The sequence below is a fragment of the Bosea sp. 685 genome, from assembly GCF_031884435.1.
Lineage (GTDB): Bacteria > Pseudomonadota > Alphaproteobacteria > Rhizobiales > Beijerinckiaceae > Allobosea.
The window spans coordinates 4,293,169-4,350,839 of record NZ_CP134779.1; the positions used below are offsets into that span (position 1 = coordinate 4,293,169).

The 57,671-nt window shown below is 65.9% G+C and carries 49 protein-coding genes (2 of these 49 only partly in view); 22 read left to right on the forward strand and 27 right to left on the reverse strand.

Features of this window, described 5'->3' with window-relative positions:
• The 4 genes from RMR04_RS21235 to RMR04_RS21250 form a co-directional block, all read right to left on the reverse strand.
• On the reverse strand, positions 1-395 hold the 5' portion of the coding sequence (locus RMR04_RS21235) for an ATP-binding protein (protein WP_311910362.1). It extends 142 nt beyond the left edge of the window; the window shows 395 of its 537 coding nt (coding positions 1-395); it begins with the start codon at positions 393-395; its stop codon lies off the left edge, out of view.
• Entirely contained in the window at positions 389-1,237 is an 849-nt protein-coding gene (locus RMR04_RS21240; RefSeq protein WP_311910363.1) for a sensor histidine kinase, read from the reverse strand. Before RMR04_RS21240 ends, RMR04_RS21235 begins: the two co-directional genes overlap by 7 nt.
• A gap of 9 nt (positions 1,238-1,246) precedes the next feature.
• Positions 1,247-1,915: a response regulator transcription factor gene (locus tag RMR04_RS21245; RefSeq protein WP_311910364.1), complete on the reverse strand. Its 669-nt coding sequence runs from the start codon at positions 1,913-1,915 to the stop codon at positions 1,247-1,249.
• 99 nt (positions 1,916-2,014) lie between these two features.
• The gene (locus tag RMR04_RS21250) at positions 2,015-2,425 is read right to left on the reverse strand and encodes a PepSY domain-containing protein (protein WP_311910365.1); all 411 of its coding nucleotides are present in this window, start codon (positions 2,423-2,425) and stop codon (positions 2,015-2,017) included.
• A 563-nt stretch (positions 2,426-2,988) separates the two neighbouring features.
• Here RMR04_RS21250 and RMR04_RS21255 point away from each other — a divergent pair.
• The 6 genes from RMR04_RS21255 (at position 2,989) to RMR04_RS21280 (ending at position 8,166) form a co-directional block, all read left to right on the forward strand.
• Positions 2,989-3,771 carry a S1 family peptidase gene (locus tag RMR04_RS21255; protein WP_311910367.1) on the forward strand — a complete coding sequence of 261 codons (783 nt, stop codon included), beginning with the start codon at positions 2,989-2,991 and terminating at the stop codon, positions 3,769-3,771.
• A 94-nt stretch (positions 3,772-3,865) separates the two neighbouring features.
• A complete protein-coding gene (locus tag RMR04_RS21260) occupies positions 3,866-4,702 on the forward strand; it encodes a S1 family peptidase (RefSeq protein ID WP_311910368.1) in 837 nt (278 codons plus the stop codon).
• A 92-nt stretch (positions 4,703-4,794) separates the two neighbouring features.
• Positions 4,795-5,436: a hypothetical protein gene (locus RMR04_RS21265; RefSeq protein ID WP_311910369.1), complete on the forward strand. Its 642-nt coding sequence runs from the start codon at positions 4,795-4,797 to the stop codon at positions 5,434-5,436.
• 109 nt (positions 5,437-5,545) lie between these two features.
• Entirely contained in the window at positions 5,546-5,773 is a 228-nt protein-coding gene (locus tag RMR04_RS21270) for a hypothetical protein (RefSeq protein ID WP_311910371.1), read from the forward strand.
• On the forward strand, positions 5,770-6,942 hold the full coding sequence (locus RMR04_RS21275; protein ID WP_311910372.1) for a serine hydrolase domain-containing protein: 1,173 nt from the start codon (positions 5,770-5,772) through the stop codon (positions 6,940-6,942). The genes RMR04_RS21270 and RMR04_RS21275 overlap by 4 nt, the downstream gene beginning before the upstream one ends.
• Positions 6,943-7,230: 288 nt before the next feature.
• A complete protein-coding gene (locus tag RMR04_RS21280) occupies positions 7,231-8,166 on the forward strand; it encodes a hypothetical protein (RefSeq protein WP_311910373.1) in 936 nt (311 codons plus the stop codon).
• A 70-nt stretch (positions 8,167-8,236) separates the two neighbouring features.
• Here the strand turns inward: RMR04_RS21280 and RMR04_RS21285 are convergent, their stop codons facing one another.
• The 4 genes from RMR04_RS21285 to RMR04_RS21300 form a co-directional block, all read right to left on the reverse strand.
• The gene (locus tag RMR04_RS21285; RefSeq protein ID WP_311910374.1) at positions 8,237-9,223 is read right to left on the reverse strand and encodes a DUF3829 domain-containing protein; all 987 of its coding nucleotides are present in this window, start codon (positions 9,221-9,223) and stop codon (positions 8,237-8,239) included.
• Positions 9,224-9,289: 66 nt separating this feature from the next.
• Entirely contained in the window at positions 9,290-9,871 is a 582-nt protein-coding gene (locus RMR04_RS21290; RefSeq protein ID WP_311910375.1) for an LOG family protein, read from the reverse strand.
• Positions 9,868-11,250 carry a dipeptidase gene (locus RMR04_RS21295; RefSeq protein ID WP_311910376.1) on the reverse strand — a complete coding sequence of 461 codons (1,383 nt, stop codon included), beginning with the start codon at positions 11,248-11,250 and terminating at the stop codon, positions 9,868-9,870. The genes RMR04_RS21290 and RMR04_RS21295 overlap by 4 nt, the downstream gene beginning before the upstream one ends.
• A 374-nt stretch (positions 11,251-11,624) precedes the next feature.
• On the reverse strand, positions 11,625-13,184 hold the full coding sequence (locus tag RMR04_RS21300; RefSeq protein WP_311910377.1) for a helicase HerA-like domain-containing protein: 1,560 nt from the start codon (positions 13,182-13,184) through the stop codon (positions 11,625-11,627).
• Positions 13,185-13,350: 166 nt separating this feature from the next.
• On the opposite strand from RMR04_RS21300, the gene RMR04_RS21305 reads away from it, so the two are divergent.
• A complete protein-coding gene (locus RMR04_RS21305; RefSeq protein WP_311910378.1) occupies positions 13,351-13,737 on the forward strand; it encodes a DUF2267 domain-containing protein in 387 nt (128 codons plus the stop codon).
• Positions 13,738-13,943: 206 nt separating this feature from the next.
• The gene (locus RMR04_RS21310) at positions 13,944-14,294 is read left to right on the forward strand and encodes a hypothetical protein (RefSeq protein WP_311910379.1); all 351 of its coding nucleotides are present in this window, start codon (positions 13,944-13,946) and stop codon (positions 14,292-14,294) included.
• A 54-nt stretch (positions 14,295-14,348) separates the two neighbouring features.
• Here the strand turns inward: RMR04_RS21310 and RMR04_RS21315 are convergent, their stop codons facing one another.
• The 4 genes from RMR04_RS21315 to RMR04_RS21330 form a co-directional block, all read right to left on the reverse strand.
• Positions 14,349-14,762, reverse strand: a complete 414-nt coding sequence (locus RMR04_RS21315) for a hypothetical protein (protein WP_311910380.1) — start codon at positions 14,760-14,762, stop codon at positions 14,349-14,351.
• Positions 14,763-15,315: 553 nt separating this feature from the next.
• The gene (locus tag RMR04_RS21320; protein WP_311910381.1) at positions 15,316-16,512 is read right to left on the reverse strand and encodes a beta-ketoacyl-[acyl-carrier-protein] synthase family protein; all 1,197 of its coding nucleotides are present in this window, start codon (positions 16,510-16,512) and stop codon (positions 15,316-15,318) included.
• A 29-nt stretch (positions 16,513-16,541) separates the two neighbouring features.
• Complete coding sequence (locus RMR04_RS21325; protein ID WP_311910382.1) at positions 16,542-16,841, reverse strand: acyl carrier protein; 300 nt, start codon at positions 16,839-16,841, stop codon at positions 16,542-16,544.
• A 397-nt stretch (positions 16,842-17,238) separates the two neighbouring features.
• On the reverse strand, positions 17,239-18,306 hold the full coding sequence (locus RMR04_RS21330; protein ID WP_311910383.1) for a lysophospholipid acyltransferase family protein: 1,068 nt from the start codon (positions 18,304-18,306) through the stop codon (positions 17,239-17,241).
• Positions 18,307-18,475: 169 nt separating this feature from the next.
• On the opposite strand from RMR04_RS21330, the gene RMR04_RS21335 reads away from it, so the two are divergent.
• The gene (locus tag RMR04_RS21335) at positions 18,476-20,617 is read left to right on the forward strand and encodes a hypothetical protein (RefSeq protein ID WP_311910384.1); all 2,142 of its coding nucleotides are present in this window, start codon (positions 18,476-18,478) and stop codon (positions 20,615-20,617) included.
• Between the two features lie 132 nt (positions 20,618-20,749).
• Here RMR04_RS21335 and RMR04_RS21340 read toward each other — a convergent pair whose 3' ends face one another.
• The 3 genes from RMR04_RS21340 to RMR04_RS21350 form a co-directional block, all read right to left on the reverse strand.
• Positions 20,750-21,397, reverse strand: coding sequence for a formylglycine-generating enzyme family protein (locus tag RMR04_RS21340; RefSeq protein WP_311910385.1), 648 nt, complete (start codon positions 21,395-21,397; stop codon positions 20,750-20,752).
• A gap of 603 nt (positions 21,398-22,000) precedes the next feature.
• Entirely contained in the window at positions 22,001-22,834 is an 834-nt protein-coding gene (locus RMR04_RS21345) for a DUF4399 domain-containing protein (protein WP_311910386.1), read from the reverse strand.
• Positions 22,835-23,056: 222 nt separating this feature from the next.
• The gene (locus RMR04_RS21350; RefSeq protein ID WP_311910387.1) at positions 23,057-24,115 is read right to left on the reverse strand and encodes an AraC family transcriptional regulator; all 1,059 of its coding nucleotides are present in this window, start codon (positions 24,113-24,115) and stop codon (positions 23,057-23,059) included.
• A gap of 234 nt (positions 24,116-24,349) precedes the next feature.
• Here RMR04_RS21350 and RMR04_RS21355 point away from each other — a divergent pair, with 234 nt between their 5' ends.
• The 7 genes from RMR04_RS21355 to scpA all read left to right on the forward strand — a co-directional run bounded on the left by RMR04_RS21355 (position 24,350) and on the right by scpA (position 38,967).
• Positions 24,350-25,720 (forward strand): winged helix-turn-helix domain-containing protein, encoded by a 1,371-nt coding sequence (locus RMR04_RS21355; RefSeq protein WP_311915901.1) that lies wholly within the window; start codon positions 24,350-24,352, stop codon positions 25,718-25,720.
• Positions 25,721-26,365: 645 nt separating this feature from the next.
• On the forward strand, positions 26,366-32,956 hold the full coding sequence (locus RMR04_RS21360; RefSeq protein WP_311910388.1) for an autotransporter-associated beta strand repeat-containing protein: 6,591 nt from the start codon (positions 26,366-26,368) through the stop codon (positions 32,954-32,956).
• A 425-nt stretch (positions 32,957-33,381) separates the two neighbouring features.
• Complete coding sequence (locus RMR04_RS21365; protein WP_311910389.1) at positions 33,382-35,349, forward strand: methylmalonyl-CoA mutase subunit beta; 1,968 nt, start codon at positions 33,382-33,384, stop codon at positions 35,347-35,349.
• 12 nt (positions 35,350-35,361) lie between these two features.
• Positions 35,362-35,697: a type II toxin-antitoxin system RelE/ParE family toxin gene (locus RMR04_RS21370; RefSeq protein WP_311910390.1), complete on the forward strand. Its 336-nt coding sequence runs from the start codon at positions 35,362-35,364 to the stop codon at positions 35,695-35,697.
• Complete coding sequence (locus RMR04_RS21375; RefSeq protein WP_311910391.1) at positions 35,694-35,975, forward strand: helix-turn-helix domain-containing protein; 282 nt, start codon at positions 35,694-35,696, stop codon at positions 35,973-35,975. The genes RMR04_RS21370 and RMR04_RS21375 overlap by 4 nt, the downstream gene beginning before the upstream one ends.
• The gene (thiD, locus tag RMR04_RS21380) at positions 35,972-36,805 is read left to right on the forward strand and encodes a bifunctional hydroxymethylpyrimidine kinase/phosphomethylpyrimidine kinase (RefSeq protein WP_311910392.1); all 834 of its coding nucleotides are present in this window, start codon (positions 35,972-35,974) and stop codon (positions 36,803-36,805) included. Before RMR04_RS21375 ends, thiD begins: the two co-directional genes overlap by 4 nt.
• A complete protein-coding gene (scpA, locus tag RMR04_RS21385) occupies positions 36,802-38,967 on the forward strand; it encodes a methylmalonyl-CoA mutase (RefSeq protein ID WP_311910393.1) in 2,166 nt (721 codons plus the stop codon). The genes thiD and scpA overlap by 4 nt, the downstream gene beginning before the upstream one ends.
• 39 nt (positions 38,968-39,006) lie before the next feature.
• Here scpA and RMR04_RS21390 read toward each other — a convergent pair whose 3' ends face one another.
• The 6 genes from RMR04_RS21390 to RMR04_RS21415 all read right to left on the reverse strand — a co-directional run bounded on the left by RMR04_RS21390 (position 39,007) and on the right by RMR04_RS21415 (position 43,826).
• Entirely contained in the window at positions 39,007-39,366 is a 360-nt protein-coding gene (locus tag RMR04_RS21390; RefSeq protein ID WP_311910394.1) for a hypothetical protein, read from the reverse strand.
• 80 nt (positions 39,367-39,446) lie between these two features.
• Entirely contained in the window at positions 39,447-39,701 is a 255-nt protein-coding gene (locus RMR04_RS21395) for a hypothetical protein (protein ID WP_311910395.1), read from the reverse strand.
• 100 nt (positions 39,702-39,801) lie between these two features.
• Positions 39,802-40,590 (reverse strand): ABC transporter permease, encoded by a 789-nt coding sequence (locus RMR04_RS21400; protein ID WP_311910396.1) that lies wholly within the window; start codon positions 40,588-40,590, stop codon positions 39,802-39,804.
• The gene (locus RMR04_RS21405) at positions 40,587-41,504 is read right to left on the reverse strand and encodes an ABC transporter permease (RefSeq protein WP_311910397.1); all 918 of its coding nucleotides are present in this window, start codon (positions 41,502-41,504) and stop codon (positions 40,587-40,589) included. Before RMR04_RS21405 ends, RMR04_RS21400 begins: the two co-directional genes overlap by 4 nt.
• Positions 41,501-42,676, reverse strand: a complete 1,176-nt coding sequence (locus RMR04_RS21410; protein ID WP_410492144.1) for an ABC transporter ATP-binding protein — start codon at positions 42,674-42,676, stop codon at positions 41,501-41,503. The genes RMR04_RS21405 and RMR04_RS21410 overlap by 4 nt, the downstream gene beginning before the upstream one ends.
• A 37-nt stretch (positions 42,677-42,713) precedes the next feature.
• Entirely contained in the window at positions 42,714-43,826 is a 1,113-nt protein-coding gene (locus RMR04_RS21415) for a polyamine ABC transporter substrate-binding protein (protein ID WP_311910398.1), read from the reverse strand.
• Between the two features lie 143 nt (positions 43,827-43,969).
• Between RMR04_RS21415 and RMR04_RS21420 the strand changes: the two genes are divergently transcribed.
• From RMR04_RS21420 to RMR04_RS21430, 3 genes are all read left to right on the forward strand, one after another.
• On the forward strand, positions 43,970-44,707 hold the full coding sequence (locus RMR04_RS21420) for a DUF3750 domain-containing protein (protein WP_311910399.1): 738 nt from the start codon (positions 43,970-43,972) through the stop codon (positions 44,705-44,707).
• 236 nt (positions 44,708-44,943) lie between these two features.
• Positions 44,944-46,041, forward strand: coding sequence for a hypothetical protein (locus tag RMR04_RS21425; RefSeq protein WP_311910400.1), 1,098 nt, complete (start codon positions 44,944-44,946; stop codon positions 46,039-46,041).
• Positions 46,042-46,093: 52 nt separating this feature from the next.
• Positions 46,094-46,753, forward strand: a complete 660-nt coding sequence (locus RMR04_RS21430) for an SH3 domain-containing protein (protein WP_311910401.1) — start codon at positions 46,094-46,096, stop codon at positions 46,751-46,753.
• A gap of 22 nt (positions 46,754-46,775) precedes the next feature.
• Here the strand turns inward: RMR04_RS21430 and RMR04_RS21435 are convergent, their stop codons facing one another.
• Entirely contained in the window at positions 46,776-48,059 is a 1,284-nt protein-coding gene (locus RMR04_RS21435) for a cystathionine gamma-synthase family protein (protein WP_311910402.1), read from the reverse strand.
• A 149-nt stretch (positions 48,060-48,208) separates the two neighbouring features.
• Between RMR04_RS21435 and RMR04_RS21440 the strand changes: the two genes are divergently transcribed.
• The gene (locus tag RMR04_RS21440) at positions 48,209-48,667 is read left to right on the forward strand and encodes an Lrp/AsnC family transcriptional regulator (RefSeq protein WP_311910403.1); all 459 of its coding nucleotides are present in this window, start codon (positions 48,209-48,211) and stop codon (positions 48,665-48,667) included.
• A 132-nt stretch (positions 48,668-48,799) separates the two neighbouring features.
• Here the strand turns inward: RMR04_RS21440 and RMR04_RS21445 are convergent, their stop codons facing one another.
• From RMR04_RS21445 to RMR04_RS21455, 3 genes are all read right to left on the reverse strand, one after another.
• Positions 48,800-49,717 carry an alpha/beta hydrolase family protein gene (locus RMR04_RS21445; RefSeq protein ID WP_311910404.1) on the reverse strand — a complete coding sequence of 306 codons (918 nt, stop codon included), beginning with the start codon at positions 49,715-49,717 and terminating at the stop codon, positions 48,800-48,802.
• Positions 49,718-49,786: 69 nt separating this feature from the next.
• Positions 49,787-50,794 (reverse strand): alpha/beta hydrolase, encoded by a 1,008-nt coding sequence (locus tag RMR04_RS21450; protein ID WP_311910405.1) that lies wholly within the window; start codon positions 50,792-50,794, stop codon positions 49,787-49,789.
• Between the two features lie 152 nt (positions 50,795-50,946).
• Entirely contained in the window at positions 50,947-52,113 is a 1,167-nt protein-coding gene (locus RMR04_RS21455; protein WP_311910406.1) for an alpha/beta hydrolase, read from the reverse strand.
• Between the two features lie 167 nt (positions 52,114-52,280).
• Here RMR04_RS21455 and meaB point away from each other — a divergent pair, with 167 nt between their 5' ends.
• Entirely contained in the window at positions 52,281-53,243 is a 963-nt protein-coding gene (gene meaB / locus RMR04_RS21460) for a methylmalonyl Co-A mutase-associated GTPase MeaB (protein WP_410492145.1), read from the forward strand.
• Positions 53,244-53,527: 284 nt separating this feature from the next.
• Positions 53,528-54,907 carry a TIGR03808 family TAT-translocated repetitive protein gene (locus tag RMR04_RS21465; RefSeq protein WP_311910408.1) on the forward strand — a complete coding sequence of 460 codons (1,380 nt, stop codon included), beginning with the start codon at positions 53,528-53,530 and terminating at the stop codon, positions 54,905-54,907.
• A gap of 195 nt (positions 54,908-55,102) precedes the next feature.
• Here RMR04_RS21465 and RMR04_RS21470 read toward each other — a convergent pair whose 3' ends face one another.
• The gene (locus tag RMR04_RS21470) at positions 55,103-56,776 is read right to left on the reverse strand and encodes a SulP family inorganic anion transporter (RefSeq protein WP_311910409.1); all 1,674 of its coding nucleotides are present in this window, start codon (positions 56,774-56,776) and stop codon (positions 55,103-55,105) included.
• 68 nt (positions 56,777-56,844) lie between these two features.
• Positions 56,845-57,671, reverse strand: partial view of an asparaginase gene (locus tag RMR04_RS21475; protein WP_311910410.1) — the 3' portion only. Its footprint extends 172 nt past the window's final position; 827 of the gene's 999 nt are visible here — the last part of the coding sequence; its start codon lies off the right edge, out of view; the stop codon is at positions 56,845-56,847.

The window sequence follows — 57,671 nt, forward strand, 5'->3', positions numbered from 1 at the left end:
CGGCCGCGCTTCAGCACATCCGCCATCGCCTCGTTCGGCAAGCCCGGCCCATCATCGTCGATCAGGAGCGCGATCCGCTCGATGCCGGCATCGGATGACGGCGCGAGGCTGACCTCGACGGTCGCATCCGCCCATTTGAAGGCATTGTCGAGCAGATTGCCCAGCATCTCCTCGAAATCCTGCTTCTCGCCGCGAAACCGGATTCCGGCCGGCACGCTATGCGAGCCCGTGATGCCGCGCCCCTGCGAGATCTTCGAGAAGGTGCGGATCAACGCATCGAGCGAGGGCGCGGTCTCGGTCACCCCGCCGAGCGCGCCCGAGAGCGCAGCTGCCCGGGCGCGGTCGAGATAATACTGAACCTGGTCGCGCATGATCGCGGCCTGCGTCTTCACCATGTCGGGCAGCGCGCCCTCCCCCCGGCTTCCGCCTCGTTCAGCATGACGCTGAGCGGGGTCTTCAGCGCATGGGCGAGATTGCCGACCTGGGTGCGCGCCCGCTCCAAGATTTCGCGATTGGCGTCGATGAGCTGGTTCAGTTCTCCCGCCAAGGGAGCGAGATCGGGTGGGTATTGCCCGGCGATGCGCGGCGCCTCGCCGGTCCGCACGGCCCCGACGGCGGTTCCCAGCCGCACCAGCGGCCGCAGGCCGAAGCGCACCTGGATGAGCGTCGAGGCGACGAGCGCCAACCCGAGCAGGACGAAGGTCAGCGTCAGGGCGAAGCGGAAATCGCGGATATCGCCGTCGATCTCGTCGGCGGGAGCCCCGACCGCCACGGTGAAGCGGCCATCCTCGCCGACATCGATCTCCCGTTCGAGGACGCGCAAGGCGCGGTCGTCGGGCCCCGAAACATAGGTTTCGCGCAGGCCCCGCGCATTGGGCGTCAATTGCTGGTCGAGCAATTTCGGCAACTGGCCGCCGACGAGCGAGCGCGAGCTGCGAATTGTCGGCTTCTCCCCGTCGAGCCGGATGATCTGCCAGTACCAGCCCGACAATGGCAGGTCGAAGCGCGGCTCGCCGAGATCGCCGATCGCCTGTCGCTCCGCTTCGGGCGGCGCGGCAAGATCGGCCACGAGTTCCTTGATGTAGACGCTGAGGCGCTCGTCGAAGCCGCGCTCGGCGGAGCGGCGGTAGAAGGTCGTGAGACCAATGCCCGCCAGCATCAGCACCAGCGCGCAGCAGATCGCCGCCGTAAGGAAGAGCCGCGCGCCAAGCGAATAGCGATGCGACTTCAACGGCATCGCGCGGGATCAGACCTTCTCGGGCGCGGCGGCGATGTAGCCGAGGCCCCGCACGGTCTCGATGACCTCGACGCCGAGCTTCTTGCGCAGGCGGCCGACGAAGACCTCGATCGTGTTCGAATCCCGGTCGAAATCCTGGTCGTAGAGATGCTCGACCAGCTCCGTGCGCGAGACGACGCGGCCCTGATGATGCATCAGATAGGCGAGCAGGCGGTATTCATGCGAGGTCAGCTTGACCGGGTTGCCATCGACGACGACGCGGCTGGCGCGCGTGTCGAGCCGCACCGGCCCGCAGATCAATTCGGCGGTCGCATGTCCGGCGGCGCGGCGCAGCAGGGCGCGGACGCGCGCCAAGAGCTCCTCGACATGGAAGGGCTTGACCACATAATCGTCGGCGCCGGCGTCGAAGCCCGCGACCTTGTCGCTCCAGCGGTCGCGTGCCGTCAGGATCAGCACCGGCATGACCTTGCCGGCGCGGCGCCAGCCCTGCAGCACGGCGACGCCATCGACCTTCGGCAGGCCGAGATCGAGAATGACGGCGTCATAGGGCTCGGTCTCGCCGAGATAGAGCCCTTCCTCACCGTCGAAAGCCTTGTCGACCGCATAGCCGGCATTCTCCAGCGCGGTGACGATCTGGCGGTTGAGGTCCTTGTCGTCCTCGACGACGAGCAGTCTCACGGTCGCGTACTCCTAGTTAGCCGATCTGCCTGATGAGCTGATCTGCCTGATGAGCGATGATATCTGGCCCGGCCGGGCTCGAATCGCGAGGGCTCGCGCTCAGCGTATGGTCGCGACCTTGCCAGATTGCCCCTCGAGCGTCACGCGGGCGACGCGGCCGTCGCGCTTCAGCGTCGTGATCACATAGACATATTCATCGCCCTGGCGGCACAGCCGGATGCGCAAGACCTCGCCGGGCGCCGCATTGCGAGCATGGCGCGACGCCTGCGCAGGCTGGATCACCCGTCCATCGGCGATGGCATCGCGCATCTCCTCGGCCGAGAGGCATGAGATCGGCGTCGGGTCGTCGACCCGCACGATCGGCAGCGGGGCCGCGAGCAAGGCGAGAGCAAAGATGGGTTCAACGGGCATCATCGACATGCGGTAATCCCGGCCGACTGAACACACCATGAATACCATGGCGTGCATCGACGCAGAGTACGTCACGTAATCGCCACCCGTCCACGTCATTCATGGCCGCGCCCGATCACGGCGCCGATCCGGTCGATCACGAGCGCGACATCAGCCTGCGGTGCGCTCGGACCTCTCCTCGGCCGCCGGGTTGCGGCGATATGCGAGGCCCGCGAGCTCGAAGGGCTCGGTGACAGCGCCGCAATCGGCATCTCCTCATCGGGTTGAAAGGTCAGGGACTGCTTGAGATATCCCCGAAGCCTCATGCTGAGAGGTTGCTTGGAATGAACCGAGCGATAGCAGGAGCTTCCGTTCGCTTTCCATCACCCGCGCCGTCGTCCCGGATCGGCGCGGCTTCGCCGCTTGTCCGGGACGACAGCGTGGTTCCGAGAATAAACAGCATGCTCCACGAGGCTCCGGTGGAGGCGGAGCATCCTTCGAGACGCCACTGCGCCGCTCCTCAGGCTGAGGGCTGGAGTTTCCAAACGGGTTGGTCGAGCCGCAGGGAAACCGGTTCGAGCGGCAGCAGTGTCAGGGCGAGAGGCGTCATGGCTCTCCGATTGCGGGTTCAAATTGGCCGGCCGCCGCGCTATCCAGCCCTCCCGATAAGTAAGGAGCGCACCATGGGCCTCGGACGATTGATTGCAGCCCTGGGGCTGACGCTGGGTTCGATGGCGGCGCCGCAAATGGCGGGCGCGGTGGTCGGTGGGCGCGATGGCGGCCCGGCCGCTGCATCGACCCTGATGGTCCTGAATGCGCGCGGCGGCGTCTGCTCGGGCATCGTCCTGTCGTCGCGCACCATCCTGACCGCGGCGCATTGCGCCGATGGTGGCACGGATCTGCGCCTTCACTGGAAGGAAGGCGGCAGCGACGAGCCGGTGCTGATCGCCCCGGCCAGCGTCGCCATCCACCCCGAATTCAATGGCGGAGCCGTCGCCAATCGCCGGCGCTCGATCGATCTCGTGCTGCTGCGCGTCCAGGTCGCGCTGCCGGCCCGGTTCGTCCCGGCGACGCTGGTCGATGGCGATCTGCCACGCGCCGGCTCCCCCGTGTCGCTCGCCGGCTATGGCGTCACCCGCGAGGGCGAGGCCCGCACGACCGGAACCTATCGCTCGGCGGCGCTCGTCACTGTCGAGCCCTATGGTCCCGGCCGCGTCCTGATCTGGGCGGCCGACGCCAATGGCCTCGGCAAGAAGGCGGGCGCCGGCGCCTGCCAGGGCGATTCAGGCGGACCGGTGACGTCAGCCGATGGCGGCGTCATCGCCGTCGCCAGCTGGTCGACCGGTCCCTCGGGCAAGAGTTGCGGGCTGCTGAGCCAGGGCGTTCTCGTCGCGCCGCAACGCGGCTGGATCGACAAGACATTGTCGAACTGGGGCGAGAGCGCCAGCTGGACGACACGCCGCTGACGGGAGGGCCAGAGGCTGTTAGGGCCTCTGGGGCCGATTTGACTGGCGAGCCGCAACCCATACATTGAAGCCAGTTCCTAGCTTGGTCGCCATCATGACATTGCGCGCAATTGCACTTGCCACAGCACTCGTGGCCGCCGCCTCCCCTGCGCTCGCCGTGGTGGGTGGCACGACCTCGCGGGATGCCGGCGGCATGCGGGCCTCGACCTTGCGGATCGAAACCAGCCGCGGCGAACTCTGCTCCGGCGCGGCGATCGCACCCGAGCTGGTGCTGACCGCCGCGCACTGCCTGATGGGCGGCGGCTCGGTCCGCGTCATCAGCCTCGATCCACGCTTTCGCATGCGCCGTCACGCCGTGATCGCCGTGCTGCCGCATCCGAGCTTCGTGCCGGGCACGACGCCGCGCACGCAGCCCGGCACCGATCTCGCGGTGCTGCGGCTGGCAGCGCCGCTGCCGCCCGATATCGAGCCGCTTTCGCTCGGCAGCGGCCTCTGGCAGGGCGAGGCCGTCACCATGGCGGGCTACGGGCTTGCGATCGAGGACAACAAGAACACGGCGCGGCGCCTGCGCGAGACGCCCCTGGTCAATGCCGGCAATTACACCACGGCCAACACCGTGAAGGTCGCGGTCGATACGCAGACCAAGGGCGAAAGTCCGGGCGCCGGCGCCTGCCGCGGCGATTCCGGTGGCCCCGTGCTGCGCGGTTCGCCCGCCTCGCGCGATCTCGTCGGCATCGTCAGCTGGTCGAGCGGTCCGCTCAACTCGCGGGCCAGGCGCATCTGCGGCGGCTTCACCGCGATCACACCGATCAACGAGCATCGCGCCTGGATCACGGAATCCAGTGCGCGCCTGCTCGCGCTCGGCACTGGTGGCCGGCAGGAGGAGGCTCCCCAGCCGCCCGCCAGCTATAGCTGGTGGTTCTCGCGCTGATCCCGTTCCGCCGGCTGAGAGGCGCGGCAGCGCGGCGTTCGCTCACAGTTCATGAGCTTCAACACCTCATCGCGTCCTGACTGGTCTTTGATATGCCCTATCAACCGGTTGACTGCTGGAACCTAACCCCAGAGGAACTCACTCAGCGGCGGCTGAAAGAGGTGCGGGTCGCGCCAGACATGTACCAGGTGGTCGGTATGTTCATGAGGTGGTTCGGCGAAGTCGAGCTTCAGATAGACCGGAATACCATGCATATCCTGAAGATGACCGATAATTTTGAGCCGTATGGCTTCATGACCTATCGTACTCAATTCAACCAGAAGTGGGAAATGCTGAGACGAGTGATGATTGAAACGGCTCAGCAGAAAGAGAAAAAGGGCAGGATCGGGCCAAATCTCACGGGTCGTTTGAACTTTTTGAGCACTCGCATCAATCCACTGCGCACGAATTTTGCTCACAAGGTCCTCAGTTCAAAAGGCAACCGGATATATTTTTGCCACACTGGCGCGATGCTTGACCCTAAACCGATAGCGGAACGACCGAGCCAAGCAGAACCCAAGCACATCACCCTCGATGAGGCCATGCAGGTCATACTCTGGCTCGAAGCCTTCATGTATGATCTGTCAGAGTTGGCGGATGGCACTTGGAAAAAACCTCCTCCGCAAACATACGAAATAGATCGTCCTCGATCATATCTACCGGCAGTATCGCCTCGATGGGCTCTCGACGACTGATCTTGAGCCGGAGCACCTAACCCGGATTGCGGAGATAGCTCAGGATCGCGTCGGGCATGAAGCAGTCGATCTCGCGGCGAACGGTCCAGAACTCCGAGCGTGGCCGGTCTTGCGCCACCTCCTTGAAGGCCTAGGGCGTCTTAGCCTCGCGCAGCAGGCGGCGCATCTTGGCGGCGATATCGTCCTGCAGCGTCGTTTCATAGAAGCGTTTCACGATGGCTGGCGGCGCCTGCTTCAGCGGCTCGAAGCTCGCCGCGTCACCTCGGCAATCGCCCTCGCCAGGACCGTCTGCTATGCTCGGGCGGTCGCGAAAGATCTGAATGCGAGCCTCGCATGAGACGGCGCCGGTTTGTTGCACTGCTCGGCGGCGCTGCGCTGGCGCCGCTCACCGTCTTGCCGATGTCCCCGGACCTGCCCGACAGCAGCGGTGTTCCGGTCGTGCGCGACGATGGCTGGCCCGTCGCCGCCATCGATGACGACAAGCTCGTCGACCGCGCCGCGCTGCGCGGGATGACGGATCGGCTCGCCGCCTCGCGCGACGCCAGAATCCACGCCGTGCTGGTCGCCCATAGCGGTAAGCTGGTGTTCGAGCGCTATTTCGGGGGTCTTGACGAGATTTCCGGCGGCATGTTCGGCCGCCGGGTGGAGAACGTCCCTTTTGACGCCGATACGCTGCATGACGTGAAATCGGTCTCGAAAAGCGTTGCATCGCTCGCGGTTGGGATCGCGATCGATCGCGGGCTGATACGCAGCATCGATGAGCCGATCTTCAGTTTTTTCCCCGAGCTGTCGGATTTGCGCACCCTTGAAAAGGACCGGATCCTGCTCTCGCACGTGCTCACCATGTCGATGGGTCTGGCGTGGGTGGAGGCGACGCCGGCCACCGGAGACGAGAACAATGACGAGGCGCGCATGCACAGGGCATCAGACCCGTGTCGGTACGTCCTCGGTCTCGCAGTGACCGCCCCGGCAGGACAGGGCTTCTTCTACAACACCGGCGCGCTGACGCTGCTCTCGGCCATCATCCGCAAGGCGACCGGACGCCCGCTCGACGAATTCGCGCGCGTGGCGTTGTTCGAGCCTTTGGGCATCACCGGCGTGGAGTGGCTTCGGGTCAAGGGCGATACCGACGCTGGAGGGGGCCTTCGCCTGCGGCCACGCGACATGGCGAAGATCGGCCAGCTCGTTCTTGCGGGCGGCCGCTGGAACGACCGCCAGATCGTTTCCAAAAGCTGGATCGAGACCTCGACGGCGCTGCAGATCAAGGCCACGGACAACCAGTCTTACGGCTATCTGTGGTGGCTCGGCCGCTCCCTGCACAGGGGACGCGAGGTCCACCGGGTCGGCGCGCTTGGCCGGGGCGGTCAATCCATCCGCATCGTCCCGGAGCTCGATCTCGTTGTCGTGGTAACCGCGGGATACTACCAGGACTACAGCCCGCGAGCCTTCCAGCTGCAATACAGCGTTTTCAGGGACGTCCTGCGGGCGATTTCACCTCCGGGCTGAACCGGAAGCGCCGTCGTTTCGCTGCGATGCAGAATTTAGCCCGTTATGAGGGCTTAGCGGAATTGACTTATCACCCACCCGGTAGATTTCTAGTGACTGGAGCAGCTTAAAGTCGGCGCCTCGAAGCCCTTACAACGCGCATTCCCTTTCGGCATTTCGGCGAGTTACTGTTTTCGATCGTAACCCGTCGAGCTTCCGGATTGGGGCCGCGTCCGACTGTCACTTCGTCCATGACGCGATGGGACGCCGATGCCACTCAGATCAAAAGAATTCTCCGGCGATCCGCGGTTGGAGGCCTGCGCGGTCTCCGATCCCAGCCATGTAACGCCAGGCGCCATCGGCGATTTCGTCGGCAAGATTCAACAGGCGCTGATCCGGCTCGGCGCTGGGGACATCTCCGCAGACGAATTGTCCAAGATGCGTTACGGACCATCGACGGCTGCCAGCGTGCGGCGTTTCAAGACAGCGCGCGGCATCCTGAATTATGCCGGCCGGATCGACGATATCGTCGGCAAGAAGACAATCGCCACGCTCGACCAAGAGCTTGCATCGATTGGCCCGACGCCCCAGCCTCCAGTTCCACCTCCGCCATCCCCGCCAAAGGTATTCGTCGTCCATGACGTGCGTCTGTTCGGCTGGAGGCCGCTTGGCGATGTGCTTGAGGTCAACGGCGACACGCCGCTGCAATGGATGATCGACAATGTCATCAAGCGGGGCGATGAGGCCGGCGGCAATCTTACGCTGAAAATCATGTCGCACGGCCTGCCCGGCTTCGTGCAATGCTGCAGGGGCGCGTTTCAACATCCGACATTGCCGGCGCGGATTGTCGATCCCGCAAAGGGCAACCTCTATATCGGCCCCGGGAAAGGTGGGATCTGCCGGACCGATCTGGCGCAGCTCGAACAACTGCGTGGCAAGGTCAAGCGCATCGAATTCCATAGCTGCCTGGTGGCGCGCATAGGGGCGTGTTCCGAGGCCAATGGCCACTTCAGTTATGACGGCAACGAATTCTGCTACCAACTCGCGCAGCGCACCGGCGCCGAAGTCGTCGCCTCCATCCATCTGCAATTTTATTGGACGGGAACACAGCCCGCCGGCATGCATTTCGGCAGCTGGAACGGCCTCAGGTTCACCTGGGGACCCGCTGGCAACATCATTGAGACAAAGCAGTTTCCGTATAAGGAACTGACCGGCCCGCCGCCGCCTGGAACGCCAGCCACCTGAGCGGTGATTGTGCGAGGGCCCAAAAGGCCATCACCATTGGCCACGCCCCCTGAACTGCTTGCCTTGCGGCCTACCCCGGATTGCGCAGATAGCTCAGGATCGCGTCGGGCATGAAGTAGTCGATCTCGCGGCGAACGGCCCAGAACTCCGAGCGCGGCCGGTCCTGCGCCAGCTCCTTGAAGGCCTTGGGCGTCTTGGCCTCGCGCAGCAGGCGGCGCATCTTGGCGGCGATGTCGTCCTGCAGGGTCGTTTCATAGAAGCGTTTGACGATTGCTTGCGGCGCTTGCTTCAGCGGCTCGAAATTCGCCTTGCGCTCATCCGACAAGGCCGAGAGATCGCGGACGAGCCCCTCGAGCGTGGCGCGATCGGCGGCCTCAAAACGCCCGAGCTCGCGCGACAATGCGCTCGCCTTCTGCCAGTCGGCGATCATCACCGCGACGATCTCGGGACGGGCTGCGCCCGCCTTGCGGCGCTCGATCACGAGGGCGGCGACGTCGCGATAGACCTCCGCAAGTTCGGCCTCGAGCTGATGGCAGCGCTTGCCGGCGGCCAAGAGCTTCGCATTGAGCTCGTCGCCCTTCCTAAACTTGTCGTCCTCGTAATCCTTGGCGTTGATATAGGTCGCGAGGTCCTTGAAGACGTCTCCGCTGGCGCTCAGCGTCTCGTTTGCGCTCTTGATGGTGGGCTCGGCCTTCAGCTTCAGGGCCTCAGGCAGCGAGGCCGGGAGCGGCGGCAGGCTCTCATAGGAGCGCACGGAATAGTGCATCGAGAGCACGCGGGCCCTGCGATTGCGCCAGTCATCATAGGAATTGCTGCGCCAGAGCGTCCAGGCCGCTTCGTTGCAGCCGCCGCTCAATTCGCGCAGGATCTGGAAGAGCTGGTCCTCCTGCTGCTGCTCCGCGCCCGGAACATTCGGGCGCGGAGCAGTGCCCGGCGCGGCCTGGGCGTAGCGAATACCGGGCGCGGGCTCCGCCAGCACCGGCCCGGCACCGAGCGCCATGCCGGCGAGCAGCAGCCCGCAGATCCGGCCGATGGGCCACAGGTTTCTGATCGCCATCGACCGGCTCTCCGCTTTTTGAACAGGGAGGCTTGCGTGCATCATTCGATGCGACGAGCAGGCCGCTCAAGCCTGCTCCTTCTCCACCCATTTGATCGTCGCGGCCGGCACATATTGCTCCATCCGGTCGAGCAGGGTCGCAGGCTCGGTATCCGTGATCGCCATGGCGCGGTGGGTCTGCTTCAGGAAACCCGCCTCGACGGTGTTGTCGAGGAAGGCCGCCAGCGGATCGTAGAAGCCCGCGACATTGAGGAAGGCGAGCGGCTTGGAGTGGATGCCGAGCTGGCCCCAGGTCCAGATCTCGAACAGCTCCTCGAAGGTGCCGATGCCGCCGGGCATAGCGATGAAGCCGTCCGAGAGTTCGGCCATCCGCGCCTTGCGGATATGCATGGTCTCGACGACTTCGAGCCGCGTCAGGTCGTGATGGCCGACCTCCTTTTCGCGCAGCGCGCGCGGGATGACGCCATGGACCTCGCCGCCGGCTTCGAGCGCGGCATTGGCGACAATGCCCATCAACCCCACCGCGCCGCCGCCATAGACCAGAACGAGGCCGCGCCGGGCGATCTCGGCGCCCATGGCGCGGGCGCCCGCCGCATAGACGGGCTCATTGCCGGGATTGGACCCGCAGAAGACGCAAACCGATTTCATGAACCCAATGCCTGCAAGATGCGCGCCCAGGAGCGCTGGCCTTTGTGGAAGGAGGAGAGGTCGTATTTCTCGTTGGGCGAATGCACCCGGTCGTCATCGAGGCCGAAGCCGACGAGCAGCGTGTCCATGCCGAGCAGGCGCTTGAAATCGCCGACCACCGGCACCGAGCCGCCCGAGCCGATCGTCACCGCCTTGCGGCCCCATTCCTCTGTCAGGGCCGCGCGCGCCTTGGTCAGCGCCGGTGAATCGGCGGGCACCGCGATGGCAGGCGAGGCGCTGTAGACGATGAACTCGGCCGAGATGTCATCGGGCAATTGCGCGCGCACATAAGCCTGGAAGGCGGCGGCGATCTTGTCGGGGTCCTGCTTGCCGACGAGGCGGAAGGAGACCTTGGCCGAGGCCTTGGCGGCGATCACCGTCTTGGTGCCCTCACCCGTGTAGCCGCCCCAGATGCCGTTGACATCGCAGGTCGGGCGCGACTGGATCTGCTCGATCAGCATGCGGCCCTTCTCGCCGATCGAATGCTTCAGGCCGACCTGGCCGAGGAATTCCTCCTCCGTCAGCCCGAGATCAGCCCAATCGGCCTTCTGCGAATTCGACGGCTCCTCGACGCCTTCATAGAAGCCGGGAACCGTGATGCGGCCGGTCTCGTCATGGAGGCTCGCTATGATGCGCGAGAGCACATGCACCGGATTGGCGGCCGCGCCGCCGAACAGGCCCGAATGCAGGTCGCGATCGGCGCAGGTGATCGTGACCTCCTGATAGACCATGCCGCGCAGCGACGCCGTGATCGCCGGCGTGTCGCGGTCCCACATGCCGGTGTCGCAGACCAGCGCGATATCGGCCTTGAGCTTGTCGGCATTCTCACGGACGAAGGCCGGCAGGTTGACCGAACCGGATTCCTCCTCGCCTTCGACCAGGATGGTGACGCCTACAGGCAGATCGCCCGTCTCGGCGATGGTGGCGCGCATCGCCTCGACGAAAGTCATGACCTGGCCCTTATCGTCGCAGGCGCCGCGCGCGACGATGACCTTGCGGCCGGGGGCGATCTCCTTGATCACCGGCTTGAACGGCTCGGTGTCCCAGAGATTCAGCGGATCGACCGGCTGCACATCGTAATGGCCGTAGAACAGCACATGCGGTGCGCCGGGCTTGGGCCGGTGCGCCAGCACGACGGGCTGGCCGGGCGTCTCGCCAAGCGAGGCCTTGAAGCCGAGCGATTCGAGATCTGCCCGCAGCCATTCCGCGGCGCGACGGCTATCGGGCCAATAGGCCGAATCCGTCGAGATCGAAGGGATTTCGAGCCAGGACGACAGCCGCGCGAGCGAAGCGTCGAGATCGGCATCGAGACGAGAGAGGATCGCGGGAAGCTTGGTCATGGCGCTCAACGGGTCAGGGGCACTCGTCATCCGAGAGCCGATTCAGGTTGCGCCATCATGACAAGGCTTGAGGGCGGCGTCAGCCCGCCTTGCCGCATGGCGCGGTTGCTTGGTCGCGCGCTTTCCCTTCTCCCCTCGCGGGAGAAGGTGGATCGGCGAAGCCGAGACGGATGAGGGGGCGCCGTGAGCTTTCCCACGAACCAAACACGACGCCAACCGGAAAGGGCACGGCGCCCCCTCATCCGGCGCTACGCGCCACCTTCTCCCGCCAGGGGAGAAGGGAAGAGGGAGCGCGTCATTCTCGAGCGAAGCGCAGACCCGAGAATCTCTGGCAAGAGATGCTCGGGTCAAGCCCGAGCATGACGTGCATACCCTCAGCGCTTCCCGCCCATCATGCTGCCAAGCACCCCGCGCAAAATCGCGGTGCCGACCTGGCGGCCGATCGAGGTCGCGGCCGAGCGGGCCGCCGAGGTGATGATCTTCTCGGTCATGCTCTGCGGCAGGGCGCCGCCGCGGCTGCCGGGGCCGGTCTTGGGGCGCGGCGCGTTCGAGCCGCCACCGAACCAGCCGCCGATCGTGTCCATGATGCCGCCGCCGCCCGTGGTCGAGGCTTCGACCGGCGAGCCGTCGGGCTGCAGGTTCTTGCGCCGCATCAGCTCCTCGTAAGCCGAGTCGGCGTCGATCATGGTGTCGTATTTGCCCTTGAAGCCCGAGGCGTTCATCGCCTGCTGGCGCTCCTGCACGCTGCAGGGCCCAACCTGCGCCATGGGCGGTGCGATCAGCGTGCGCTCGACCATGGTCGGCGTGCCCTTGCCTTCCAGTGTTGAGGTCAAGGCCTCGCCGACGGCAAGCTGCGTGATCGCCTCCTCGGTCTTGAATTTCGGGTTCTGGCGGAAGGTTTCGGCAGCAGCCCGCACCGCCTTCTGGTCGCGCGGGGTGAAGGCGCGCAAGGCGTGCTGGACGCGGTTGCCGAGCTGGGCCAGCACCGTATCGGGGATATCGAGCGGGTTCTGCGTGACGAAATAGACGCCGACGCCCTTCGAGCGGATCAGCCTGACCACCTGCTCGACCGCCGTCAGCAAGGCCTTTGGCGCGCCGTTGAACAGCAGATGCGCCTCGTCGAAGAAGAAGACGAGTTTTGGCTTGTCGAGATCGCCGACCTCGGGAAGCTGCTCGAACAATTCCGAGAGCAGCCAGAGCAGGAAGGTGGCGTAGAGCCTGGGATTGGCCATCAGCTTGTCGGCCGCCATGATGTTGACGATGCCGCGGCCGTCGCGGTCGGTCTTCATCAGGTCGTTGATGTCGAGCGCCGGCTCGCCGAAGAACAGATCGCCCTTCTGGTTCTCGAGCACCAGCAATTGGCGCTGGATCGTGCCGACCGACTGGGCGGTGACATTGCCGTATTTCGTCGTCAGATCCGAGGCGTTCTCGGCGATGAAGGAGAGGATCGCGCGCAGATCCTTGAGATCCAGCAATAGCAGCTTCTGCTCGTCGGCGATGCGGAAGGCGATATTGAGCACGCCCTCCTGGGTGTCGTTGAGGTCGAGCAGGCGGGCGAGCAAGAGCGGGCCCATCTCGGAAATGGTGGCGCGGACGGGGTGGCCCTGCTCGCCGAAGACGTCCCAGAACACGGTGGTGAACTGGTCGGGCTCATACTTCACGCCGATTTCCGCGGCGCGCTTGACGAAGGCCGGCTGGGAGCTGCCGGGCGCCGCGATCCCTGAAAGGTCGCCCTTGATGTCGGCGGCGAAGACCGGCACGCCGTTGCGGGCAAAGCCTTCCGCCATCACCTGCAGCGTCACGGTCTTGCCCGTGCCGGTCGCGCCCGTCACCAGCCCGTGGCGGTTGGCGAGCTTGAGCAGCAGGTTTTCGGCCTTCCAGCTCTTGCCGATCAGGATCGCGCCATCGTCCACCACGAGATCTGCTTTCGCCATGCCGTCCGCCTGTTGTGTTATCGAAAAGTCAGGGCAAGGGTGTAGCGAAACGCGCCAGTCGGCGGAAGCCCGCTACCCGCTTGATTAGATCGTTAATATGTGAACTATCGCGCAACCGCGTCGTGCCATCAAGAATGCCGCACCATCAAGGACAGGGACAAGACCCATGGACGAACTGATCTCCCGCATCATCGCGGCCTCCGGCCTCGATGAGAGCCTCGCCCGCAAGGCGATCGGCATCATTCTCGCCTTCCTGCAGAAGGAAGGCCCGCCGGCCGAGATCGGCCAATTGATGACCTCCCTGCCCGGCGCGCAGGAGCTTGCCGACAGTGAGGGCGGCGCCAAGGGCGGGCTGATGGGCATGGTCGGCGGCCTGATGGGCGGTGGTGGCGGCGTCATGGCGCTCGGCGGCCAGTTGATGGGCGCCGGCCTCTCGATGGGCCAGATCCAGTCGGTCTCGAAGGAGATGTTCGCGGTCGGCCGCGAAAAGGCCGGCGAGGACACCATGGGCGCGATCGTCGGCGCCATTCCGGGGCTCGGCCAGTTCGTCTGAGCAACGCCCCGGAGACCATCAAGCGAAGCCGCCCGGAATGGGCGGCTTTTTTGTTGGGTGGTGGGTGTCAAGGCGCCCGACGTGGCGAATGTCTCAGATGGGCGGACAGTGGAAGTTCGACGGCACGTCGGCGAACGGCAGCGCCTTCTGCCCGACACTCGCTTCCGATATGAAGGGACGACACTCAAAGGACCAGCGAGGTTTGCGTGATCCAGCTTCGGAACGCCGCTCTGTGGGCGACAACAATTGGAGCGACTGTCGGCATTCCACTCGTAATGCTAGCGATCATCGGATACATCCTGCCGCTTAGTGCCTCCGAAGCCTTGAGCAAACCGCCAAAAGGAGCCCACGAATTCGGGTTCTGGCTCCTTCTCCTGCTCTCCTTACCGTTCTGGCTGGCAGCCTCCTGGCTATCAGCTCTAGCCACCGTCAACGAGAGACAGGATCGGGGAGGACGACGCCGTGCAATCTGGGCTTTGGCGTTACTTTTCTCGGCGCTAGCGATGGCCGCAATCAACAACATTCTCGGCTTCGGCGACCTGTTTAGTCTCGTGTGAGGAGACGTTGAGGCGGCAAGCTCCAAGGTCCGAAATGGGTGGGAACAGTCAGCTTCAATACGAGCTGAACAACGGTGCGTTCGATGCCTGTCCACGATGCTTTCCAACGGCGCAGAGAGGTCGAATTTCCTTGCATTCGACCTCAAAAACCCACCGCTCGCGCTTTAGGAACGGCGGGTCGAAAAAGCCCCAAGCGTATCGCGAACAAAGCCAGATAGCGCGGTCCTGAACGTAGGAACTGCGGTCGCAAGTGAAGCCGCTGGACTGGGCAAATGCGATAACATCCTCGCCATTGCGATGCAGTGCCTTCGCAATATCGTCAGTTACATCAGTTCCGAAGCTATCCCGCCATGCTGCCCGATATGCTTCGTCTAGTTTGCCCCGCTCCTGAGAAGAAGCCCACACTATCGAGCCAAGAAGTATCACCCCACACCACGCGGCATACACTCGCATCTCGGTGAGCTTCATAGATGCCTCTTATTCCTAAAGCGGCGTCGGTTATGCGGACTCCAATGGGGCATCGCAAGGTGAGCTATGGGCTCGTGAGCCAACTCTCCCGCCAGGTCTCCGGCCTCTCTCAGATATCCGTTGGCGGTCTATCGATATCGCCCAGAGCGTTTCGCATTGAGATCGAGACGCTCGGGCTATCCCGGGCGACCTGAGGGAGACACGGGATCCATGCCTGAGCCTTGCCGATCAGTGCTCCGGCATGGATCCCGGATCGGCGCCGCTGACGCGGCTTGTCCGGGATGACACGCCCTGCGATGCGATCTGATCGCACCCGACCTAATACCGACCGCCTTCAGCGCTGAGCGATGGCGTTATTCTCTCCCGTCATTCCGGGACATGGCGCAGCCATGGGCCCGGAACCCAGAACCGATGCGTGTCCTCGTTAAGTGAGCCGGCGACCCGCGCCTTCTCATGCAGCGGCAACGGTTTTGGGTTCCGGGCTCGATCCTTCGGATCGCTCCGGAATGACGGCTGCGGCTCGGCCATAACCCGGTCTCAAGCGCCGCCAGTATTAAGACCCAATCGCCCTGAAGATCAGCGCCGCATTGATCCCGCCGAAGGCGAAGGAGTTCGACATCGCGACCGGAATCGGCATCGCCCGGCCCTGATTGGGCACGCAGTCGAAGTCGCATTCGGAGTCTGGAGCGTCGAAATTGGCGGTCGGCGGGGCCATTGAGTTCTCGATCGCCATGATCGTCGCGATCGCTTCAAAAGCGCCAGCCGCGCCCAGCGCATGGCCGGTCACGCCCTTGGTCGAGGAGACCGGCGGCAGCGGCCGCTCGCCGAACAGGCGCTTCAGGGCTTGCGTCTCGGTTCGGTCATTGGCGCGGGTGCCGGTGCCATGGGCGTTGACATAAGCGAGATCGCCCGCGCTCAGCCCGGCATCGGTCAGGGCCAGGCTCATGGCGCTCACCATGCCGTCGGCATTGGGCGCGACGATGTCGCCCGCATCGGCGCTGAAGCCGAAGCCTGCCGCCTCGACCGCCGGCTTGAGGCCGCGGCTGCGCGCATGCGCCTCGGTCTCCAGCACGATGATGCCGGCGCCCTCGGACAGCACCAGCCCGTCGCGCCCCGCAGCAAAAGGCCGGCAGTGGCTGCGCGACATGATCTTCATGGCGTCCCAGGCGATCAGGGTTCCAGCCGAGAGCGGAGCTTCCGTGCCCCCGGCGATGACGATGTCGGCGAGGCCGGCGCGCAGGAACTGCATGGCGATGCCGATGGCGTGGCTGGCGGAGGCGCAGGCGCTCGAGGTCACGAAGCAGGGGCCGGTCGCGCCCGAGTTGATCGAAACCCAGCTCGCCGACGAGCTGACCATGACCTTGGGCACCGTCATCGGATGGGGACGCTTGTTCAGGTGGTAGAGCCTCGAATACTGATCGTCGACGCTGCATTGCCCGCCGGCGGAGTTGCCGAGGATGACGCCGACGCGCTCGGGGCGCGGCAGGCCGGTTCCGAGACCCGCGGCAACAAGCGCCTGGCGCGCCGCCGCGACAGCAAACAGGGCGTTGCGGTCGCAGGCCGAGCGTGGGAGGTCCAGCCCCGCCATGAAGTCTTCGCCCGGGACTTCCGCCACGCGAATGCCCTTGCCCGGCAAGGCGGAGGCTTCACCGATGCTCCCGCGCCCTGCCAGCAGAGCCTGCCAGAAGCTGTCAGTGTCGCAACCGATGGGGGAGACGACGCCGAGGCCAGAGACGACGATCCGCGTCATCCCGCCTGCTTTCATGCCGCCGCCTGCTTTCATGCCGCCTGCTTTTTGGCCAAGAGCTTGCCGACTTCGTCGCAAAGCTCGCCGATCGTCCTCACATCGTTGATGTTGTTATTGGCGTTGTAGTCGATCTCGATGTTGAAATGGTCTTCGATCTTGAAGATGATCTCGACGAAATCATAGGAGTTGAAACCGGTATCCTCGAGCAGGGTCTCGGGCCCCCAGGCAATGGCCGCAAGCTTTCCGCGACCGCGCGATGCGTTTTCCGCGATGACCTGCTGGAGCATCTCGATGAGGACATCGATCGTGACCCGCGGCGCCTCACTTGTCATGGTCTTGGTGCTTTCCCCATCCGAAACAGCTTGATCGCACAATTGCTTGAGTCCGCCGGGGCCGTAAACCGTTTATCGGTTCATGCGCGCAACCGGCGCGGCGTATGTGAGCAGGCCTGGGACACACCAGCCCTCATCCTGTGATGCTTCTCCGCAATGAAGCCAATGATTTCGACGGCTCTGTTTTGACCTTTTATGCGCCGTCATCCTGGGCAAAGCGAAGCTTCGGCCCGGGATCCATCGTAGAGCTGCGGAGCCCTACGATGGATCCCGGAGCTGCGCGGCTGCGCCGCTTGTCCGGGATGACGATGCGGGTGATGGCAAGCGATCAGGAGCTGTTGATATCGCTCTCAGGCCAGGCTCCTCAGGATGGGCAGCGCGTCGCGCGGCGGGTCGGCTAAGCGATCGGCCCGATCGAATCGTCGAGATAATACCATTGCGCGAGGTGGCGCAGGATGATCGGCTCGATCCGGCCGTTGATGAAGGCGACATCGGCAAGCGCGTCATCGCCTTCGGGATCCATGAAGAACGGCTCCTCGAAATGCAACCGGAAGCGGACGTTCTCCATCCGCTCGCAATAGACCACGACGAGCTGCGCGCCGGTACGCCGGGCGAGCTTGGCCGCCAGGGCCAGATTGCCCTTGATGTGAGGCGGGCGCCCGAACAGCGGCGCCATCATCGTGCTGCCGCGCTTTTCATCCGGGAAGATGGCGAGGACGCCGTTGCCTTTCAGGATGGACAGCGCCTGCAGCGCGCCTATCCGGTCGGGGGAGAGCACCTTGACGTCGAAGCCGCTGCGCGTCGCATCGGCGATGTCGCGATGGGCCGCATTCTCCGGAACCTCGGAGATCGAGGCGATCGAAACACCGATCTTCTGCATCGCCGCAGCCATCACCTCCCAATTGCCGAGATGCAAGCAGAGCGCGATGGTCGGGATCCTGCCGAGATTGGCGCGGGGGGCCTCGATGCCGACGAGCTCCATCCGCCTGGCGGAGGTCAGGCGATGGACGATGGAGAACTCGGCCATCAATCGCCCGACATTGTCGACGAAGCGCCAGACCAGCGTCTCGACGTCCGCCGCCGGCATGGCCGGGAAATGCTGCCGGATATTGGCGCGGGCCTTGCGAGCGACATCCGGGTCGATGAAGCGGATCTTGAGCCAGGCCAGGCGGGCGCCGAGATTCGAGACGAACCTGATCGGCAAGTGCCGCATGGCGTGATGCAGCACGCGCTCCAGGGCCTGCATGGGCAACGATCCATACCAGAGGGTCTGTCGGGCAGAACGCTCGACGATGCGGGCGGGCACAAGCCACCTTTCGGACGCAGTGTCGGGCGGCAGGCCCGTCGAGCCTATAGCCTCATCGGGGCGGCGCTTCAAAGTGGCGCTTTGTCCAGGCTGGAACTCATGGCTGAGTGTCGCGCGGGAGATCGCCAGGGCAAGCCGCCCTCCCAGCTGTCGAGCCATCTCCCACCTCCGCCAGCGCTGAAGATTTTTGCGCGGAAGATCACTTGCAGCTTGCGATAGCTCACCATGCTCGGGCTATGGTGTTTGCACAACCAACGCTTGCAATGGCGGAGTGATGATACCCCCTGACCACCGGAATCCCCCTCCGTTGTCGCATGCCCGGAGCTGGTTGCAGCACCTGCCACTGAGATGGGGCCGCAATGTCGGTATCATCGGCCTGGTAATCTCTGCGGGGGCGCTGCTTCTCACGCCGCCGTCGTCACCGTCGGAGCTGGCGAGCCTCGTCAGAGCTTATGTCGCGACATCGGCTTTATTCGCCTTCTTCTCATATCTCGCCGGGCTTCTGGCCTGTTACGAACTGCGGAAGCCCTTCGGACGCAGCCCGGCGGAAGCGCTTGGACGTATCGCACCCAGATTCGTCGCGAGCGCGGCGGTTCTCGCCGCCGTGCTATTGCTCATAGAGTTCCTGTTCCAGTGGCGGGATGGCCATCGTCTCGGCCTCTCCGGCAACGCGGCCGAGGACGCCGGATATTGCGTTGGCTTTATGGGATCGGCGGCCCTCCTCGGGTTCCTCGTCGCTCTCGTATCGAAATGGGGTTTGAGACGGGCGATCAAGCGCGACGGAACATCTCGCGGGCGGGAACGCCAGGAGCCCCTGTTTTCGCCGCTCGCCGGCGAGCCTATGACCGTCCCTGGGCCCGGTCCGATCAGCGCCGCCCCCATCGCTCCCGTGATTGCAAAGCCCGCCGCCCCCGCGCGCCGATCCACGAACTTCATCCTCCGGCACTGGCGGGGCGAAAACTCGCTGGCATGGTCCTATTGGGGCGTCGCCGTCGTCGGCAACGTGCTCGGGCTTGGCGCGATCATCGGCGTCAGGCTGCTCTTCTCAACGGATAAGGGGTTCGATCCAGGGCCGATATTCTGGGTTCTGGTCACCAGTTGGTCGATCGTTCTCGTCGTTTTGCTCTGGCAGGTCGTCGGCACCTGGCGGTCCGCCACCCGTCACGCCGCACGCAGGACCGCTGCCAATCTCGGCACGCGCTGGGCGACCGCGGCGAAGATCATGCTGGTGCTCGGCGTGATACGCACCGTTGCGGAGTTCACGCAGGGCGGCTTGCTGCAACTGGCCGAGACCTACGATATGGCTTTCCGTGGCGATCCGCGGATGCCGGCCTACTCACTTCGCGTGATGAGGAACGGAACCGAGATAGAGGTTTCCGGCGGCTTCAAGTTCGGCTTGACCGCCGATTTCGAGCGGGTCGTCAGCGCCTCTCCACGGATCAGGGTGGTGCATCTCACGAGCACGGGCGGCCGCATCGGCGAGGCCGAGAAGCTGAACAAGGCGATAAGCCGGAGAAGCCTGCTCACCTACGTGCCGACGCATTGCGAATCCGCTTGCACCTTGGCTTTCGCCGCCGGCCGAGAGCGATGGCTCCACAGGAGCGGCAAGCTCGGCTTCCACGGGCCGGCTTTCCCGGGCATGACGCCCGCCGACCTGGAGGTCGCCACGAGCGCATGGAAGGCGCAGTTTAAGGCTGCGGGTTTTGCCCAGAGCTTCGTCGATCGCGCACTCGCGGTGCCCAGCGCCGAGATGTGGTATCCGACCGTGCCGGAATTGAGCTTTGCCCAAGCCATCACGGACGTTGCAGACGGCTCCGAGTTTGCGGCGTCCGGCTATCCGGCGGGCGCAACAGCGGAGAAGCTCGCCGAGGGTCTGGCGAAATATGTTCCGGCATACGCCGCCATGCAGGCCCGTCTTCCCCAGGATTTCCAGCGGATCGCCGGGACCTATTACGATGGCTATATGAACGGCATGTCGGAAACCGAACTCATAGCCGCGTTCCGTGGGCAGCTGATACCGATTCTCCAGGCCAACAAGGCCAGAGCGGACGATGCCGTGCTCATCGAGTTCGCCAGGGTGACTCTGGACCAATATGTGGTGCTGGGGCAGAAAAACCCGAGCCTCTGCTATCGCTATGCTGCGGGCGTCGGCAGTCCGGCGAACATCTCGGACGTCGTGCCGCAGGCTTTGATCCAGCGTGAGCTGGCGCTCGGCGAGCGAGCGATCACCACCGCCGCACCGCGTCCGCCGATCGACCCGCAGATCCTGGAAGCGCTGATGTCCCGGGTGCAAGCGGCACTCGCCAAACGCTTCACCGCGGAGACGTTGGGCATCTTCCAGCTGTCATCCGTTCCGCCAGCGCAGCACGCGGACTACTGCAACATCGCGGTGGCGCTGTATCAGGAGATCGTGGCGCTGCCCCCGCCCGAAGCCGCGCTCATCCTGCGCAGCTTCGAGACGCCATCGTGATCAACGCTTGAAAGAGATGATCGGCGGCATGGCCGGGACATGCCGTCGGTATTGCCGCTGGCCTTGCGGGCGACAGGCCGCCTAGAGCCGGATCAATGCGAAAAACCGGTTCCCACTTTTTCGCATCCTGCTCTAGCGCTCCCGCGCAACGCGAAAGCCGTTGGTCTGGAAGCGCACATCGAAATCATATTTGAAGCGCGAGGCCGAACGAACATATTGCGGCTCGCTGCTGAAGGAGCCGCCGCGCAATACGCGTTCCTTGCAGCCCGGCTTCGCCCAGGCCGAGCCATTGGCGGGCGCGGATCTGTAGCTGTCGTTCCAGCAGTCCTCCACCCATTCCGCCAGGTTTCCCGACATGTCATAGAGGCCGAAATCATTGGGCGGATAGGTTGCGACGGCAACCGCCCCCGTCGAGCGCGGCCCATCGCAGCCCGAACAGTTGGCGCGGGCCTTTTCCATCATCTTGCCCCAGGAATAAGTGGTGGGCCGGCCTGCGCGCGCGGCATATTCCCATTCGGCCTCGGTCGGCAGCCGATAGGTCTGGCCGGTCCTTTTCGACAGCCAGGTGACATATTCCTGCGTGTCCTCCCAGCTCAGGTTGCCGACCGGGCGCCTTCCCCGGCCGGCGCCCCGATCATCCGGCGAGAAGGCACAGCCTTTGGCTGTGACGCAGGCATCCCATTCATCATAGGTCACTTCGGTGCGGCCAATATAAAACGGCTTCCTGATGGTGACGGTGTGGACCGGCGCCTCGAAGCGAAACAGTTCTGTCGACCCCATGGCGAAAGCGCCTGCTGCAATTGCGATCATCGGCGGGCACTCCGCGCAATCCTGCAATGGCGCATTGGCAGGCGCGACCGGCGCGGCGGGTGTCGGCGTAGCAGGGGGCGGCGCCTTGCCACTCAAACGCTCGATCCGGGCGCGCGCCTCTGCCGCATAGAGCCCGGTTGGCCAGGCATCGAGATAAATCCGGAAATCGCCGAGGTCGGTTTTGTCCTTGATCGAATTCCAGTAGCGGGTTTCGAGGCTGCCTGCGTCGGCTGCGGGCGGGGCCGGGGGGCTTGCGCCAGAACAATCGTGTCGGAAAGGCGCGGCGCCAATGGCCCGGCGGGAGCCGGATACGGCAACAGCCAGAATATCAGGCCAAATGCGACAGCCATTAGCCTGGATGCAGGCATCAAATACGGAAAGCCGGAGCCCAGGATCACATTTGATTCAGCTGCCATGGACTGCCATCGTCTGCGAAATACCGGGTGCGGGGCAAGATTTTAAAGACCTTACAATCATCGGATCAGAGTTACCCGCGCCGCGCCCAAGTTTTTCGACATCCACTCCTGTCTCTCCCGCGCCTGTCTTGCCCGCACCTGTCTTGCCCGCACCTATCTACCAGCGCCGCTGCCTGTGCGGCCTCACCACCCTCACTTCGATCCGCTGTGACATGACCGGCGGATCATGCGGGATATGGTCGTGATCGCCCAGCACGAGCTGCAGCGTGTGCCGGCCCGGCGCAAGCGTGATCTTCTTCTCAGTCTCACCGCGGCCGAAATGGATATGGTTCGGATCGCTGGCGATGGGCTCCCCCAGAGCGGGAGCCGGCCGGTCGATGATGAGATGGTGATGGCCGGTGCCAGCCTTGACGACGCCTGCCGGGGCCACACCCATAGTGCGCAGTCCAAACCGGACCGTCAGGTTTTGCGGGACGACCGAGCCGTTGGAAAGGCCGATAAAATAGACCTCCGAATCCGGCAGCGACGCCGTGCGCCCGGGCGCGGTGGCCTTGTCGGCAACCGTCACGTGGATCACCGCGGACATGATCGGAGGATTATGCGGCACATGGTCTTGGTCGCCGAGCAGCAGTTGCAGCGTATGCGGGCCCGGAGAGAGGACAAGCTCGGCTTCCGTCTGGCCGCGCCCGAAGTGCAGATGGCTGGGATCGCTTGGAATCGGCTCGCCTAACGGCGGCACCGGGCTGTCGATCAGAAGATGATGATGGCCGGAATTGGCTTTTGCGACCGCCGCCGGAACAACTTCCAAATTGGAAGCGCCGAACTTGATGGTGAGCTTCGGCGGAATGACGGCGCCATCCCTGAGATCCGTGAAAAAAACCACGGCATCAGGCCGGATCGGCGTGCGCGATGTTTGCGCCTGGGCGAGCGCGGGCGTCAGCAGGAGGATCGAACAGACTGCAAAGGCCCGCAAGGCATAACGATCCAGCATCGTCCAGCTCCTTCGCAACCAGCTCGTCACAGGAGTAGCAGAACAGGAGTAGCAAAGCGGCCCTGGAAAGGCAAAAATCTCCGCTCGGGTGATGTCATCCTTTTGCCATGTCATGCTCTTGCGATGTCGATGGCAAAAGCTCTGCCAGGGCACAGCAGCGTCGCGCCGGGACAGCGGCTCGGAAACCTCTTCCTATCTCGATATGGAACGTCGCAGATGCGCTCAACGGGAGGAGCGCGATGAGCGTCGCGCGGCCTCGGATGGCGTCTCGCCGAAACGGCGGCGAAAGGCGGTGGCGAAGCGAGCCGAATTGGTGAAACCGTAGCGGCGCGCGACCGTGGTCACCGAGGCGCCGGATGCGCCAAGAGTCAGATTGTCATGAGTCAAATCGTCACGCGCCAGCTCGAGCCGGATGGAGTGCAGCACGCCAAGGGGCGTCGTGCCGCGGAAATGCTTGAACACATGGCCCAAGGTTCGCACGCTGCATCCAGCCGCGGCGGCGACGTGGGGCATGCGGATCGGCTCCGCGCCATGTGCGCGCATGAAATCCTCCGCGCGCCGAATATAGGCCGGGACCACGGCGGAAGCGCCCCTGTCCAGCTGATCGACATAGTTATGTGGCGCGCCGCGGAGCACCAGCGAGATCAGCAGATCGGTCAAAGACGCCAATGCGACGGGGCTGCTGGCGACGCCGTCGGGTCGCTGAAACTCGTCCATGACAAAATCGAGCTGGCGCTTCAGGCTGACGGCCAGCCCGCTGCCCCAATCGAGATCGGGCCCGAATTCGAGCGGCTGCCGCAGGCGCTCATCGAGCATCTGCTCCAGCGCATCCTCGACATCGGTGACCTTGAAGAAGACGTTCGTGCGCGCGTTGTCGTCGCTGATCAGGAGCCGGCCACCGGGGCCGGGCCTCCAGACGAGGCCGCGACCGTCCATGGCCGTCGTGGAATTACCCTTTTTGACCAATGTGATGTGGCCACTGAGCATCGTCGTGAAGCAAAACAGGTCGCCTTCGTCGCCGTCGACGGAGACATCCGTTGCGAAGCTGCTATCGGCATAGCTTGCCAGGATCGAGCCGGCGGCACGGGTCGCGAGCCTAAAAATCGGCTTGTCGAACTTCGCGCTCCACAGCGCGCGATCCTGGAGCTGGTAAGTGTAGATGCGGTCCGATTTGGCGACGCGTTCAGTGACGCGCAACCGGCCATCCAGATCCCCTGGATCCTTTGCCCGGACAATATCGAACATCGCCGGCAGCGCAGGCTCGATTACAGGCACGACCATCGATATGCCCCCGTCCCGGCCGCGTCAGCCGTTCGCATCCGCAGCATAGACAGATTTTGCGATGCATGGACAGATTTGGCGACCAAGACGCAAGAACCGTCAGAATAGGCATCCGCCACCTCGATAACGTGGCAGGTTGAACCGATCGCAAGCGGGTGTTGTCAGGTTCGCACATGGTGACCGCAAGACCCCTGCCCGGCAGCCTTGGGCAGCGGGGAATTTGTTTTGGTGGGGATGACTGACCAACTGGAATCGCCGCGCACCCTCCTCGCCTTCGATGGCTTCGTCCTCGACCTCACGCGCGGGGTTCTGACGGCTGAGGCGCGGGAGGTGGTGCTGCGCCCCAAGACCACGGCGGTGCTCGCGCATCTGCTCGCCCATGCCGGCCAGATCGTATCGCGTGACGCCTTGCTCACCGCCGTCTGGGGCGATGTTGCCGTCTCGGACGACAGCTTGACGCAATGCGTTTCGGAAATCCGGCGCGCGCTGGGAACCGTCCAGGCGGACTTGCTGCAGACCCACGCACGGCGGGGCTATGTGATGGCGACGCGGTTGTGCCCGGTTGCGCCAGCCGCCGATCCGTCAGCGCTATTCACCCCGGGCGCCGGCGCCAATGCTGCAACGCCGCCCGGCTCGGAAGCACCGATGCAGGCTGGCAGTCGACCGCGCAGCCGCCTGGCCTGGGCCGCCCTTGTCGTGGGCGGCTTTGTCGTGGGTGGCTTGGGTCTCGTGTTTTCGGCCGCCGCCTGGATCAGCGCAAACCGCCTGCCTGAGCCAGTAGCGCCGTCCGTCGTGGCATCTGCGAAGCCCTCCTCCTGGGACGAGGCACGGCGACTGCTGGGGGAAGGGCGCGGCGCCCAGCAGGGCGGCGGGACGTATGAGGAACGCCTGCGCGCGAGCCTGCCGCTGTTCCTGCGCGCGCTCGCGGTCGAACCGCGCCTGGCGGAAGCGGCCGCCGAGGCGGCCTTCGTCCATACGAATCTGCGCACCACCGGTGCCAGTCGGGACCCGGAGCTGGACTTACGCGAGGCGGAGCGCCTGGCTGCCCTGGCGATGGCGGCAATGCCTAAGGCGTCCCTTTCGCTGGCTGCCCAGGCGGCCGTCCTGCGGCAGCAGCGCCGCTTCGCCGAGGCGATCGTTTTCTACGAGCGCGCCGGCGCGGATCCCGTCCGGGTCATAGACCGTGCCAATGCCGGTATCATGCATCTGATGCTGGGCGACGCCGAAGCCGCCCAGCCGCCGCTGCGGGCCGCATTGCAGGAAAGCCCCCTTCACCAGTTCTCGGCAGGCTGGCGGGTCTATCTCGGCTTGGCGAAGCTGATGACGGGGCAGCCGGACCAGGCAGCCGATGATTTCCTGACGTCGACCGCGCTCAGTTTCCCAACTGAGGAACGGCTTTTTTATCGCCTGGTTGCACTGCAAGGCGCCGGTCGCCTGGCCGAGGCGCAGGCGCTTGATACCAATCTGCGGCAGCGGGATCTGGCGCTCCTGGCGCGTCCGCTGCGGGCGTTTGGCATGTCGGATGAGGCCGCCTATCGCGCCCGTTTCGAGACGGCGGTGCTGGCCCCGCTGCACCGGATGGGCTGGGTCCAGATTGGCCGTTAGAGCGCTCTCGAATGCGTCGAGGACAAGCCTCACCCGTCGCGTTTCGGGTAAATTTCGGATGTTTTTCGTTCGGGTTTCAGGACGGACGCCGCCAGCTCTGCCTAGTTCCGCGCAGGGGTCATCTCGCCCTGCCGAAGATCTCGCCATGAAGAGCGCCGCGGCCCGCCTGAAACTGTAGCCCCGCTTAACGGGTCCACGCACGACCGGCACTGCAAAGGCCGGGACCTTCAAACGCGATATCTGGGCTGCGGGGAATTTGTCTTGGTCTGTATTCTGGTCTCATCGAGCCACATTCTTTCGCGCAGCGATCGTCGAGGCGTGAATTCCAGGGAACGCCGCCGCGGCCTGCTTCGCGCCACCGCGCTCGTCGGTCTCATGTCACTCGTCCAGGTCGCCGGACTGACGGTTTACCCCGTTCCGGCCGCCGCCGAAGGTGGCGACGGTGGCTCTAGCGGGGTCTTTGGCGGCAACGGTGGGGCTGCTGGCCAAGCGGGGGCAAACGGAATCTGCGGCTCTTGCGTAGCTGCGGGTAACATATCGGGCGGAGGCGGCGGCGGAGGCGGCGGTCTCGGGAATACGGTTGGTGGCACCGGCGGCCAAGGCGGTATTGGCGATGCTCCCGGTGACATAGGTGGCACCGGTGGCGTGGCCGGCACGGCCGGCGGGGCTGGCGGAGCGGGAGGGAACGGTACGCAATTCGGAGAAGGCGGCGGCGGCGGTGGCGGCGGTGGCGGCGCCATCGGCTCGACGATCGCGGGACCGGCCACGATCCTCGCTCCCGTGTCCGCCGGATCCGGCGGAGCGGGCGGCGCCGGCGGCGTAAGCGCGATGCCTGGCTCAGCTCAAACCACTGGCGGCGGCGGCGGCGGCGGTGCCGGCGGTATCGGACTTCTGGTGACGGGGGCTGCATCCATCAGCAACCTCTCCACCATCACCGGCGGTGCCGGCGGGGCAGGCGGCGCTCCTGGAGCGGCGACCGGCGGGGAGACTTCCGGCAATGGCGGCCAAGGTGGCGATGGCGGGGCCGGCCTCAAGTTCGCGGCTTCGGGTTCGACACTGACGAACAGCGGAACCATCACAGGTGGTGCCGGTGGCCCCAACGGCGCGAACAGCTTCGCCGGCGTCCCCTTCGGCGGCGCCGGCGTTACCGGCGCCAACCTGACTATCGTCAATAGCGGAACCATCGCGGGTGGCGTGAATCAACTCGGCAACACCAGCTCTGCGATTGAATTCACAGGCGGCGCCAACACGCTGACCCTCCAGCCGGGTTGGGTTCTGACCGGCGCCATCAGCGTCAGCGGCAGCGTGACGTTCAATCAATCCTTCAACACCAATGTAGCCTCAAAGATCACGGGTGATGGGGCGGTCATTCAGAATGGGACCGGAACCCTGACGCTGTCAGGGATAAACAACTACAGCGGTGGCACGACGATTTCGGGCGGTACGCTGGCCATAACGAATGTCTTGTCGGTCAGCAGCGAACTCATCACGCTCGATGGTGGGACGTTCCAGGCTGCCGCTGCTGGTCTCTATATGACCAATGCCGTCGCGATCAACACGACCAACGGCACTGTCGACACGCAGGCGAACACTCTCACGCTCGCCCGAATCATTGCTGATGGCAACGGCTCCGGCGCGCTCAGCAAGAGCGGATCCGGCCGGTTGGTGCTGGGCGGTGTGAATACCTATAGCGGCCTCACCTCGATCAATGAGGGCACGCTGGCGCTTGGCGTGGTGGGCGCTTGTAATGGCTTTTTCTGTTTTCCCGACGCATTCGGCAGCGTCGCGGCCTCGAGCGGCGTCGTCATAGCAGCGGGTGCGGTGTTCGACCTTTCCAATGCTCACGAACTTTCGGAGGCCCTCGGCACGACCATCAAATCGCTGGCGGGTACTGGAACCGTGGTGCTCGGCTCCGGCACGCTCGCCCTGTCGAACGCAGCCGGCACGTTCGGCGGCGCGATCAACGGGGCTGGCGGGTTGACGCTGACGGCAGGCACCCAAACCCTGACCGGGAGCAATGGCTATACCGGCGCGACCACCCTCAACGGTGGCACGCTGGCGCTGAGCGGTGCCGGCAGCATCGCGGCTTCGAGCGGCGTGATCACCGCAGCTGGCGCGGTGCTTGATATCTCCGCTGCGACGGGCGGCGGCGCGACCATCCAGTCGCTGGGCGGCACTGGCGGCACCGTGACGCTCGGCACCAAGACGCTGACGCTGTCGAACGCCACTGCCGGCTTCTTTGACCCCTCCGGCACATTCGCTGGCGCCATCAATGGAACCGGCGGGCTGACGCTGACGGCCGGCAGCGAAGCTCTGTTCGGGACCAATGGCTATACCGGTGCGACGACCATCAATGGCGGCGTTCTGGCTATCGCCGGCAATGGCAGCATCGCCGCCTCCAGCGGCGTGAACCTTGCGGCCAATGCAGGGCTCGACTTCACTTGGACGAACTCCGGTGTGACCCTCCAGGCGCTGGCCGGCGCTGGAGGCACCGTGACGCTCGGATCGCACACGCTGACCCTTTCAAACGCCTCGGGAACGTTCGGCGGCGCGATTATGGATACGGGCGGGGTGACGCTTGCGGCCGGCACCCAGATTCTCTCCGGCACGAACACCTATACCGGTGCGACCACGATCGACGGCGGCACGCTGGCGCTGAGCGGCGCCGGCAGCATCGCGGCATCGAGCGGCGTGAGCATGGCAGCGGGGGCGGTCCTTGATATTTCCGCTTCGACAGGCGGCGGAGCGACGATCAAGTCGCTGGCCGGCACCGGCGGCAGCGTGACGCTCGGCACCAAGACGCTGACGTTGTCGAACGCCTCAGGCACATTTGCCGGCGCGATTGCCGGAGGTGGCGGGCTGACGCTGACGGCCGGGACCGAGACCCTGACCGGGAGCCAGGGCTATTCGGGCGCGACCACGATCAATGGCGGCACGCTGGCGCTGAGCGGCGCCGGCAGCATCGCGGCCTCGAGCGGCGTGAGCACGGCCGCGGGCACGGTGCTTGATCTGTCCGCGTCGACAGGCGGTGGCGCGACGATCAGGTCGCTGGCCGGCACCGGCGGCACTGTCGCGCTCGGCACCAGGACGCTGACGCTGTCGAGCGCGTCAGGCACATTTGGCGGCGCCATCAATGGCAGCGGCGGGCTGGCGCTCGCGGCCGGGACCGAGACCCTGACCGGGAGCAACGGCTATTCCGGCGCGACCACGATCAATGGCGGCACGCTGGCGCTGAGCGGCGCCGGCAGCATCGCGACATCGAGCGGCGTGAGCACGGCCGCGGGCGCGGTCCTTGATATCGCCGCTTCGGCAGGCGGTGGCGCCGCCATCAAGTCGCTGGCCGGCACCGGCGGCACCGTGGCGCTCGGCACCAGGACGCTGACGCTGTCGAACGCCTCGGGCACATTTGGCGGCGCCCTCAATGGAAGCGGCGGGCTGACGCTGACGGCAGGCACCGAGACCCTGACCGGGAGCCAGGGCTATTCGGGCGCAACCACGATCAATGGCGGCACGCTGGCGCTGAGCGGCGCCGGCAGCATCGCGGCCTCGAGCGGCGTGAGCACGGCAGCGGGCGCGGTCCTCGATATCTCCGCTTCGACAGGCGGTGGCGCCGCCATCAAATCGCTGGCCGGCACCGGCGGCACCGTGACGCTCGGCACCAGGACGCTGACGCTGTCGAACGCGTCAGGCACGTTTGGCGGCGCCATCAATGGAAGCGGCGGGTTGGCGCTGACGGCAGGCACGCAGACCCTGACCGGGAACAGCTCGGCGTTCACAGGCACGGTCACTATCAATTCCGGCAGGCTGCTGATGGGCGCGGGTGGAACGCTCGGCAACGGCGCGGCCGTCGTCAACGTCAACAATGGCGGCACGCTGGGCGGAAGCGGCACGGTCGGCGGCAATGTCGCCGTCAATGCAGGCGGCATCCTGTCGGCGGGCTTCAGCCCGGGGACGCTGACCATCAGCGGCGATCTGGTTCAGAACAGTGGCGCGATCAGCACTTTCGAGCTTGGGCAGCCTGGTATCGTTGGCGGCGCGAGCAATGATTTCGTGAAAGTCGGCGGCAATCTGACGATGGGCGGCACGCTCAACCTCGTCACGGCGACGGCAGGCTGGTACCGCCTTTACGACGTGGCGGGAACGATCTCCGGCTCGTACGGCACCGTCAATTCCGGCGCGTTGACCAATACGATCTACGCGACGATTCCGAACCAGCTGAACGTGCTGCTGGCCGGGGCCGGTCAGATCGTTCAATTCTGGGATGGCACTGATGCGACCGGCAATGGCGCAGTCAATGGCGGCACCGGCTCCTGGAGCGCCGCCAACACCAACATGACCTCGCAACCGGGCGCGCAGATTAACGACCAGTGGCGTGGCGGCGTCGGCGTTTTTGCGGGCGTGGCGGGAACAGTCACCGTCGCTGGCACGCAGAGCATCCAGGGCCTGCAATTCACGGTCGACGGCTATTCGCTGGTCGGCGGAACCTTGAACCTGACCGGCGATCCCTTCAGCGATCCAACCAAGAGTTTCATCACGACCGATGCAGCCGTCACGGCGACGATCGGCTCGACCATCGCCGGCGCCGGCATCGGCCTGACCAAGCAGGGCGCCGGCACGCTCATCCTCACCGGCGCCAATAGCTATGACGGCGGCACCACGATCAATGCCGGCACCTTGCAGATCGGCGATGGCGGCACCACCGGCTCGATTATCGGCGATATCACCGACAACGCGATCCTTGCGATCAACCGCTCGGACATCGTGACCTTCGCCAAGGTCGTGTCCGGCACCGGCGCACTGCATCAGAACGGCACTGGCACGCTCATCCTGACCGGCACCAACCTCTATACCGGCGGCACCACGATCAACGCCGGCACCTTGCAGATCGGCGATGGCGGCACCATCGGTTCGATTGTCGGCGACGTCACCAATAACGCGATCCTTGCCGTCAACCGGTCCGGCGCGCTGACGCTGTCCGGCGATATCTCCGGCACCGGCGTGCTGCAGCAGAACGGCACCGGCACGCTCATCCTGACCGGCACCAACAGCTATACCGGCAGCACCACGATCAGCGCCGGCACCTTGCAGATCGGCAATGGCGGCACCACCGGCTCGATCGCGGGCGATATCACCAATGACAGCGTCCTTGCGATCAACCGCACGGACGCGCTGACGCTGTCCGGCGACATATCGGGCACCGGGATGCTGCAGCAGAACGGCACCGGCGTCACCACGCTGGCGGGCGCGGCGAGCTATCTCGGCGCAACGATGGTCAATGCCGGCACGCTGCGGGCGAATGCGGCCAATCGATTCAGCACCGCGAGCGCGGTCACGATCGCGGCAGGCGCCGCCCTCGACGCCAACGGCTTCGATCAGGCCATCGCCTCGCTCACTGGTGCGGGCAATGTCGCGCTCGGCGCCGGGCGGCTGACGCTCGCCAACGCTGTATCCACCCTATTTTCCGGTACGATCGCAGGCAGTGGCGGTCTGACGCTCGCCGCCGGCACGCAGACCCTGTCGGGCGTCAGCAGCTATACCGGCGCGACCGCGATCAATGGCGGCACGCTCATCGTCAACGGCTCCATCCTCGCATCGTCCGGCGTCACCGTGGCAGCGGGCGCCTCGATCGGCGGCTCGGGCCAGCTGCCCTCGCTGACCGTGAACGGCACGGTGTCGCCGGGAAATTCGCCGGGTACGCTGACGGTGAACGGCAATCTCGTGCTGGGGGCGGGCTCGACCTATGTTGCCGAGATCCAGGGCGCGGTGTCCGACCGGATCAATGTCACCGGCACGGCTTCGCTTGCCGGCACGCTGCGGCTGGCGCCGCTGGGCGGCGCCTATCTGTTCTCCGCGCCCTACACGCTGCTCGCGGCGGCAGGCGGGCGGACCGGCAGCTTCAGCCCTGTCGACACGACAGGCAGCTTCGGCGACGGCGTCACCACGAGCGTCGCCTATACCGCGACTGAGGTGCAGCTGACCCTGTCGCCAAAGCCGTTGGCGCCGATCATCGTCGATCCCACCCCGACGCCGCCCTCGCGTCCTGGCTCGGACCTGCCAGCCTCGGACAAACCAGGCCCGGGCCGCTCAACCAATGCCTTTGCGGTGGCGCGGGGCATCGATGCTGCCGTAGCCAACGGCGCCGATCCGTCCCTGCTGTTTGCGATCTACAACCTGCCGGCGGCCGCCATCCCCGCCGCCGTGAACCAGCTCTCCGGCGAGATCCACACTGCCGCGCCCGCAATGGCCAACAGCGCGGCGGGGCAGTTCCTGCGCACCATGCTCGACGGCTCCGCCACCGGGCGGCTCGCGAACGGTCCCGGAGGCGCGGCCGGCTTCACCGCAGACCTGCCATCGCGGCAAGACGGAGTGGTACGGGCGAGCCTCGACCCGGCGCGCTTCTCGCTTTGGGGCGCGAGCTTCGGCTCGACCGGGCGCAGCGACGGCGACAGGGCCGTGGGCTCGGCGAACCGCAACCTCTCCGACGGCCATCTCGCTTTTGGCGCCGATATCAGGCTCGGCAACACCACGGTGGTGGGCGCGGCGGTCGCGGGCGGCCAGTCGCACGCCTCGCTTTCGGGCGGGCTCGGCAAGGCGAAGGCTGATGTCTTCCAGGCCGGTCTCTATGGCCGCACTGTCCTCGGCCCGGTCAATCTCGCCGCGGCGCTCGGCTATGCAAGGCTCGACACCGATACCAACCGCGCCATTCCCGCCCTCGCCCGCAGCGGCGTCGCCGCCTCCTATGTCACGCAGGCGTGGAGCGGGCGGGTCGAGGCGAGCATGCCGGTGGCGAACTGGGGTGGCTTCACGCTTTCGCCGCTCGCAGCCTTCCAGGCGGTGCAGGCCAGGAGCCCCGCCGCGGTCGAGCGCGACAGGGCCGGCGCGACAGCAGGCATGCTGACGCTGGCGCGGCGCTCCGACATCACCAGCCGCAGCGAGCTCGGCCTGCAGCTCGACGCCACGCTGATGCTCGGCGCGACCCCGGTCACCGGCTTCGTCCGCGCCGCCTGGGCGCGCTACTACCAGCGCGACGCAGACCTCACCGCCTCGATCAACGGGCTTGCCGGCGCGAGCTTCAGCGTCACCGGCGCGAGGCCCGACCGCAACGCCGCCCTGCTCTCGGCAGGGGCCGACATCAAGCTCAGCCCCAGCGTCAGCCTCGGCATGCGCATCGACTCCGAACTCGCGGCAAAGACCCGCCGCATCGGCGGCACAGCCCAGTTGAGGGTCAGCTTCTGAGTTGAGCGGCAGCCATTGGACCGCTGCTGGCCGCCATCGTACCGATGCGGAGCGAATACTCCGCTTTCAGGCAAACCGCGGTGCCTGGAAGCGGTTATGTTTCGAATGACTCGAGGAGGTCATGACACCAGCGACCCTTGATCAAACTGCCCGGAACCAGACATTCCAGATGCCGGCAACGGCTCAAGAGCCGACAACGCCATCAGGTCCCAGAGCTCTCCCTGCCTTCCCTCCCCCCACCCCCTCGCATTCGCGCACGCCGTCTGCGACGAAGTAGGCATGGCGGTGCGCCTGCACCCATGGCAATCAGCGCTTCGCGATTGCACAATGGTAGGGCAGAGGGAGCACAAGCGCAGATGAACGCGGCCGCATCGCCAGACCTTCCCCTATTGTCGGATCTGCCTTCACTGTCAGATCTGCCTTTCATGAACGCCTTTCCGTCGCCCTCCCTGGAGCAGTGGCGGGGTGCGGTCGACAAGGTCCTGAAGGGAGCGGATTTCGAGAAGCGGCTGGTCGGCCGCAGCGCCGACGGCATCCGCATCGAGCCGCTCTACGCCGCTGCCAGTCCGACGCAGAGACCGCTCCGGACCGAGGCCGGCCGCTGGCATGTCGCGGCCCGTGTCGACCATCCCGAACCGGCGCGAGCGCAGGAGCTCGCTTTGGCCGATCTCGAAGGCGGCGCGGATTCGCTCGTGCTGTCCTTCACCGGGGCACGCGCGGCGCGCGGCCACGGGCTCGTCGCGGGCGATGTCGCAGCGCTTGATGCAGCGCTTGACGGCGTCATGCTGGAGCTGATCCGGCTGCGACTCGACCCGGCCCCGCAAGGCCGCGTCAATGCGCTGCTGCTGGCGGCCCTGTTCGAGAAGCGCGGCATCGCGCCCGATAGCGGCGCGGTCGATTTCGGGCTCGACCCGATCGGGCTTCTGGCCAGCGAAGGCGTCTTCGCCGCCTCCTGGCCAGAGATCGGCCGCCGGCTGGCGGAGACGATCCGGGCGCTGAAACAGCGCGGCTTCAACGGGCCGTTCCTCACCGCCGACGCCCGCCCATATCACGAGGCTGGCGCGAGCGAGGCGCAGGAGCTCGGCGCGGCGCTCGCCACGGCGGTCGCCTATCTGCGCGCGCTCGAGGCACAAGGCATGGCGCTGGACGAGGCGCGCGACGCGATCTCCTTCGTCCTCGTCGCTGACACCGACGAGTTCATCACCATCGCAAAATTCCGCGCCGCCCGGCTGCTCTGGGAGCGCGTGCAGACGGCCTGCGGGCTCACGCCGAAGCCGATGGTCCTGCATGCCGAGACTGCCTGGCGCTCGCTGACGAAACGCGACCCCTGGGTTAACATGCTGCGCGGCACGATCGCGACCTTCTCGGCCGGGATCGGCGGCACCGATAGCCTCATCGTCCTGCCCTTCACGGCCGCGCTCGGCCTGCCCGACGCTTTTGCCCGCCGTATCGCGCGCAACACCCAGCTCGTCCTGCTCGAAGAGGCCAATCTCTGGCGCGTCGCCGACCCCGCCGCCGGGGCCGGCAGTTTCGAGAGCCTGACGCAAGCGCTCTGCGAGCAGGGCTGGAGCAAGTTCCAGGATCTGGAGCGTGAGGCCAAAGACGGGCTGCCGGGCATCGTCTCGGCGCTGACGAACGGCCATGTCCAGGCCGGCCTCGCCCGCCAGAGGGAGGCGCGTGCCAAGGCGATCGCCACCCGCCGCGAGCCGATCACCGGGACGAGCGAATTCGCCAATCTGAAAGAGGCCCCCGTCAGCGTGCTCGATGTCGCGCCCGCCGCGCGCCGCGCAGCCCGCCCCTCCGCGACCAAGGCGAGCGCCCAGGACCAGGGCGACCTTATCGCTCAACTGGCGCAAGGTGCGACACGCGAACAGGCATTGAGCGCCCCAGAGGAGGCGCTGCGAGCCGAGCCCCTGCCCTCGCACCGCCTGGCCGAGGCGTTCGAGGCCCTGCGCGACAAGGCTGATGCCTTCGCTGAGCGCCCCTGCGTCTTCCTGGCGACGCTGGGGCCGATCGCCAATTTCACCGCGCGCGCAGGCTTCGCCCGCAACCTGTTCGAGACCGGAGGGCTGGCGGCGCCGAGCCAAGACGGCTTGACCAAAGACGGTTTCAGCAAGGAGGGCGCAACCGATCTTGCGGCCCTCATTGCGGCTTATCAGGCGTCGGGCGCGCGCCTCGCCTGCCTCTGCGGCTCGGATGAGCGCTATGCGGCGGAGGCGACCGCTGCCGCCACGGCGCTCAAGCAAGCCGGCGCGACGATCTGGCTCGCCGGCCGGCCGGGCGAGAGCGAGGCCACCTTGCGGGTCGCAGGCGTCAGCGCATTCATCTATGCTGGCTGCGACGTCGTGGCCCTGCTCGAAAGCGCGCTTGCCATCTCGGCATTGTCCGTTTAGCGCAAATTTGCTATGGTGGCCGCTTCGCAATGGACGTTCGAAACGCTGAACGCAGCGGTCGATGACGAAGTCGCTGCTCTGCCGGCGGAGGTTCAGGCTCGTTTCATCCGGGCAGGTGAATTGATCCAAACCGGCGGCCTGGCCTCATTGCCTGCACATTGGATCAAGCATCTGGATGGCAAAATCTGGGAATTGAGGCTCCAGGGACGCGATGTGATCGGACGTGCGCTCTACGTGACAGCGACAGGACGGCGGGTCGTCGTGCTGCGCGCCTTTATCAAGAAGACCCAAGCCACGCCGCTGCGGGAACTCGAATTGGCCAGGCAGAGAATGAAAGACGTCCGATGACAGCCTTGCATGATCTCAAAGCGCGCCTGTTGGCGAATCCCGCAGTGCAGTCGGAATATGACGCGCTCGAAGAGGAGTTCGCCCTTCTCACCTCGCTGATCCAGGCGCGCACTCGCGCCGGGTTGACGCAGGAAGAGCTCGCCCAGCGCATGGGCACGACGCAATCCGTGATCGCGCGGCTCGAAAGCGGCCGCGGCAAGCCCTCGACCCGGACGCTGGAGCGCTATGCCCGGGCCACGGGCACCAAACTCAGGATCACATTGGAAGCCGCAGAGTGAGCACACCGCCCCCCATCGCCCTGACCATCGCCGGCTCCGATTCCAGCGGCGGCGCCGGCATCCAGGCCGATCTGAAGACCTTCGCGGCGCATCAGGTCTATGGCGCCAGCGTTATCGTCGCGCTGACGGCGCAGAACACGACAGGCGTCCGCGCGATCCACGCCGTGCCGGCTGATTTTGTCGCCCAGCAGATCGATGCGGTGTTCGAGGATCTCGATGTCGCCGCGGTCAAGATCGGCATGCTGGCGACGGCGGAATTGATCGAGACCGTCGCTGCCGGGCTGATCCGCCACAAGGCCCGCAACATCGTGCTCGATCCGGTGATGGTCGCGGCGTCGGGCGCGAAATTGCTGCAGGACGACGCCGTCGACGCGATCCGCCGCCACCTCTTCCCGCTGGCGACGCTGATCACGCCGAACCTACCCGAAGCCGCCGCGCTGCTGCGCACGAGCATTGTAGAGACCGATGCGGCAATCGACGAGCAGGCCGGCAAACTCGCGGCGCTTGGAGCCGCGAACGTCATGATCAAGGGCGGGCATGGCACCGGTGACGTCAGCAGCGACCTCTTGCTGCTCTCCGGCGGCACCCGCCAGCGCTTCAACGCACCGCGCCTGGCGACGCGCAACACCCATGGCACGGGCTGCACATTGTCATCGGCGATCGCGGCGGGCCTGGCCAAGGGGCTCGCTTTGCCCGAGGCCGTCGGCCAGGCGAAGCGCTATATTTCGGCGGCCATCGCCGCCGCCGATCAGGTTCAGGTTGGCCATGGCCACGGACCGGTGCATCATTTCCACCATTGGTGGGATCAATCCGACGGGAGACAGCCATGACCGCGATCCCGGATTTCACGACGCTGACCTTTGCCGATGGTCCGACCTCGCCGGCCCCGACGCCTTCGACCGGCGCCGACTGGTTGACGCCGGAGGGCATTCCGGTGAAGCCGCTCTACGGGCCTGAGGACCGTGACGGCCTGCCCTTCGTCGAGACGCTTCCGGGCATCGCGCCTTATCTGCGCGGGCCTTACCCGACGATGTATGTCAACCAGCCCTGGACGATCCGGCAATATGCCGGCTTCTCCACGGCCGAGGATTCCAACGCCTTCTACCGGCGCAATCTCGCTGCCGGCCAGAAGGGCCTCTCGGTCGCCTTCGATCTCGCCACCCATCGCGGCTATGATTCAGACCACCCCCGCGTCGGCGGCGATGTCGGCATGGCCGGTGTCGCGATCGACTCGATCTACGACATGCGCACGCTGTTCTCCGGAATCCCGCTCGACCAGATGAGCGTGTCGATGACGATGAACGGCGCGGTCCTGCCGGTGCTGGCGCTCTATATCGTCGCGGCCGAGGAACAGGGCGTGCCGGCGGCCAAGCTCTCAGGGACCATCCAGAACGACATCCTCAAGGAGTTCATGGTCCGCAACACCTATATCTATCCGCCGACCCCTTCGATGCGGATCATCGGCGACATCTTCTCCTATACCTCGCAGAACATGCCGAAGTTCAATTCGATCTCGATCTCCGGCTATCACATGCAGGAGGCGGGAGCGACGCAGGATCTGGAGCTCGCCTACACGCTCGCCGACGGCGTCGAATATATCCGCGCCGGCCAGCGCGCCGGCCTTGGCGTCGATGTCTTCGCGCCGCGGCTGTCCTTCTTCTGGGCCATCGGCATGAACTTCTTCATGGAGGTGGCGAAGCTGCGCGCCGGCCGCCTGATCTGGGCCAAGCTGGTCAAGGATTTCGGCGCGCAGAGCGAAAAATCCCTGCCGCTGCGCACCCATTGCCAGACCTCGGGCTGGTCGCTGACGGCGCAGGACGTCTTCAACAATGTGCCGCGCACCATGATCGAAGCGATGGCGGCCACCCAGGGCCACACCCAGTCGCTGCACACCAATGCACTCGACGAGGCGCTGGCCCTGCCGACCGACTTCTCCGCCCGCATCGCCCGCAACACCCAGATCCTGCTGCAGCAGGAGAGCGGCACGAGCCGCATCATCGACCCTTGGGGCGGGTCCTATTATGTCGAGCGCCTCACCGCCGAGCTTGCGGCGAAAGCCTGGGCGCATATCCAGGAGGTCGAGGCGCTCGGCGGCATGGCCAAGGCGATCGAGGCCGGTATCCCGAAGCTGCGCATCGAGGAGGCCGCCGCCAAGACGCAGGCCCGCATCGATGGCGGCCAGCAGGCGATCATCGGCGTCAACATGTTCAAGCCTGAGAACGAGGCCATGATCGACGTGCTCAAGGTCGACAATGCCTCGGTGCGCAAGCAGCAGCTCGACAAGCTCCGCCGGCTCAAGGCCGAGCGCAATGAGGCCGATGTGCAGGCGGCCCTGACCGCACTGACCAACGGAGCGCGAGGCGACGCCAACCTGCTCGACCTCGCGGTGAAGGCTGCGCGCGCGAAAGCCACCGTCGGCGAGATCTCGATGGCGATGGAGCAGGTTTTCGGGCGCCACCGCGCCGAGATCAAATCGATCTCGGGCGTCTACAAGCGGGAGGTCGGCACCATGAACCCAGCCGTGACACGCGTGCAGATGATGACCGAGGCTTTTGAAGAGGCCGATGGCCGCCGCCCGCGCATCCTCGTCGCCAAGATGGGGCAGGACGGGCATGACCGCGGCCAGAAGGTCATCGCCTCGGCCTTCGCCGATCTCGGCTTCGACGTCGATATCGGGCCGCTCTTTGCCACCCCCGACGAGGCGGCGCGCCAGGCGGTCGAGAACGACGTCCATATCGTCGGCGTCTCCTCGCTCGCGGCAGGGCATCTGACATTGGTGCCGGAGCTGAAAAGTGCGCTCGCCAAGGCCGGCCGGCCCGACATCATGATCGTCGTCGGCGGCGTGATCCCGTCGCAGGATTTCGAGGCGCTCGTTGAGGCCGGCGCGAGCGCGATCTTCCCACCGGGGACAGTGATCGCCGACGCGGCCGAGAAGCTGCTCGAAAATCTCAATCAGCGGCTGGGCTACGCACAGAAAACGGCCGCCGAATAGCGTTGGCGGCCGATACGGAGTTCTGGGAGCGGCGGCGACTCAGTTGAACCGCCCAAGCCTTATCTCCTGGGAATGAGCCTTATCGCCTGGGCGTGGTCTCGTAAGTCTGCCCGCCGGGGAGCTCCTGGCCCGGCGGTGTGTAGAATTGACGCCCGTTCGGCAGAACCCGGCGCGGCCGAGCCCATTGGGGCCGGCAGGCACGTTGTAACCGCGCCCATAGGCTGGCCGCTGCGGGCGGTAGGCGCGTTCGCGATAATGGCGGCGCTGGCCATAGGAGGGGCGATCATAGTCGCGCCACTGGGCCTGAGCTGAACTCGGCGCGGCCACGCCGCCCAGGCCGACGAAGCCTGCGCCGAGAACCAGCGTCGTCGCGGCGACGATAAGGGTCTTGCGGATCATGATCGTGGTCCTCTCGTGTTTCCCATAAAACCACGGGCCCGGAGCATTTGTTCCGGGCCCGTGCGGCCGCTCATCCGGGATCAGCGCCAGCCGTAACCATAGGCCGGCGGCGGGGCGCGGAAGCCTTGACCTTCATATTGATGCCGCCAATGGCGCCGGCCCCAATAGCCGTGGAAGACGGGCGGCGCCGGGCGCCAACCATACTCCGCACGTTCATAGCCACGCTCATAACGCCCATCGAAGGCGCTCGCGGATGTGATCGGCGCGAAGCTCGCAACAGCCAGCGCCGCAGCGCCGATGGCGAGGGTGGAGAGGCCGGCGAATGTACGGAACATGGTCCCTGTCCTGTCTGACGGCGAAGGACACTCCCTCGCCTGACCCAGACATTCGCATGTCGCGGGTGAACGAGCCTTGAGGCCGCCATTCACCTGCTATTTATCCGCCGGCCATCCGCTCGCGCTTCAGCAGGAGCGAGGCCGCGATCACGGCAATGGCGACCGCGCCGATCATCAAGGTGCAGGCGGCGTTGATCTCGGGGGAAACGCCGAGCCGCACGGCCGAATAGAGCCGCATCGGCAAGGTCGTCGCGCCCGGCCCGGTGGTGAAGTTCGCGATCACGAGGTCGTCAAGCGAGAGCGTGAAGGCGAGCATCCAGGCCGCCGCGACCGCCGGCCAGATCAATGGCAAGGTCACGGTCCAGAAGGTTATCAGCGGCGTCGCGCCCAGATCCTGCGCCGCCTCCTCGAGCGAGCGGTCGAAGCCGACGAGCCGCGCCTGGATGACGATGCAGGCAAAACCCAGGCTGAAGGTCGCGTGGGCGATCGTCACGGTCCAGAAGCCGCGCTCGATATCGGCTGCGACGAAGAGCAGGAGCAATGACAGCCCGGTGATGACCTCCGGCATGACGAGCGGCGCCAGCACCATGCCGGAGAACAGGGTCCGGCCGCTGAACCGGCCATGGCGCGCCAGCGCCAGGGCCGCGAGCGTGCCGAGCGCGGTCGCCAGCGTCGCCGAGACGCAGGCCAGTCGCAGGCTCAGCCAGGCGGCGTCGAGCAGCGGCTCATTATGCATGAGCGCGCCATACCAATGCGTCGAGAACCCGCCCCAGACGGTGACGAGACGCGAGGCATTGAAGGAATAGGCGATGAGCGCCAGGATCGGCAGATAGAGGAAGGCGAAACCGGCGACGAGCGCCAGGATCAGGCCGGGCCCGAGCCGTTTCATACAGCCCCTCCCCGCGCCATGCGCGCGCGCTGGAGCAGCGCCAGCGGCAGGACCAGCAGGATGAGGAGCACGACCGCCACAGCCGAGGCGAGCGGCCAGTCACGATTGGAGAAGAACTCCGTCCACAAAGCCTTGCCGATCATGATGGTGTCGGGCCCCCCGAGCAGATCGGGAATGACGAACTCGCCAACCGCCGGAATGAAGACGAGCGCGCAGCCGGCGAGCACGCCGGGGATGGAGAGCGGCAGCGTCACGGTCAGGAAGGCCGTCCACGGCCTGGCGCCGAGATCGGCGGCGGCCTCGAGCAGCGAGCGATCGAGCTTCTCGAGCGCAGCAAACAGCGGCAGCACCATGAAGGGCAGATAGGAATAGACCATGCCGATCAGCACGGCGGCCTCGGTGTTCATGAGCCTGAGCGGTTCCTGCGTGAGGCCAAGGCCGATCAACGCCGCATCCAGCAAGCCATCGGGCCGTAGAATGCCGATCCAGGCGTAGACGCGGATCAGGAAGGAGGTCCAGAACGGCAGGATGACGAGCACGAGCAGCGCGCCTCGCCAGTTTTTGGGAGCGGACGCCATCGCATAGGCAAGCGGATAGCCGATCGCCAGCGCAAGCAAGGTCGTCAAACCGGCGATGCGCAAGGAATAGAGATAGCTCTGCCAGTAGAGCGCGTCATCGGCGAGAAGGCGGAAATTGTCGAGATCGAGCGCCGCCAGGAACTCTCCGATCGCGGCAAAATTTGCGAAATCGAGACCTGCGAAATGCGGCGCATAGGGCGGCAGCGCCGTATCGGCATGCGAGAACGCCATGCGCAGCACAATCGCGAAGGGCACGAGGAAAAAGGCGAGCAGCCAGAGATAGGGCACCGCGACGACGAGGCGACGAATGCCTTTGCCGGACGCAGCTTCGCTCATCGCGGCAAGGCCAGCCCGGCCTCGACATCCCAGGACAGCCAGACCGCATCGTCCCAGGCGAAGGGTCGCTCGATCCGCCGTGTGCGGTTGGCCAATGCGACCTTCAAAAGCGTGCCGCCTTCCCCGCCGACCATGACCTGGATCATGGTGACGTCGCCGAGATAGCCGATGTCCCAGATCTCGCCCTTGACCTTGTTGAGGCCTTGCGCCGGTTCGTCATGGCTGAGCGCGATCTTCTCCGGCCGCAAGCCTATGAGCAGCGCGTCGCCCGGCACAAAGCTGGCTGCGTCCTCATCCAATTCGAGCGGGCCGGCGACAGCCGTCTCGACCCTGACGAGATCACCGTCGACGAGCGAGACGCGCCCCTCCAGGACATTGATGTCGCCGACGAACTCGGCGACGTAGCGATTGACCGGGGCCTCGTAGATCACATCCGGCGGGCCGATCTGGACCAGCCGGCCATGGTCCATCACCGCCATGCGGTCGGCCATCGTCATGGCCTCGTCCTGATCGTGGGTGACGACCATGAAGGCCGTGCCGAGCGTGCTCTGCAGATCCATCAGTTCGAACTGCGTCGCCTCGCGCAATTTGCGGTCGAGCGCCGCCATCGGCTCGTCGAGCAGCAGGAGCTTTGGCCGCTTGGCGAGCGAACGGGCAAGCGCCACGCGCTGGCGCTGCCCGCCGGAGAGCTGGTCGGGCCGGCGCGCGCCGAGCCCCTCCAACTTCACCAGCGCCAGCATCTGCGCGACGCGGCGGGCGATCTCGGCCTTGGCTAAGCCCTCGCGCTTCAGCCCGTAGCCGATATTGTCGGAGACGCTGAGATGCGGAAACAGCGCATAGGACTGGAACATCATGTTGACCGGGCGCAGATGCGGCGGCACGGCGGTGATGTCGATGCCGTCGAGCAGGATCTCGCCGGAATCGGGCCGCTCGAACCCCGCCAGCATCCGCATCAGCGTGGTCTTGCCGCAGCCGGAGGGGCCGAGCAGCGCGAAGAATTCGCGCGGATAGAGCGCAAGCGACAAGCCATCGACCGCCGTCACCGCGCCGAAGCGCTTGGTGACATTGCGGAACTCCACCAGCGGGCGCGCCTGCGGGTCGTTCCAGGGCTGGAAGGCGCGGCGCACGCTGCCCGGCGAGGCCTTGCGCATGGCGACCGCCCCCTGCCCCATCGCCGTCCTCACTTGGCCGCGCTCATTTGCCGATCGCTCATTTGCCCGTCTTGACGCGGGTCCAGAGCCGGTTGACCAGCCTTTGCGACTTCTGGTCGTAGGGCGTGATCGTGTAGAGCCGCGCCATCACGGCCTCCGACGGGTAGATGCCGGGATTGCCGCGCACCGAGGCCGAGAGCAAAGGCTGCGAGGCGAGGTTGCCGTTGGCGTATTGGATGAAGTCCGAGTTCTTCGCCGCCATGGCCGGGCGATTGACGAAATCGATAAAGGCCAGCGCCGCCTCGGGATTGCCGGCATCCCTGGGGATGACGAAGGAATCGAACCACATCAGCGCGCCCTCCTTCGGGATGGCATAGGCGATCTCGACCTTGTTCTTGGCCTCCTCGGCCCGCTTCTTGGCCTGGAGCACATCGCCGGAATAGCCGACGGCGAGGCAGATATCGCCGTTGGCGAGGGCGTTGATGTATTCCGAGGAGTGGAACTTCTGGATATGCGGCCGGATCTTGCGCAGCAATTCACCCGCCTTGTTGAGATCGGCCTCGGCCTTGGAATCCGGATTCAACCCGAGATAGCGCAGAGCGGCCGGAAACATCTCCTCGACCGCGTCGAGCACATGCACGCCGCAATTGGAGAGCTTCTTGAGCTGCTCGGGCTCGAAGATGATCTTCCAGCTGTCGATCACGGCGTCAGACCCGAGCCGCTCCTTGATCTTGGCGACGTTGTAGCCGATGCCGGTGGTGCCCCACATATAGTCGACGGCATATGTGTTGCCGGGATCATATTTGGCGAGCCGTCCTTGAATCTCCGGCCAGGCGTTTTTCAGATTCGGAACCTTGTTGGCGTCGATCGGCACATAGAGCCCGAGCGGGATATGGCGCGGCAGGAAGGAGGCCGTGACCACGATCAGGTCATAGCCGGTCTTGCCGGCGAGCAGCTTGGTCTCGACCGTCTCCATCTGGTCGAAGGTGTCGTAGACGACGGTGATCCCGGTTTCCTTCTTGAAGGCGTCGAGCACCTCGGGGTCGACATAATCGGACCAGTTATAGATCCGCAGCTCCTTGCTCTGAGCCAGCGCAGCCTGCCCGGCCAGCAGCGCAAGCCCCATTGCCGCGCCCGCGAGAACTCCCTTCGCCCAACCGCACGCCGTCATCGAAACCCGACTCCCCCTTGTCGCAATCGCCGCGCAAGCTAGCAGCTTGCTCGCCCGCCTCAAGTCATTGTGATCGCGGCACGACGCGCAGTCGCCGCGCCCACGACCTTGCGATGCAACATGGCGGCCACATATCCTGCCGCATGCATCACCTGCGCCGCTTCCTCACGTTTTTCGCGATCCTGTTCCTGCTGCCGGTTGCGACCCACGCCGCCTGGTGGTCTCTACAGGCCAATGCCAGCGACTGGCGCGGGGCCGACTGGTCGAGTGCGAGGCTCCTGCCGACGGCCGCAAGCGAACCGGAGGCGGTGGTCCATGTCTTTGCCGCCCGCGTCGGGCGCTGGCGCGGCATCTTCGCGCATCACTCCTGGATCGTGGTGAAGGAGAAGGGCGCCAGCACTTACACCCGCTTCGACGTCGTCGGCTGGGGCACGCCGGTGCGCATCAATCTGCGCGAGGCCGATGGCCGCTGGTTCGGCAACGCGCCTGAACCCGTCGCCGAAATCCGGGGTGAGCAAGCCGAACGCATGATCCCGCGCATCCGCGCCGCTGTCGCCGACTACGCCTATCCCGAGCCTGGCAGCTATCTCGCCTGGCCCGGCCCGAACTCGAACAGCTTCGTCCAGCATGTGCTGGCCGAGGTTCCCGAACTCGCCCAAGCCCTGCCGCCGACGGCTATCGGCAAGGATTGGCGCGATGAGGGGCTCTTCGCCGGGCTGACCCCCAGCCGCACCGGCGTGCAGGCCTCGCTTTATGGCCTTGCCGGCGTGACGCTGGGCTGGGTCGAAGGCGTGGAGCTCAACCTGCTCGGCCTCGTCGCCGGCCTCGACCTGCGCCACCCCGCCCTCAAGCTGCCGGGCTGGGGGCGGGTGGGTTTTTAGAGCAGGCCGGTCATGCTCGGAAACACCGCGTCATGTTCGGGCTTGACCCGACCATCTCGTAAACCAGAGCCCTCTGGTCAGGAGATTCTCTGGTCATGAGATTCTCGGGGCAAGCCCGAGAATGACGCTCTCCGGGCGCCGACACGCTTGCGCAGCCCTATGACGCATGGTTAGCTCCGACCCGCTGCCAACCGAAGCTGCCCGGTGCCAAGGGCCTGCCATGACGGAGCGATTGCATGCCGTGGCCTGATCTGACGATCGGCGGACGCGATCAGCCCTCCTGGATCATCAAGCCGCGCGCCGATGCGCGGGCGCATCTGGCGGTCGTCTCGAACCAGCCCGTCGTCGCGGACCAGGCCGCGGTCAACGAGCATCGCCCGCCGCCCTGGCTGGAAGGACAGCCGCTCGATTTCGCGGCTTTCGGCCGGCAATTGAACAGGGCTTTGTCCAGCCACGCAACGATCGACGCCGAGGCCTGGCTGGCGCTGGTCGAGACCGTACCTTGGACGCTTCGGGACTATGTCTGGCGAGCCGCCGATATCCGCTTGAGCAAGGCGGCCAAGGCCGCGCTGCGGAAGCCCGAAAACAGGGCGATATACGAGCGGATCGAGGCCGTGCGGCTGTGCAGGCCCGATGGCGACAAGCTCTATTTTCAGACACCGAAGCAGGAATTCGACGCCTACGCCGCCGTGTTCCGGCGTTTCGCCAGCCCGATGGCGTGCATGTACTTCATGGGCGGCATGGTCTCGCTTTTGTCCCTGCGCAATGAAACGAGCACGCTCGCGCATCATGGCGAGGGCTCCTATGACGACAGGCTCGTCGTCCTGCGCAGGATCGGATCGACAGGGACATCGACGATTTTCCCGATCTGCACCGAGCCCGGCGCCCAGTATTCGCAACGCGCCGCCGGCAAGCAGGGCGGTGGCCGGCAGGACCGGCGCTATGGCGGCGTGCATTTCAACAAGATCGACGGCGAAGACGGCAACAACGACAAGATCAAGGATCTCGGCCGGCTGATCGAGGGCACCTATCACTATTACGAGAAACCAGGGGGCCATGTCGGCGCCCGCGCCTTCCAGACCAAGACCACCCAGGTCGTCGAGCGCGACACCGATGGCGACGGGCGCTTTACCTCGGCCGACCCCAAGCGGATCGACGCCAAGAAGGCCGGCACCTCGATGTTTATCCACCAGGGCGGCAAGGACAGCGTGCTCGAGCCCGACACCTGGTCCGCCGGCTGCCAGACCATCCCGACGAACCGCTACAAGGCGTTCCTCGCGACGGTCGGAAGGCCGGCTTCGCTGTTCTACGTGCTCGTCAACGCCGCGCGCTGACGCCATGCCCACTGAAACCATGCCCATGCCGCCGATCCGAAAGAGCTTTCCGATGCTCGCCGCAGCCATCATCGCCTCGGCCTGGTCGGCTGCGGCGGCCGGCGCCCAGGAGCGCCCGATCGAGGCCCCGCCGGGAGAGGCCGCCTGCGCGATCGGCGCCTTCGTCACCGAGACCGACCCTGCCGGCCTCAATGTCCGCTCGGGGCCGGGGACGGGCTTCGGCATCGTCGGGCGTCTGCCGCCGGTGACGCTTAGCAAGGAGATCGATGGACTCTCCGTCATGGTCGAGGTCGAGATCACGGCCAGCGCCAAAGGCTGGTTCCGCATCCGCAACGCCCGCGACAACGCGCAGCTGACCGGCGCGGCCGAGCGGGCGATGTATGGCGGGCGGGGCTGGGTCAGCGGCCAGAAGCTCACCGTCAAGACGCAAAGCCCGGCCGGCCGGGCTCAACCGAACGAAAAGGCCGCCATCGTGCTGAGTACCGAGGCCGGGCTGACGCTCGACAATGACGGCTTGCGGGCGGTGGGACGGTTGATCGGCTGCCAGGGCAAATGGGCCCTGGTCGAGTTCGGCCCCCTGCCCGCCGGCGACGCCCTGGGGCAACGGCTCGATATCGCGGCAGCCGCGCAGAGCGGGCTGCCACAGGGCCGCTTCCGGGCCTGGCTCAACCAGATCTGCGCGATTCAGGAAACCAGCTGCAGCGGGTTCTGAAGCCGCCGCGCGCCAGCGTGCCTCAGACCGCCTCCAGCGCCTGCGCCAGATCCGAGATCAGATCCTCGATGTTCTCGATGCCGACCGAGATGCGGATCAGCGCATCGGTCAGGCCGATCTCCTCGCGCAATTCCTTCGCCACGCCCGAATGCGTCATCGCGGCGGGGTGCGAGACCAGCGTCTCGGTGCCACCGAGCGAGACCGCGAGCTTCATGATCTGCAGGTTGTCGAGCAGCGCGAAGGCCTCTTTCTCGCCGCCCTTCACATCGAAGGCGAAGGTCGAGCCGGCGGCCGTGCATTGCCGGTCGAACACCGCCTTGCGCGGGTCGCCCTCCCGGAGATCGCCAAGATAATGCACCTTGGCCACCTTCGGATGGCTGGAGAGATACTCCGCCACCAGCTTGGCGTTCTCATTGGCGCGGCTCATGCGGATGTCGAGCGTCTCCAGCGAGCGCATCAGCATCCAGCAGGAGTTCGGGTCGAGCTGCGTGCCGAGCGAACCGCGCCAGCTCTTGACCTGCCGCACCAGCGCGTCCGAGCCGCTGATCGAGCCGCCGACGAGATCGCTGTGGCCGCCGACATATTTGGTCAGCGAGAGCAGCGAGAGATCGGCGCCCTGCTTCAATGGCTTCTGGTATTTCGGGCCGAGCATGGTGTTGTCGACCACGACCGGCGGGCGATGACCCTGGGACTTCTCCAGCTCATCGGCAATCATGGCGCAGGCGGCGAGATCGACCAGCCCGTTGGTTGGGTTCGCCGGCGTCTCGACCAGGATCATGCCGACCCGGCCCTTGGCAGCGGCCGCCTTGGCGGTTTCGCGCATCTGCGCAATGTCGAGCCCATCGGTGAAGCCGAAGGGCGTGACGCCGAAGGCGCCCATCTGGTTCTTCAGCAGCGTCTCGGTGCCGCCATAGAGCGGACGCGAATGGATGACGGTATCGCCGGGGCGCAGGAAGGCGAAGCAGGTCGTCGCGATCGCAGCCATGCCGCTGGCGAAGACGGCGCATTTCTCGGCCTCGTCCCAGATCGCCAGGCGGTCCTCGAGGATTTCCATATTGGGGTGGTTGAAGCGCGAATAGACCAGGCCGGGCTTTTCGCCGGGCTTGGGCTTGCGCCGGCCGGAGGTGAAGTCGAAGAAATCCTTGCCCTGCTGGGCGTTCTCGAAAACGAAGGTCGAGGTCAGGAAGATCGGCGGCTTGAGCGAGCCTTCCGACATCGCCGGCGAATAGCCGAAGCCCATCATCAGCGTTTCGGGATGGAGCTTGCGGTTGGCGATCCGGTCCTTGTGATAGCTGTCTTCGCTCATCGATTATGTCCTCCGCGGCGGCACGGTTCGCCCATGGCTCGTGAGCGTCAGGTTACGCCTTTCGCGGCGGCATTGCATGACCGATCATCATTGCCGTAAAGGCTCTCGATGCAGCTTTCTGCCAATGACGAGCCGAACGGGAGCAGACCATGCTCGATTCCATCGATCGCCGTATCCTCGCCGTGCTGCAGGAGGACGGCCGCATCACCAATCAGGAGCTGTCCGAGAAGGTCGGGCTTTCGCCGACGCCCTGCCTGCGCCGGTTGAAGCGGCTGGAGGAGACCGGCGTCATCAAGGGCTATGCCGCGATCGTCGATCCCAAGGCTTATGGCCTGCCCTTCAGCGTCTTCGTCTCGGTGCGCCTCTCCCAGCAGACGCAGGAGAACATCACCGAGTTCGAAAAGGCGGTCGAAAGCTGGAGCGAGGTCACCGAATGCTATCTGATGACCGGCAGCCAGGACTATCACCTGCGCGTCCTGACCGACGGAATCGAGGGCTATGAGCGCTTCCTGAAGCAGAAGGTAACGCGCCTGAAATGCATCCAGTCGGTCGAATCCAATTTCGCGCTGGCCATCATCAAGAAACGCAACGGCCTACCGCCGCTTTAGCGGAGTGATCCAAGCCCGAGCCACACCGTCATTGCGAGGAGCAAAGCGACGAAGCAATCCAGGGCGGCAGAGCTCGGCGGCCCCCGGATTGCTTCGCTGCGCTCGCAATGACGGCGCGGATGGTATTGAAGCCTAATTCCCGCCAAACAGCGCCTGCGCCGCCGCGCTCGCCATCTTCTTCTGCTCATGGGCGACGCCAGGCACGGTGATCTCGCGCCAGCGGCTCTCGACGCCGAGCCGCTTCGCCTCAGTCGCGGCGACCGCGACGAAGTTCTGGCCGCGTTCGAAGCGGTTGGGGCCTTGCGCCTCCGCCCCCTTGCTCGTGTTCAGCTGGGGATGGTTGGGGTCGGTATCCTGGTCGCCCAGCATGATCAGCAGCGGCTTGGCGAAGGCGGCCTTGAGATTGGCCTCTGTCGCTGGCGTGCCGTCGAGCGAATAGGGAAAGCTGAAACCGCCAGCCGCGTCCTTGCCGACGGGCAGCGTGTAATAGCCGGCATTGGCCGAGATGGCGGTCGAGAAGCGCGCCTGCGGCATCAGCATCACCATGCGGTGGACGAACTGCGCCCCGGCGGAATGGCCGAAGAGCACATAGGTCGAGCCCGAGACGCGACCGCTCTTCAGGCCTGCGTCGAAGAAGCGCTCGATCACCGCATAGAGCCATTTCGCGCGGTCGGGCTCGCCCTGGACGCCGCCCTGCTGGAACAGGCGGGTCGGGAAACGGTCCTTGTCGAAATGCGGCGCCGCGATCAGCAGGCCATGGCGATCGGCCGCCTCGATCCAGTAGTCGCGCGTATTGGCGGCATTGCGCCCCAGGCCATGCACCGCGATGACGAGCGGGCACGGCTTGCCGGCGCAGGCCTGCGGGACATAGGTCTCGATATTGATCGTTTCCGAGCCTGCGGGCGACACGTCTTCGTAAAGCACATGGCCGCGGCCGACTTCCTGGAACGGCGTCAGGTCATGGGCCGCCAGGGGCGTGGCAAAGGGTGTGGCAAGAGACGTAGAAAGACAGGCGGCCAGCATCGCCGCCATCGTCGAGAGCTTGATCATCGTCAGTGCCTTGAATCATCGCGCGCCCTAGCGCGATCCTGCGCCGCGAGACGATGACGGGCAAGCCCGTCAGGCGCCCACGCGCTCCATCGCCCGGCGCACCACCAGCGTGACCTCGTTGTCGGAGAGGAAGAGGTCGTGGCGCAGCATGCTCCAGCCCCGTCCCGAGGTATCGGCGACGCGCACGCCCAGCGCCTCCAGCCGCGAGCGCTCGGCCGCGCCGGCGCGGGCGACACCGCCGGCGATGCGGGCGGAGACGGCGAGTGCTCGGTCGCCCGGGTCGATGATCAGCGTCATGCGCTGCGCCAGCGGGCCGAGCTTCGAGACCGTCTGCTCGAAGGCGTCGATATCGACATCGGGCGAGGCGAAGACGATCGCGCCGATGCGCGAGGAGACATCGGTCTCCGTGCGCAATTCGCGCAGCGCCTCCAGCGTCAGGAAGGTGCCCATCGAATGCGCGACGATATGGATGCGCCCGACGGTCGGGTTGTTGACCAGGGCCCGCAACGCCTGGACGAAACCGTCGCGCGACCAGAGCGCGCTCTCGCGGTCATAGCCATAGTCGAGCAGCGCACCGCCGGACGGCCATGAGAACAGGGCCGTGCGGCCCTGGAATTCGAGCGCGTGCGAAAGCTGCGCCGCGCTGCGTGCGGCGGATTCGAAGGTTTCGTTGTAGCCATGCACGTAAAGCAGTACGTCGCGGCCGTTGACGGCCTCGGCGAAGCTGCGGGCCGCTCCCGTCGAGGTCCGCCGATCGAGGCCGAGAACGGCCCAATCGCCATTGACGACGGAGGAGACCCTGCCGGCGATGCCACGCCCGGGAGGGGAGAGCTGCGCCTCGGCGAAGGTCAGGGTCCCGCGCTCCGGACCGAAGAAGGGCTGGCCGCCGCCGGTCGGCTTGCGCGTGGTCACCACCAAGAGCGTCGGCTCCTTGCCCAGGGCGGACGCGTCCGCGCGCGTCGGCTCGGAGAAGGGCGAGACGGCGGCCTCTGTCTGCGCGCAGGCTGCCAGGGTCGTGGACAGCAGCGCCAGCAGCACGGAGCGTCGGCAAAGGGATGCGTGCCGCGAATCTGGCATGGGTGAAGACTATCCAAAAGGTTCGGAGGTGGCCGAGTTGGCCAGCATGGCCTTAACGCCACGCTAACGCGGCCAGATTGCGGCGTCTTCGAGGCCGATTAGAATTGGAGGCCGATTAGAATTGGAGGCCGATTGAGATTTCGAGCGGTCTCTCAGCGGCCGACGATCGCAGCCGGCGCCGTGACCACGAGATTGACCGTCGATCCAACCGTGCCGACGACGCCGCTGGCGACGTCCCCGAGCTTGTCGCCCAGGCCCGGTCCCGCCGTCGCGATGCCTTTATCGGCCTCGAGGCGGCGGCCGATCAGTTGCACGACCTTGGGCGAGGCCGCGAATTTCGCGTGGTTCAGGCTGTCGCTTGTCGAGATGTCCGAGATATCGATGATGCGCGCGCCAAGCTTTTCCAGCTCCGCCACGATCTCGGTGTCCTTGGACGAGATCGCGCCCAGGCGCGTCTTGTCGCCGGCGAAGCGCCTGGAGAAGGCGAGTGCCCGGTCATCGGCCGAGACGAAGACCGTGACAGGCCGCTTGATCTGACGCATCTGCGTCTTGAACACGTCGAGATCGACATCGGGCGCGGCGAGGATGATGTCGCGCAGCTTGCCGCCGAAACTGCCGTCGCCGCGAATGGCGGCCTGGCGCACCGCCTCAAGGGTCAGAAACGTCCCCATCGAATGGGCCAGGATGTCGATGCGCGTCGTACCGATCTCACGCGAAATGGCGCGCAGGTTCGTTTCGAGGAAATCGCGCGAGTAGAAGGCGCTCTCGCGATCATAGGGGTATTGCAGGAGCTGTCCGCGCGAGGGCCAGGTGAACAGCACCGGCACGCCCTTGAAGCCGGAATCATGGACGATCTGCGCGAAGCGATAGGCCGCATCGGCGAAATTCGTGTTGTAGCCATGGACAAAGACCAGCACGTCGCGCTCGGAGGCCGGGCGGCGCATGATCTCGCGCCTGACCTCGGCGACGACCGGCGGCAGGTCGAGGCGGTCGACCTCAACGACAGCGAAATGCTTCGCGGGATCAGCTGCAGCGCCGGCATCGGGCAGTTCGAGCTCGCCGGCCTTGTGCGTGCGCGGAACGGTGATGTCGAGCTTGGCGAAGGCGAGCGCCAGCCCGCGCTCGCCATTGAAATATTCCGGCAGGTCGGAGGATGCCCGCGTGGTCGCGACGAAGATGCGCACCTTGCCGACGATGTCGCCCTGTTTCTCCGAGGCGGTCAGCAACAGGGTTCGCGGCTGCCCGCCACAGGCGGAGAGCGCCAACGAAGCCAGCAGGAGCACCAGGGTCAAACGAAACTGCAACAGCACACGCCTCATCCCGCATAGCTCTCACCCAAGCCGCGCATGATCAAGATGTATCCATGACACAGTGACGACGGGAGCGATGCCTTGTCGCGCATGCCCAAGCCTTGTTAGCTCAGCCCATGAGCGACGCTTCCTCCTCCGCTTCCGTTTCCTCCGCGTCCGTTTCCTCCGCGTCCGTCTTGGCGCTTGGCGACGCGATCCTCGCCGGCGAGCGGGCGGCGCTGGCGCGCGGCATCACCTTGGTGGAATCGCGCCGGGCCGATCACCGGCGGCAGGCGCAGGCGCTGATCCAGGCGCTCCTGCCCAAAGCGGGTGGAGCGATCCGCGTCGGCATCACCGGCGTGCCGGGCGTCGGCAAATCGACCATGATCGATGCGCTCGGCAGCTATCTCACCGCCAAAGGCCACAAGGTCGCGGTGCTGGCGGTCGATCCGTCCTCGACCCGCAGCGGCGGCTCGATCCTCGGCGACAAGACCCGGATGGCGCGGCTCGCGATCGACCCGCGAGCCTATATCCGCCCCTCGCCCTCCTCGGGCACGTTAGGTGGCGTCGCGGCCAAGACGCGCGAGACCATGCTGCTCTGCGAGGCGGCCGGCTTCGACGTCATCCTGGTCGAGACCGTCGGCGTCGGGCAGTCGGAGACGGCGGTCGCCGATCTCACCGATTTCTTCCTGGTGCTGATGCTGCCCAATGCCGGCGACGAATTGCAGGGCATCAAGAAGGGCATCATCGAGCTCGCCGACATGATCGCGGTCAACAAGGCCGATGGCGCGGGCGCCACCGTGGCGCACGCGGCGGCGGCGCAATACCAGGCGGCGCTGCATATCCTCGCCCCCGCCTCCCCGCTCTGGTCGCCCCCCGTCATCACCATCTCCGGCCTGACCGGCGAGGGGCTCAACGCGCTCTGGAGCAAGGTCGAGGCCCATCGCGCCCGACACGAGGCGAAAGGGCTGATCGCCGAGAAGCGCCGCCGCCAGGATGTGAAGTGGATGTGGGCGATGGTGCAGGACAGGTTGCGGGCAAAACTGCGCCACGACCCAGGCTTGAAAGCGCGCACGCCCGAGCTGGAGGCGGCGGTGGCAGCAGGCCGGCTCGCGCCGACGCTCGCAGCCGAGGAGATCGCGCAGGCGCTGGGGCTGTGAGAGCCTGAGAACATGATGACTTGAGTTGGAACCACCGCTGTCATTCCGGGGCAGGCCGCAGGCCTGAGCCCGGAACCGCAGGTGGAAAAGAAAAAGTGCTCGACGGGGCCGCTTCATTCGGCAGCGACAACGGTTCTGGGTTCCGGGCTCTTCGCTGCGCGAAGCCCCGGAATGACGCGTGGTTCCGGTGAAAATCATCATGCTCTCAGGCCCAGACATCATCCCAAAGCGAGACAGCCGCCACGGCACGCCGCTTGAAGCACCCGGCGCTCACGGAGGCTTCGATGGCTTTATCCCGGCGTTCCCTGCTGGCTGCGGCGCTTTTTGGCACAGGCATGGCCTATGCGCCCGGCGTATTGGCGCAAGCGCCCAAGCGCGCGGCGAGCCCCTCTCCTCTCGGGCAGTTCGGCCTGGAGGCCGCGCAGTTTGGCCTGCGCGCAGGCTCGCCGGACGACCAGTCGCGCGTGCTGCAGAACGCCCTGATCGAGGCGGCCAAGCGCGATGCGCCCCTGATCGTCGCGCCGGGCCGATACCGCATCGCCAATGTGACCCTGCCCGAGGGCGCCAGGCTCATGGGCGTCACTGGCGCGACGCAGTTCATGGCCGCGCAAACCGGCCCCATCCTGCTGGCGCGCGGGATCAAGCGCGCCGCGCTCGTCGGCATCGGGCTCGACGGGCTGGATGTCCGCCTCGCCCAGCGATCCGGCCTGCTGAGCGCGGATGAGGTGCTGGATCTCAGCCTGCAGGATTGCGAATTCACCAATGCCGGCTCGATCGGCCTGAGCCTGAACCGCACGGGCGGCCGCATCCTGGGAAATCGCTTCCGCAGCATGCGCGATGCCGCCCTGTTCTCGCTGGATTCGCGCGGGCTTTCGATTGAGCAGAACCAAATCGAGGATTGCGGCAATAACGGCATCCAGCTCTGGCGCAGCCAGCCCGGGGACGACCAGTCGATCATTCGCGGCAACCGCCTCAACCGCATCCGCTCGGATGCCGGCGGCGACGGCCCCAACGGCAACGGCATCAGCCTGTTCAAGGCCGGCGGCGTCATCATCGAGGGCAACAGCCTGCGCGATTGCGCACTGACCTTTATCCGCAACAATTCCGGCTCCAGCGTGCAGATCATCGGCAACCAGGGCCGCCGCTGCGGCGAGGTCGGCCTCTACTGCGAATTCGCCTTCGAGGGCGCGCTCATCACCGGCAATCTTGTCGAGGATTGCGCCCAAGGCGCCAACATCACCAATCTCGACCATGGCGGCAGGCTGTCCGTCGTCGCCAACAACATCATCCGCAACGCCCAAAAGGGTTTTGCGCCGAAGGGCAAGGAGCTCATCGGCGGCGCCGGCATTCATGTCGAGGCGGAAGCGGCGGTGACCGGCAACGTCATCGAGAACGCCAGCGATATCGGCATCTCGCTCGGCTGGTCCTGGGGCATGCGCAACCTCGTCGCGACCGGCAACATGGTGCGCAAGACCGGCATCGGCATCTCGGTCTCGCTGGTGCCGAAGGAGCGCAACGCGCTGATCGCCAACAACACCATCGCCGAGGCGAGAAATGGCGCGGTGGTGGGAACCGAATATGGCCGGGCCGTAACGGGCGATCTGACGAAGACGGCCGATGCGAGGGCCACCGGCGTCAAGGTGGAGAACAACGCGGTCGGCTGAAGCGAGGCGGCTGCCATCGACACGGCGCCGCTCCAGCTCGTCATGCTCGCCCTTGTGGCGAGCATCCACGTCTCGAACACAAGCCTCGACCAGCGAAGACGTGGATGGTCGGCACAAGGCCGACCATGACGGGGAGGTTCCGGGCTCAGGCCTTCGGCCCGCTCCGGAATGACGCCGCAGTTCCAGCCGAAATCATCAAGCGCCAGCCACGCCCCCTCGAGCGCCGGGTCGCAATGCGCCGACGGCCTCGTCGACGCTGTGGAAGAGATGGTCCTGGCCGATCGCGGCGACGACGCCGAATTGCTGCAGGGCCTGGCGGGCGCGCACCGATTCGACGCGGGCGATCGCGAAGGCGATGCCCCGGTCGCGGCAGACGTCGGCCACGGCCAGGAGAGACTGGGCGGCGGTGTAGTCGATCGCGGCGATGCTGCCTGCCTCGAGGACGAGGAGCGCCGGGCGCTGGCGCTCGAGCAGGTCCAGCATGCCGTGCTGGAAGCTCTGCGCATTGGCGAAGAGCAGCGGCGCCTGGAAAGCGACGACGAGCACATCGGGCACCGGCTCAGTCTCGCCGCCCTCGCCCGGCGGCCACCAGATCGTCGTTCCCGCGATTTTGCTGAACGCGATCGGCCGGCTGCGCGTCGTCATCCAGACGCCGTGGAGCAATGACAGGCCGACGCCGATGGCGACCCCGGTCTCGATCGGCAAAAGGATGATCGCGAGCGCAGTGAACAGGATCAGGGCGAATTCGGCCGGCGCCTGCCGCGCGATGGTCAGGATCGTGCCAAGCCGAAAGATCCGCTGGGCGACGAAGAGCAGGACGCCGGCCAGCGCCGCCTCCGGCACATGGGCGAGCAGCGCGCCGCCCGCCAGCGCCAAAGCGAGCACCAGGGCCGCGGCCGTCAGCGCGCCAAGCTGGCTGCCGCCGCCGCTCTCGACCACGACGGCGGTTCGCGGTGGGCTCGCATTGACGGGAAAGGCGCCCGCCAGCCCGGCGAGCAGATTGGCCGCTCCCAGGCCGAGGAAATCGCGGCCGACATTGGCCTCCGCCCCGTCGGGATCGCGGAAGGAGCGGCTGACGGTCGCCGTCTGCATCATGACGACCAGGCTGATGATCAGCGCCAGCGGCAGGAGCTGCCGGAAATCCTCCCAGCCAAGATCCGGGCTGAAGCGCGGCGGCAAACCCTCGGGCAGGACGCCCAGGACCGCGACGCCGCGCGCCTCCAACCCAAACAGCATCACTGCCATCGTCGCCAGCCCGAGCGCGATCAGCGCGCCCGGCAATCGCGCCGCGATGCGCTCGCAGACCAGCATGATCGCCAGCACGGAAAGGCCGATCGCCGTCGACAAGGGGTTGATCGCGCCTCTTTGCGCGTAGATCTCCCGGACCTGCGAGACGAGCTTGTGGCTGCCGCCGGGAAGGCCGAACAGGCCAGGCAGTTGCGACACCAGAATATGGACAGACACGCCGGCCAAAAAGCCCGTGATGACGGGCGTCGACAGCAGATCCGCGATCCAGCCGAGCCTCAGCACGCCGCTGAGCAGAAGCAGCACGCCGACCAGGACAGCCAGCGTCGGCGCGGTGACGCTCAGATTGCCGCCGCTGGCGGCGAGCACGGCGAGCCCCCCGGCGAAAATCGGCGTGATCGTCGAATCGGCCCCAACGGTGAGGACGCGGCTGGCGCCGAAGAGGGCGAAGCCCAGCGTCGCCGCCACAAAAGCGAAGAAGCCGATCTGCGGCTCGAAGCCGCCGAGACGCGCGGTCGCCATCTGCTCGGGAATGGTGATCGCCGCCAGCGTCAGCCCGGCGACGATATCGCGGCCGAGCCCAGAGGAGCCCTGCGCGAAAAAGTGGGGACCGTTTTTTCGCATGGGCAATACACCGTGATCAGGCGGCGAGGATCGTCCCGATCAGGCGGGATGGCAATCCGCCGCGTCGCTCAGAGGCCGGCCGCCCTCACCCGCCCGACCTCGATGCCGTTCCAGTTCTTCAGCACGCCTTCGCGCAGCGGCGCGAAGGCTATCGCCTGCGCCTCGTTCAAGGGCAGGAAGCGCGCGATCAGTGCCGCCATGACGACCTCGGCCGCACGTCCCGCACCATCGTCGCATTTCAGCGCGATGCCGTAGCCAAGCTCCGGCAGCGCGCCGCAATAGACGCCTTCCGCCCCCGTCTTGATGAAGGCGCGCTCGCGCAACTGCTCCATCGCGCGGGTATCGAAACGTCCGGTTCCCGCCACCATAAAGGGATGGGCCGCCACCGCCTTGCGGATACGGGCCGCCGCCTTGGCGCGCTCCGGGCCAAGGCCATGCCCGGTTCCGAGACGGGCGAAGCCGAGTGCCAGCGCCTTCAATGGCACGGCGTAGGAGGGGATCGAGCAGCCATCCGTGCCCATCCGATCACTGCTATGCGCCGCGCCGGTGACGCCCTCCAGCGCCCCGCGCACAGCCTGCTGCACGGCATGGCCCGCCCCGACATAGCCGGCAGGATCCTCGTCCAGGCCGCAGGCCAGGCAAACGAAGCCGGCATGCTTGCCCGAGCAGTTGTTGTTCAGCGCGCTCGGCTCGGCCCCGGCCTTGGCGATGGCGCGGGCGGCAGCCTCGTTCATCGGCCAATGCGCGCCGCATTCCAGGCAGCCGGCATCACGCCCGGCCTTCCCAAGCATGGCGAGCGAGGTCTCGGCATGGAGCGGCTCGCCGGAATGGGAGGCGACGGCGAGCGCGATCTCCGGCTCGCTCAGGCCGTAGCGATCGGCCGCGCCGCTCTCGA

Bases quoted from the DNA above. Each gene is read 5' to 3' on its own strand.
- RMR04_RS21240 (WP_311910363.1), bottom strand. From the start codon at position 1,237: ATGCCGTTGAAGTCGCATCGCTATTCGCTTGGCGCGCGGCTCTTCCTT.
- RMR04_RS21250 (WP_311910365.1), bottom strand. From the start codon at position 2,425: ATGACGTGGACGGGTGGCGATTACGTGACGTACTCTGCGTCGATGCAC.
- RMR04_RS21255 (WP_311910367.1), top strand. From the start codon at position 2,989: ATGGGCCTCGGACGATTGATTGCAGCCCTGGGGCTGACGCTGGGTTCG.
- RMR04_RS21260 (WP_311910368.1), top strand. From the start codon at position 3,866: ATGACATTGCGCGCAATTGCACTTGCCACAGCACTCGTGGCCGCCGCC.
- RMR04_RS21265 (WP_311910369.1), top strand. From the start codon at position 4,795: ATGCCCTATCAACCGGTTGACTGCTGGAACCTAACCCCAGAGGAACTC.
- RMR04_RS21275 (WP_311910372.1), top strand. From the start codon at position 5,770: ATGAGACGGCGCCGGTTTGTTGCACTGCTCGGCGGCGCTGCGCTGGCG.
- RMR04_RS21285 (WP_311910374.1), bottom strand. From the start codon at position 9,223: ATGGCGATCAGAAACCTGTGGCCCATCGGCCGGATCTGCGGGCTGCTG.
- RMR04_RS21290 (WP_311910375.1), bottom strand. From the start codon at position 9,871: ATGAAATCGGTTTGCGTCTTCTGCGGGTCCAATCCCGGCAATGAGCCC.
- RMR04_RS21295 (WP_311910376.1), bottom strand. From the start codon at position 11,250: ATGACCAAGCTTCCCGCGATCCTCTCTCGTCTCGATGCCGATCTCGAC.
- RMR04_RS21300 (WP_311910377.1), bottom strand. From the start codon at position 13,184: ATGGCGAAAGCAGATCTCGTGGTGGACGATGGCGCGATCCTGATCGGC.
- RMR04_RS21305 (WP_311910378.1), top strand. From the start codon at position 13,351: ATGGACGAACTGATCTCCCGCATCATCGCGGCCTCCGGCCTCGATGAG.
- RMR04_RS21315 (WP_311910380.1), bottom strand. From the start codon at position 14,762: ATGAAGCTCACCGAGATGCGAGTGTATGCCGCGTGGTGTGGGGTGATA.
- RMR04_RS21320 (WP_311910381.1), bottom strand. From the start codon at position 16,512: ATGACGCGGATCGTCGTCTCTGGCCTCGGCGTCGTCTCCCCCATCGGT.
- RMR04_RS21325 (WP_311910382.1), bottom strand. From the start codon at position 16,841: ATGACAAGTGAGGCGCCGCGGGTCACGATCGATGTCCTCATCGAGATG.
- RMR04_RS21330 (WP_311910383.1), bottom strand. From the start codon at position 18,306: ATGGCTCGACAGCTGGGAGGGCGGCTTGCCCTGGCGATCTCCCGCGCG.
- RMR04_RS21340 (WP_311910385.1), bottom strand. From the start codon at position 21,397: ATGGGGTCGACAGAACTGTTTCGCTTCGAGGCGCCGGTCCACACCGTC.
- RMR04_RS21345 (WP_311910386.1), bottom strand. From the start codon at position 22,834: ATGCTGGATCGTTATGCCTTGCGGGCCTTTGCAGTCTGTTCGATCCTC.
- RMR04_RS21350 (WP_311910387.1), bottom strand. From the start codon at position 24,115: ATGGTCGTGCCTGTAATCGAGCCTGCGCTGCCGGCGATGTTCGATATT.
- RMR04_RS21355 (WP_311915901.1), top strand. From the start codon at position 24,350: ATGACTGACCAACTGGAATCGCCGCGCACCCTCCTCGCCTTCGATGGC.
- RMR04_RS21365 (WP_311910389.1), top strand. From the start codon at position 33,382: ATGAACGCCTTTCCGTCGCCCTCCCTGGAGCAGTGGCGGGGTGCGGTC.
- RMR04_RS21370 (WP_311910390.1), top strand. From the start codon at position 35,362: ATGGTGGCCGCTTCGCAATGGACGTTCGAAACGCTGAACGCAGCGGTC.
- RMR04_RS21375 (WP_311910391.1), top strand. From the start codon at position 35,694: ATGACAGCCTTGCATGATCTCAAAGCGCGCCTGTTGGCGAATCCCGCA.
- scpA (WP_311910393.1), top strand. From the start codon at position 36,802: ATGACCGCGATCCCGGATTTCACGACGCTGACCTTTGCCGATGGTCCG.
- RMR04_RS21390 (WP_311910394.1), bottom strand. From the start codon at position 39,366: ATGATCCGCAAGACCCTTATCGTCGCCGCGACGACGCTGGTTCTCGGC.
- RMR04_RS21395 (WP_311910395.1), bottom strand. From the start codon at position 39,701: ATGTTCCGTACATTCGCCGGCCTCTCCACCCTCGCCATCGGCGCTGCG.
- RMR04_RS21400 (WP_311910396.1), bottom strand. From the start codon at position 40,590: ATGAAACGGCTCGGGCCCGGCCTGATCCTGGCGCTCGTCGCCGGTTTC.
- RMR04_RS21405 (WP_311910397.1), bottom strand. From the start codon at position 41,504: ATGAGCGAAGCTGCGTCCGGCAAAGGCATTCGTCGCCTCGTCGTCGCG.
- RMR04_RS21410 (WP_410492144.1), bottom strand. From the start codon at position 42,676: ATGGGGCAGGGGGCGGTCGCCATGCGCAAGGCCTCGCCGGGCAGCGTG.
- RMR04_RS21415 (WP_311910398.1), bottom strand. From the start codon at position 43,826: ATGACGGCGTGCGGTTGGGCGAAGGGAGTTCTCGCGGGCGCGGCAATG.
- RMR04_RS21420 (WP_311910399.1), top strand. From the start codon at position 43,970: ATGCATCACCTGCGCCGCTTCCTCACGTTTTTCGCGATCCTGTTCCTG.
- RMR04_RS21425 (WP_311910400.1), top strand. From the start codon at position 44,944: ATGCCGTGGCCTGATCTGACGATCGGCGGACGCGATCAGCCCTCCTGG.
- RMR04_RS21430 (WP_311910401.1), top strand. From the start codon at position 46,094: ATGCTCGCCGCAGCCATCATCGCCTCGGCCTGGTCGGCTGCGGCGGCC.
- RMR04_RS21435 (WP_311910402.1), bottom strand. From the start codon at position 48,059: ATGAGCGAAGACAGCTATCACAAGGACCGGATCGCCAACCGCAAGCTC.
- RMR04_RS21440 (WP_311910403.1), top strand. From the start codon at position 48,209: ATGCTCGATTCCATCGATCGCCGTATCCTCGCCGTGCTGCAGGAGGAC.
- RMR04_RS21445 (WP_311910404.1), bottom strand. From the start codon at position 49,717: ATGATCAAGCTCTCGACGATGGCGGCGATGCTGGCCGCCTGTCTTTCT.
- RMR04_RS21450 (WP_311910405.1), bottom strand. From the start codon at position 50,794: ATGCCAGATTCGCGGCACGCATCCCTTTGCCGACGCTCCGTGCTGCTG.
- RMR04_RS21455 (WP_311910406.1), bottom strand. From the start codon at position 52,113: ATGAGGCGTGTGCTGTTGCAGTTTCGTTTGACCCTGGTGCTCCTGCTG.
- RMR04_RS21465 (WP_311910408.1), top strand. From the start codon at position 53,528: ATGGCTTTATCCCGGCGTTCCCTGCTGGCTGCGGCGCTTTTTGGCACA.
- RMR04_RS21470 (WP_311910409.1), bottom strand. From the start codon at position 56,776: ATGCGAAAAAACGGTCCCCACTTTTTCGCGCAGGGCTCCTCTGGGCTC.